The 56,409-nt window shown below is 66.4% G+C and carries 52 protein-coding genes (2 of these 52 running past the window's edge); 18 read left to right on the plus strand and 34 right to left on the minus strand.

Annotation, left to right across the window (positions count from 1 at the left end):
• Nucleotides 1-595: the end of an oligosaccharide flippase family protein gene (locus MU856_RS15910; RefSeq protein WP_263587907.1), read on the plus strand. Its footprint begins 932 nt before the window's first position; 595 of the gene's 1,527 nt are visible here — the last part of the coding sequence; its start codon lies off the left edge, out of view; it ends in the stop codon at nucleotides 593-595.
• A gap of 15 nt (nucleotides 596-610) precedes the next feature.
• On the opposite strand, the gene MU856_RS15915 is transcribed toward MU856_RS15910, so the two are convergent.
• Nucleotides 611-1,540 (minus strand): hypothetical protein, encoded by a 930-nt coding sequence (locus MU856_RS15915; RefSeq protein WP_263587908.1) that lies wholly within the window; start codon nucleotides 1,538-1,540, stop codon nucleotides 611-613.
• Nucleotides 1,541-1,594: 54 nt separating this feature from the next.
• The gene (locus MU856_RS15920; protein ID WP_263587909.1) at nucleotides 1,595-2,020 is read right to left on the minus strand and encodes a CBS domain-containing protein; all 426 of its coding nucleotides are present in this window, start codon (nucleotides 2,018-2,020) and stop codon (nucleotides 1,595-1,597) included.
• Between the two features lie 132 nt (nucleotides 2,021-2,152).
• On the opposite strand from MU856_RS15920, the gene MU856_RS15925 reads away from it, so the two are divergent.
• The gene (locus MU856_RS15925) at nucleotides 2,153-2,455 is read left to right on the plus strand and encodes a hypothetical protein (protein ID WP_058812393.1); all 303 of its coding nucleotides are present in this window, start codon (nucleotides 2,153-2,155) and stop codon (nucleotides 2,453-2,455) included.
• Nucleotides 2,452-2,829, plus strand: coding sequence for an acyl-CoA thioesterase (locus MU856_RS15930; RefSeq protein ID WP_003041896.1), 378 nt, complete (start codon nucleotides 2,452-2,454; stop codon nucleotides 2,827-2,829). Before MU856_RS15925 ends, MU856_RS15930 begins: the two co-directional genes overlap by 4 nt.
• Before the next feature lie 6 nt (nucleotides 2,830-2,835).
• On the opposite strand, the gene MU856_RS15935 is transcribed toward MU856_RS15930, so the two are convergent.
• From MU856_RS15935 to hisS, 6 genes are all read right to left on the minus strand, one after another.
• Nucleotides 2,836-4,425 carry a DUF4139 domain-containing protein gene (locus tag MU856_RS15935; protein ID WP_263587910.1) on the minus strand — a complete coding sequence of 530 codons (1,590 nt, stop codon included), beginning with the start codon at nucleotides 4,423-4,425 and terminating at the stop codon, nucleotides 2,836-2,838.
• Nucleotides 4,426-4,433: 8 nt separating this feature from the next.
• Complete coding sequence (locus tag MU856_RS15940; RefSeq protein WP_217372881.1) at nucleotides 4,434-5,822, minus strand: DUF4139 domain-containing protein; 1,389 nt, start codon at nucleotides 5,820-5,822, stop codon at nucleotides 4,434-4,436.
• Nucleotides 5,823-5,903: 81 nt separating this feature from the next.
• Nucleotides 5,904-6,713, minus strand: a complete 810-nt coding sequence (locus MU856_RS15945; RefSeq protein WP_263587911.1) for a DUF4167 domain-containing protein — start codon at nucleotides 6,711-6,713, stop codon at nucleotides 5,904-5,906.
• Nucleotides 6,714-6,944: 231 nt separating this feature from the next.
• Nucleotides 6,945-7,793, minus strand: a complete 849-nt coding sequence (gene prmC / locus MU856_RS15950) for a peptide chain release factor N(5)-glutamine methyltransferase (protein ID WP_263587912.1) — start codon at nucleotides 7,791-7,793, stop codon at nucleotides 6,945-6,947.
• Complete coding sequence (gene prfA, locus MU856_RS15955; protein ID WP_062901462.1) at nucleotides 7,786-8,856, minus strand: peptide chain release factor 1; 1,071 nt, start codon at nucleotides 8,854-8,856, stop codon at nucleotides 7,786-7,788. Before prfA ends, prmC begins: the two co-directional genes overlap by 8 nt.
• The gene (gene hisS / locus MU856_RS15960; RefSeq protein WP_263587913.1) at nucleotides 8,856-10,103 is read right to left on the minus strand and encodes a histidine--tRNA ligase; all 1,248 of its coding nucleotides are present in this window, start codon (nucleotides 10,101-10,103) and stop codon (nucleotides 8,856-8,858) included. The genes prfA and hisS overlap by 1 nt, the downstream gene beginning before the upstream one ends.
• Before the next feature lie 96 nt (nucleotides 10,104-10,199).
• On the opposite strand from hisS, the gene MU856_RS15965 reads away from it, so the two are divergent.
• Together MU856_RS15965 and ppa are read left to right on the plus strand one after the other, a co-directional pair.
• Nucleotides 10,200-12,137 carry a M61 family metallopeptidase gene (locus MU856_RS15965; protein WP_263587914.1) on the plus strand — a complete coding sequence of 646 codons (1,938 nt, stop codon included), beginning with the start codon at nucleotides 10,200-10,202 and terminating at the stop codon, nucleotides 12,135-12,137.
• Nucleotides 12,138-12,231: 94 nt separating this feature from the next.
• Complete coding sequence (gene ppa / locus MU856_RS15970; protein ID WP_003041938.1) at nucleotides 12,232-12,768, plus strand: inorganic diphosphatase; 537 nt, start codon at nucleotides 12,232-12,234, stop codon at nucleotides 12,766-12,768.
• A gap of 18 nt (nucleotides 12,769-12,786) precedes the next feature.
• Here the strand turns inward: ppa and MU856_RS15975 are convergent, their stop codons facing one another.
• From MU856_RS15975 to MU856_RS15990, 4 genes are all read right to left on the minus strand, one after another.
• Entirely contained in the window at nucleotides 12,787-14,094 is a 1,308-nt protein-coding gene (locus MU856_RS15975; protein WP_186401505.1) for a mechanosensitive ion channel family protein, read from the minus strand.
• Nucleotides 14,094-15,311, minus strand: a complete 1,218-nt coding sequence (gene metC / locus MU856_RS15980) for a cystathionine beta-lyase (RefSeq protein ID WP_186401504.1) — start codon at nucleotides 15,309-15,311, stop codon at nucleotides 14,094-14,096. Before metC ends, MU856_RS15975 begins: the two co-directional genes overlap by 1 nt.
• A gap of 7 nt (nucleotides 15,312-15,318) precedes the next feature.
• Entirely contained in the window at nucleotides 15,319-16,161 is an 843-nt protein-coding gene (sseA, locus tag MU856_RS15985) for a 3-mercaptopyruvate sulfurtransferase (RefSeq protein ID WP_062901458.1), read from the minus strand.
• Nucleotides 16,162-16,370: 209 nt separating this feature from the next.
• Nucleotides 16,371-17,807, minus strand: a complete 1,437-nt coding sequence (locus MU856_RS15990; protein WP_186401503.1) for a hypothetical protein — start codon at nucleotides 17,805-17,807, stop codon at nucleotides 16,371-16,373.
• A gap of 121 nt (nucleotides 17,808-17,928) precedes the next feature.
• Between MU856_RS15990 and queF the strand changes: the two genes are divergently transcribed.
• Both queF and MU856_RS16000 read left to right on the plus strand, forming a co-directional pair.
• Nucleotides 17,929-18,399 carry a preQ(1) synthase gene (gene queF, locus MU856_RS15995; RefSeq protein WP_062901456.1) on the plus strand — a complete coding sequence of 157 codons (471 nt, stop codon included), beginning with the start codon at nucleotides 17,929-17,931 and terminating at the stop codon, nucleotides 18,397-18,399.
• Nucleotides 18,400-18,503: 104 nt separating this feature from the next.
• A complete protein-coding gene (locus MU856_RS16000; RefSeq protein WP_263587915.1) occupies nucleotides 18,504-18,914 on the plus strand; it encodes an acyl-CoA thioesterase in 411 nt (136 codons plus the stop codon).
• 177 nt (nucleotides 18,915-19,091) lie between these two features.
• Here the strand turns inward: MU856_RS16000 and MU856_RS16005 are convergent, their stop codons facing one another.
• The 6 genes from MU856_RS16005 to MU856_RS16030 form a co-directional block, all read right to left on the minus strand.
• Complete coding sequence (locus MU856_RS16005; RefSeq protein WP_263587916.1) at nucleotides 19,092-20,378, minus strand: cytochrome P450; 1,287 nt, start codon at nucleotides 20,376-20,378, stop codon at nucleotides 19,092-19,094.
• 68 nt (nucleotides 20,379-20,446) lie between these two features.
• On the minus strand, nucleotides 20,447-20,899 hold the full coding sequence (locus tag MU856_RS16010; protein ID WP_186401501.1) for a hypothetical protein: 453 nt from the start codon (nucleotides 20,897-20,899) through the stop codon (nucleotides 20,447-20,449).
• Nucleotides 20,896-22,491 (minus strand): helicase HerA-like domain-containing protein, encoded by a 1,596-nt coding sequence (locus MU856_RS16015; RefSeq protein ID WP_412072795.1) that lies wholly within the window; start codon nucleotides 22,489-22,491, stop codon nucleotides 20,896-20,898. The genes MU856_RS16010 and MU856_RS16015 overlap by 4 nt, the downstream gene beginning before the upstream one ends.
• A gap of 153 nt (nucleotides 22,492-22,644) precedes the next feature.
• Nucleotides 22,645-24,489, minus strand: coding sequence for a M2 family metallopeptidase (locus MU856_RS16020; RefSeq protein ID WP_062901452.1), 1,845 nt, complete (start codon nucleotides 24,487-24,489; stop codon nucleotides 22,645-22,647).
• A 76-nt stretch (nucleotides 24,490-24,565) separates the two neighbouring features.
• Entirely contained in the window at nucleotides 24,566-25,318 is a 753-nt protein-coding gene (locus MU856_RS16025) for an alpha/beta fold hydrolase (RefSeq protein ID WP_062901451.1), read from the minus strand.
• 167 nt (nucleotides 25,319-25,485) lie between these two features.
• A complete protein-coding gene (locus MU856_RS16030; RefSeq protein ID WP_263587917.1) occupies nucleotides 25,486-26,133 on the minus strand; it encodes a 2-hydroxychromene-2-carboxylate isomerase in 648 nt (215 codons plus the stop codon).
• 129 nt (nucleotides 26,134-26,262) lie between these two features.
• Between MU856_RS16030 and MU856_RS16035 the strand changes: the two genes are divergently transcribed.
• From MU856_RS16035 to MU856_RS16045, 3 genes are read left to right on the plus strand one after another with little or no spacing between them, the layout of a single operon-like run.
• The gene (locus MU856_RS16035) at nucleotides 26,263-26,715 is read left to right on the plus strand and encodes a MarR family winged helix-turn-helix transcriptional regulator (protein ID WP_062767387.1); all 453 of its coding nucleotides are present in this window, start codon (nucleotides 26,263-26,265) and stop codon (nucleotides 26,713-26,715) included.
• Nucleotides 26,715-27,848, plus strand: coding sequence for an HlyD family secretion protein (locus MU856_RS16040; RefSeq protein WP_263587918.1), 1,134 nt, complete (start codon nucleotides 26,715-26,717; stop codon nucleotides 27,846-27,848). The genes MU856_RS16035 and MU856_RS16040 overlap by 1 nt, the downstream gene beginning before the upstream one ends.
• A 10-nt stretch (nucleotides 27,849-27,858) precedes the next feature.
• The gene (locus MU856_RS16045; RefSeq protein ID WP_263587919.1) at nucleotides 27,859-29,448 is read left to right on the plus strand and encodes an MDR family MFS transporter; all 1,590 of its coding nucleotides are present in this window, start codon (nucleotides 27,859-27,861) and stop codon (nucleotides 29,446-29,448) included.
• Between the two features lie 21 nt (nucleotides 29,449-29,469).
• Here MU856_RS16045 and MU856_RS16050 read toward each other — a convergent pair whose 3' ends face one another.
• From MU856_RS16050 to MU856_RS16080, 7 genes are all read right to left on the minus strand, one after another.
• On the minus strand, nucleotides 29,470-30,201 hold the full coding sequence (locus MU856_RS16050) for a DUF4336 domain-containing protein (RefSeq protein WP_263587920.1): 732 nt from the start codon (nucleotides 30,199-30,201) through the stop codon (nucleotides 29,470-29,472).
• Between the two features lie 60 nt (nucleotides 30,202-30,261).
• Nucleotides 30,262-30,870, minus strand: coding sequence for a hypothetical protein (locus MU856_RS16055; RefSeq protein WP_263587921.1), 609 nt, complete (start codon nucleotides 30,868-30,870; stop codon nucleotides 30,262-30,264).
• A 49-nt stretch (nucleotides 30,871-30,919) separates the two neighbouring features.
• Nucleotides 30,920-31,699: a dimethylarginine dimethylaminohydrolase family protein gene (locus MU856_RS16060; RefSeq protein ID WP_263587922.1), complete on the minus strand. Its 780-nt coding sequence runs from the start codon at nucleotides 31,697-31,699 to the stop codon at nucleotides 30,920-30,922.
• A 185-nt stretch (nucleotides 31,700-31,884) separates the two neighbouring features.
• Entirely contained in the window at nucleotides 31,885-32,910 is a 1,026-nt protein-coding gene (locus tag MU856_RS16065; protein ID WP_003041985.1) for an aspartate-semialdehyde dehydrogenase, read from the minus strand.
• A 108-nt stretch (nucleotides 32,911-33,018) separates the two neighbouring features.
• Complete coding sequence (rplS, locus tag MU856_RS16070; RefSeq protein WP_186401489.1) at nucleotides 33,019-33,396, minus strand: 50S ribosomal protein L19; 378 nt, start codon at nucleotides 33,394-33,396, stop codon at nucleotides 33,019-33,021.
• Between the two features lie 4 nt (nucleotides 33,397-33,400).
• Entirely contained in the window at nucleotides 33,401-34,138 is a 738-nt protein-coding gene (gene trmD, locus MU856_RS16075) for a tRNA (guanosine(37)-N1)-methyltransferase TrmD (protein WP_263588986.1), read from the minus strand.
• Nucleotides 34,135-35,055, minus strand: coding sequence for a LysR substrate-binding domain-containing protein (locus tag MU856_RS16080; protein WP_263587923.1), 921 nt, complete (start codon nucleotides 35,053-35,055; stop codon nucleotides 34,135-34,137). The genes trmD and MU856_RS16080 overlap by 4 nt, the downstream gene beginning before the upstream one ends.
• A gap of 103 nt (nucleotides 35,056-35,158) precedes the next feature.
• Between MU856_RS16080 and MU856_RS16085 the strand changes: the two genes are divergently transcribed.
• Complete coding sequence (locus MU856_RS16085) at nucleotides 35,159-35,320, plus strand: hypothetical protein (RefSeq protein WP_186401487.1); 162 nt, start codon at nucleotides 35,159-35,161, stop codon at nucleotides 35,318-35,320.
• On the opposite strand, the gene MU856_RS16090 is transcribed toward MU856_RS16085, so the two are convergent.
• The 5 genes from MU856_RS16090 to hflK form a co-directional block, all read right to left on the minus strand.
• On the minus strand, nucleotides 35,317-36,825 hold the full coding sequence (locus tag MU856_RS16090; RefSeq protein ID WP_263587924.1) for a serine hydrolase domain-containing protein: 1,509 nt from the start codon (nucleotides 36,823-36,825) through the stop codon (nucleotides 35,317-35,319). The genes MU856_RS16085 and MU856_RS16090 overlap by 4 nt on opposite strands.
• Nucleotides 36,826-36,952: 127 nt before the next feature.
• Nucleotides 36,953-37,321 (minus strand): VOC family protein, encoded by a 369-nt coding sequence (locus tag MU856_RS16095; protein WP_263587925.1) that lies wholly within the window; start codon nucleotides 37,319-37,321, stop codon nucleotides 36,953-36,955.
• A 122-nt stretch (nucleotides 37,322-37,443) separates the two neighbouring features.
• Nucleotides 37,444-38,943: a Do family serine endopeptidase gene (locus MU856_RS16100; RefSeq protein WP_263587926.1), complete on the minus strand. Its 1,500-nt coding sequence runs from the start codon at nucleotides 38,941-38,943 to the stop codon at nucleotides 37,444-37,446.
• 127 nt (nucleotides 38,944-39,070) lie between these two features.
• Nucleotides 39,071-39,922, minus strand: a complete 852-nt coding sequence (hflC, locus tag MU856_RS16105) for a protease modulator HflC (RefSeq protein WP_062901442.1) — start codon at nucleotides 39,920-39,922, stop codon at nucleotides 39,071-39,073.
• Entirely contained in the window at nucleotides 39,922-41,082 is a 1,161-nt protein-coding gene (gene hflK / locus MU856_RS16110; protein ID WP_263587927.1) for a protease modulator HflK, read from the minus strand. Before hflK ends, hflC begins: the two co-directional genes overlap by 1 nt.
• A gap of 92 nt (nucleotides 41,083-41,174) precedes the next feature.
• Here hflK and MU856_RS16115 point away from each other — a divergent pair, with 92 nt between their 5' ends.
• The 6 genes from MU856_RS16115 to phbB all read left to right on the plus strand — a co-directional run bounded on the left by MU856_RS16115 (nucleotide 41,175) and on the right by phbB (nucleotide 48,428).
• Nucleotides 41,175-42,152, plus strand: coding sequence for an Mrp/NBP35 family ATP-binding protein (locus tag MU856_RS16115; protein WP_318153195.1), 978 nt, complete (start codon nucleotides 41,175-41,177; stop codon nucleotides 42,150-42,152).
• Nucleotides 42,152-42,574 (plus strand): CoA-binding protein, encoded by a 423-nt coding sequence (locus MU856_RS16120; RefSeq protein WP_062901440.1) that lies wholly within the window; start codon nucleotides 42,152-42,154, stop codon nucleotides 42,572-42,574. Before MU856_RS16115 ends, MU856_RS16120 begins: the two co-directional genes overlap by 1 nt.
• Nucleotides 42,575-42,626: 52 nt before the next feature.
• On the plus strand, nucleotides 42,627-44,915 hold the full coding sequence (locus MU856_RS16125; protein WP_263587928.1) for a xanthine dehydrogenase family protein molybdopterin-binding subunit: 2,289 nt from the start codon (nucleotides 42,627-42,629) through the stop codon (nucleotides 44,913-44,915).
• Nucleotides 44,912-45,910 carry a ferrochelatase gene (gene hemH, locus MU856_RS16130; protein WP_062901438.1) on the plus strand — a complete coding sequence of 333 codons (999 nt, stop codon included), beginning with the start codon at nucleotides 44,912-44,914 and terminating at the stop codon, nucleotides 45,908-45,910. The genes MU856_RS16125 and hemH overlap by 4 nt, the downstream gene beginning before the upstream one ends.
• A 96-nt stretch (nucleotides 45,911-46,006) precedes the next feature.
• Nucleotides 46,007-47,599: a DUF1963 domain-containing protein gene (locus MU856_RS16135; RefSeq protein WP_263587929.1), complete on the plus strand. Its 1,593-nt coding sequence runs from the start codon at nucleotides 46,007-46,009 to the stop codon at nucleotides 47,597-47,599.
• A gap of 106 nt (nucleotides 47,600-47,705) precedes the next feature.
• Nucleotides 47,706-48,428, plus strand: a complete 723-nt coding sequence (gene phbB / locus MU856_RS16140; RefSeq protein WP_086457969.1) for an acetoacetyl-CoA reductase — start codon at nucleotides 47,706-47,708, stop codon at nucleotides 48,426-48,428.
• Nucleotides 48,429-48,491: 63 nt separating this feature from the next.
• On the opposite strand, the gene MU856_RS16145 is transcribed toward phbB, so the two are convergent.
• Entirely contained in the window at nucleotides 48,492-49,238 is a 747-nt protein-coding gene (locus MU856_RS16145) for a helix-turn-helix domain-containing protein (RefSeq protein ID WP_263587930.1), read from the minus strand.
• Between the two features lie 112 nt (nucleotides 49,239-49,350).
• Between MU856_RS16145 and MU856_RS16150 the strand changes: the two genes are divergently transcribed.
• Entirely contained in the window at nucleotides 49,351-49,599 is a 249-nt protein-coding gene (locus MU856_RS16150; RefSeq protein ID WP_062901435.1) for a ribbon-helix-helix domain-containing protein, read from the plus strand.
• Here MU856_RS16150 and MU856_RS16155 read toward each other — a convergent pair.
• The 3 genes from MU856_RS16155 to MU856_RS16165 all read right to left on the minus strand — a co-directional run.
• Complete coding sequence (locus MU856_RS16155) at nucleotides 49,584-50,435, minus strand: ATP-grasp domain-containing protein (RefSeq protein WP_263587931.1); 852 nt, start codon at nucleotides 50,433-50,435, stop codon at nucleotides 49,584-49,586. The two genes, MU856_RS16150 and MU856_RS16155, sit on opposite strands and share 16 nt — an antisense overlap.
• 43 nt (nucleotides 50,436-50,478) lie before the next feature.
• Complete coding sequence (locus tag MU856_RS16160; RefSeq protein WP_263587932.1) at nucleotides 50,479-55,176, minus strand: NAD-glutamate dehydrogenase; 4,698 nt, start codon at nucleotides 55,174-55,176, stop codon at nucleotides 50,479-50,481.
• A gap of 165 nt (nucleotides 55,177-55,341) precedes the next feature.
• Nucleotides 55,342-56,409: the 3' portion of a hypothetical protein gene (locus MU856_RS16165; protein WP_263588988.1), read on the minus strand. 333 nt of this gene lie beyond the right edge of the window; the window shows 1,068 of its 1,401 coding nt (coding positions 334-1,401); its start codon lies off the right edge, out of view — the gene reads right to left on this strand; the stop codon is at nucleotides 55,342-55,344.

Raw genomic sequence — 56,409 nt, forward strand, 5'->3', positions numbered from 1 at the left:
CTTCGCCCGCGCGGTGCGCGCGATCATGGCGGCGGCGATGCCCTTCTTTCTGGGGCTCGCGGTCGTTGCCGAACCGCTTGTCCTCGTCCTGCTCGGCGACAAATGGGCCGGCGCCATTCCGCTGATCCGTCTGCTCGCGATCGCCATGCCCTTCTGGACCCTCTTCACTCTGCTGCAACCCGCGACCGACGCGATGGGCCGGCCCGAGATCGCGCTGCGCAACGCCGCGATCGGCGCGCTCATCATGCCGGTCGCGTTTCTCGTCGGGGGCCATTGGGGAATCGCCGGGATCGCCGCGGCATGGATCGCCGCCTATCCGGCCCTGTTCGCTTTCGCCGCGTGGCGGTCGCTTCCGGTGATCGGGATGCGCGCGGGCGCCCTGCTCCGCGCCATCCTGCCCTCGGTGCTCGTCGCGATGGCGATGGCGGCCGCCGTGATGGTCGCCGGCCGCCTGCTCGCCCAAGTTTCGATGGCGCCCCGGCTCGCCCTGCTCGTCGGAATCGGCGCGCTGACTTATGCCGGCGGGCTCATGCTCTTCGCGCGCGAGACGATCGGCGATCTGGTCGCGATGGCGCGCGGCAATCCCGCGGCCTGACCCGGCGCCGCTGCGTCAGCGCGGCAGCATCGCGACGGCGCGTCGCGTCGCATCGGCATAGGCGCCGCCGGAAAAGCGGTGCGTCCCGATGAAATGGATGAAGCGCGCATCTTCGGGCACGCCTTCGTTCCAGAAATTGATGTAGCGCTCGTAGGGCAACAACAGCGGGTCGGGCTGATTCGCGATGACGAAGTTCGACGTCACCTGCTCGCTGCCCCATTGCGCCCAGCGCTCGGCGCCGAGCAGCGCCGTCGCCTCGCGCGAGAAGGCTTCGGCGATTCGCCGCCCCTCACCGCTCGGCGCGAAGCCCGCGAACCCCGAGCAGCCACGCACATAGGCCGGCGACGCCAGCTCCGGCAGATCGAGCCGGTCCATCCCCGATTCGATCGCCCCCTGAACATGCGCCGCGGGATTGGTGAAGCGCTGCGATTCGATCGCCTGCGCGGCGATCGTCGCCAGCGGCAGGATCTGCGAGGCGGCCTCGCCCTTCAACGTAAAGCTGCGCCCGGCATCGATCGCCGCGGCGACTTCGGGAAGCGGGCCGACCGTCACCGTGTCCGAATCGACCTGGATGACATAGGCGTCGGCGCGCAGGTCGAGGATGGTCAGCAACCGCTCCCACGTCCCGCCGCGCGGACAATCGCCGGTATCGACCGCCGCGATCGCCCGAATCTCGGGATCGCCGAGATGATGAGCGAGCAGTTCGCGGTCGGCATCAGTGAGCGTGCCGTCGTCCAGAATCACGACACGGCCGCGCGGCACCTGGTGCCACAGCGACTTGATCGACACGAGATAGGGCAGCAGCACGCGCGTACCGATCATAGAGAAATAGATGACGCCGTCGTCGGCGGGCACAATGGGCCGCGCCTTGAGCACGCCGGCGGCCAGCCGCCGATGCGCCCATTGCTTGCGATGCCACTGGATCCGGTCGACGACGCGCTTCATAGTTTTCGCGTTACCGCCAACCGATTAATTTTCAATAGGAGCCGAAGCAGCGGGTCAGCCGGCAATATAGTCGCGCATCGCCGCCGCCTCGGCCTCGATCTTGTCGATACGATATTTGACGAGGTCACCGATCGAGACGAATCCGACCAGGCGGCTGCCATCGACTACCGGCAAATGGCGAATCCGCTTCTGCGTCATCTGCGACAGCGCGCCGATCACCGCCATGTCCGGACCGCAGGTCACCGGCGATCGCGTCATCACATCGTCGAGCCGGCGGTCGAGCGCCTCGGGACCGTAGGAAGCGACGAGGCGCACGAAATCGCGTTCGGAAAATATGCCGACCAGCGAATCGCCGTCGAGTACCGGCACCGCTCCGATCCGATGCTGGGCAAGCAGATCGACGACCGCGCGCACCATATCGTCGGTCCGTGCCGCGACCACTGCACCGCTCCGCCCCTGAAGAATCGCTCCGATCGTCATGCGCTGGCGCTCCTTTCCCGATTGTCCTGTCGTTGCCCGCGCAGTCTATCATGATTCGCGGCGGGCGCGAAACGAACGGGGGGTCGCCATTACCGCTTGGCCTCGCCCGCGGCTTGGTTCATGGAAGCGCGCATGGTCAAACCTTCGCCGCTCGACAATCGCGATACCTCGAAAGTCGCCTGGGCGCGCTATCGCCGGCTGATGCGCGGGATGAGCATCGTCTCGCTGCTCGCCGTCGTCGGCGCGCTGAGCTGGCTGCGCTTCACCATGGGCGAGGCGCTCACAATCCACATGATGATCGCGACCGCCGCGGGCGTCGGCCTGTCGGTCATGCTCGGCGCGGCGCTGATGGGACTTGTCTTTCTGTCGAGCGGCAGCGGCCACGACGAATCGATCGACGATCCCTTCAAGGACGACCCGGACCTCAACCCATGACCGACAATCCTCGCGACCCCATATTGCGCGTCGTGCCGCAGCCGGCCGACATCAACAGCAACGGCCATATCTTCGGCGGCTGGGTGCTGGCGCAGATGGATATTGCGGGCGGGATCGTCGCCGCGCGAATCGCGCAGGGGCCGACCGCGACGGTGGCGATCGAGGCGATGGAATTCATCGCGCCGATCCTGCTGCGCGACATCATCTCGGTCTATGCCCATCTCGAACGGCGCGGCCGCACATCGATGGGCATCCGGATCGAGGTGATCGCGACCCGCGGCCGCGGCGAAGAGCAGGTGAAGGTCACCGAGGGATTGTTCACTTTCGTCGCGCTCGACGAGAATCACCGGCCGCGCCCGCTGCCGCCGGCCTGATCGCACTCAGCCGCCCTTGCGGTTTTCGCGAAAGCTTTGTTCGATGCGGTCGTTCGCTGGAACGCGGACGCGCCAGACCCAGCTGTTGCCGCGCCGCTCCCAGCCTTCGGGGGCAGGGTCAATGGCAAAGGGAATGAGCAATTCCACCTCGGCGTCGGTCGGGCGCGCGTTGGTCAACGTCACCTGCCACAGCCGGTGGTCGGCATCCGAATCGGGAAGGACGACGGTGCGATACTGGACCGCGGGACTCGCCCCCAGATCATAATCGACGCGCTCGCCCTCGGCCTTGTCGCCGATTTTCGCCTCGCCGACCAGCAACGGCTCGCCCGCGACCGTTTCGAAGACCATCGCCGCCCCCGCGGGAAGCGCGAGGCCAAGCCCGTCCGCCTTGCGATTCTGGACCCGCAGCCGGGTCGTCAGCGGCTGCGGCCGCCCATTGCCATAATTATAAAGCGACCCCGCATAGAGCTGTTCGGCCGCAACTCCGCCCTGCGCGAGCAGCGCCACCTGCTTCTGCCCCTTTGCCGCGACATCGACGCGAATGGGGATGCGATAGAATTTGAGGTCGCCAAGATCCTCGGGAGGCGGCGGCGGGGGAGGTGGTGGCGGGGGAGGTGCAGCTGGAGCGGGCGGCGCCATGGCCCGGGCGCGACGATCGATTCGGGAGCCCGTCACAACCACTTCCTCTACCAGACCGGCATCAAAGCCATCATATGCCTCGATCGGCGGCAGCTCCCAATAGGGGTGCGTGCTCGTGATATCCATCGGCCAGCATTTGAGCACCAGCGGCCCCGCCGTGCTGCGCGGCAGCGGCGGGCTGTACATCTTGTTGAGCCGCCCGGCGATGACATTGAGCTGGGCATTGGGAAAGCTCGTCACGCCGCCATTGGCGACCGTGACCCAGCCCGTGAGGTCGAGCGTCTTGCCGTCGGCGCCGCGATTCGCGACATAATTGGCGGCCCAGTCGAACCCTTCGGCCAGATAGAGAAGCTGGATGGTGACGGTGCGCGGTGCTGTGCTTTCGACGAGCACCGACAGCGTCGGGCGCGGCGACAGATCCTTGGGGACGCGCGGATAGAGCATGCGTTCGGGCAGTCCCGAACAGCCGAGCGCTTCGATCCCGTTCGCGGTTTCAAGGATGACCCCGCCATTGGGTCCGGCCTGGATCACCGCTTCCTGCTCGATCGCCTTGCCTGTCTTCAAATTGGTGCGGCGAAGCGTGACGCGGCGCTTCAGATAAGCGTCGACGAGCCCGGCGGGGGAAAGCAGGCGGGCATCGCGGTTCTTTTCGATTACCCCGTCGGGAAGCCCGCTCACCACAGCGGTTTCGGGGAGCAGTCCTTCGGCCACGCCTTCGAAGCGCACGACCGACACCCCGGCGGGCAGCGTCACGCGGCGGCTTTCGGTGATGAAGGCAAAGCCGCGCGGCCAGCGCGGATCGATTGGCCCGCTACCGCGATTCGGCGCACGATAGACGGTGACCGCGACATCCTGCGCCGCCGCCGAAACGACGATAGGCCGCTCGGTCTGCGCAAGCGCCGGCGGCGGCGCGAGCAGCGCCGCGGCCCAGATCAACAGCGGCCAGCCGCGCGCCACGCCGCGGCTCAGTAGCGGGTGTCGAAAGTGACGGTGACGTCGGCCTTGCCGTTGGCAGGGACCGGCACCTGCCATTCGACGCGGTCGGCGGAGACGCGTTCGCTCTTCAGGCTTTCGTCGACGATCCGTACATCGCCCCACAGCCCGTCCTGCGCCAACTGCACCGTGATCGGACCCGGCCGGGCGTTGCTGAGCGTATATTTCATCTTCGTCACCCAGCGCGAATCGCCCTTGCGCGTGCGCGAGACGATGGTCGGCAGCACCTTGACATCGAACGCGTCGCCGGTGCGCAGCGACATCGCCGAACCCATCGGGGTATGGTCGATGCGATTTTCGCCGATGAATTGCGGATCGCCGCGCGCGTCGCGCATATAGACGCGGATCGTTCCCGCGGGCAGCTGGTCGCCGAGCCCGCCCTGGCGCGAGGTCGAAAAGCGCAGCACGCTCGCCGCGCTGACCGGATCGTTGCTACTGCCGAGCCAGCGATTGGTGAATTCATAGGTCGACTTCGCCGGCGCACTCTTCACGTCAAGGAAGCTGACCTGCTTCTGCTGCGCATTGGCGATCGTGGTGCGTGCGGGCAGCGGATAGAGATAATAGTCACCCAGCCGCTCGCGATCGTTCGATTCGGTGCCCGCGCTGTCCATCGTCCCGGCAAGCCGGGTGAAGCCGCCACCGCCGCCATTGGGATTGCCCGCCACCAAGAGGGTGCGCGCATTGGTGAAGGTCGTACCCGTAGTGTTGGTCAGCGTCACCCAGCCCTGAAGATCCATCGCGCCCTTCGCCGCATCGAACAGCGCGACATAATCGGCGGTCCAGCCCAAATTGGGCGTCAGATAGGAAAGTCGCGCCGGCACCGCGCCCGCCTCGGCAGCATCGACCGTCACCGACAGCGTCGGCCGCGCGCGCAAATTGGGCGGCAGGCGGTCGAACACGGTGCGCACGGGCAGGCCGTCGTCGCGCAATACCTCGATCCGGTCGCCGATCTGCAGAACGATGCCGCCGTTCGCCGCAAGCACCTTGGCCCGCTCGCTCTTCTCCGCGCCAGTCGCGGGATTGGTGCGGACCAGCGTCACCGACTGGCCGACCGCCTTGTCCATGAGCTTGTCGGGGGTGAGCAGGTCGAAATCGAAATTCTGTTCGACGATCGAGAGGCCGGTACCCGAGAGCGTCACCGTTTCGGGCCGGATGCGCGCCGAAACGTCGGGAAATTCGATCCGGTTGCGGCCGCGCGTGACCGAGAGCTGGCGCGCGTCCTGCACCAGCGACTGGCCATTATTATAGATGGTAACCGCAACATCGCCCTGCGCGGTGGCAGGGTCGCCGTCCTGCGCCAAGGCGGGATGTGCAAGTCCGGCAAGCATCACCGGACCCAAAGCCAAGACCAACCGGCGCATCGATATTCTCCCCCAGCCATCGCGAACGATGGCGGGAGGCTAGGTCATGTCGCTGGTGAAAACCAGTGCGAAATCGCGGGCTTATTCGGCCGCTTCGACCCCGGTGTCGCGCGCGGCGAGCGTGCGGCGGGTTCGGCGCGCCTTCGGCGCGGGCGCATCGGCGTCGGCGGTTTCAGCCTCGGCGGCGCGCTCGCTGCGCCCGATCGCGGGGGGGAGCGCGGCGCTGTCGATGCTGCTGCTGTCTTCGGCGGCAGCTTCGGGCTGGGCGCGGCGCGGGCCGCGGCGGCGCGGCGCCGGTGCAGCCTCTTCGCTCGCTTCAGCTTCCGTCGAGCTCTCGCCATCGCCACCGGCATCGTCATCGCTGCGCGCCGCATCGCGATTGTTGCGACGGTTGCCCCGGTCGTTGCCGCGATCAGTGTTGCGGTCATTATTGCGGTCGCGATCGCGGCGGTTGCCGCGATTGTCGTCGCCCTGGCGGTCGCGGCTCTCGCTCTGATCGCGGTCGCCGTCATTGTCGTCGCTATCGAGATCGGTGTCGTCGTGCGCGTCGAAATCCTCGACGCCGCGAATTTCGCGCTGGCGATCGTTGCGATCCGGCGCGCCGCCGTTCCGTTCTTCCTGGCGGGCGCGGAAATCGCTGTGCACGCGGAAATAATGGTCGGCAAACTGAAGATAATATTCGGTCTGGACGCGGTCGCCCGAAAGCTGGGCGTCGCGCGCGAGATTCTTGTATTTCTCGATCATCTGCGCCGCGTTGCCGCGCGCCCGGCTGTCGATACGATTGGCCTGGTCGACACCGCCGCGGCCGCCACCCGACTGCGAACGGTTGTTGTTGTTGTTGCGGCCGCGACGGCGACCGCTCTGCCGGTTGTTCATGTTCAACTGAGACATCCTGATAAGCTGATAAGCTACGCCAACCCCTTTTGGCCGACCGCGCCATTTGCGCGCCGCGCCCGCGCTTGCCGCGCGGTTTTTGCCCTTACCGCCTGCACCGGGCCAAAGCCCCGCACGAGCATCGCAAGTGGGAAGCAGACCGGCCGGACCAATGAAGGTTCCCGCTCGGGTCTGTAGGCCGCCCCTACAGGGCTTTGCGGCGGAAACCAAGCAAATTCTTGCGCTGCATCATTCGGGCGGGGTCAGCACCAACGCCCGATCGCGGCCCCCGATGTCGCGGCGACAGGCGACGGCGAAACCCGACGCCTCGGCCAGCTGCGACACCGATATGCGTTGCTGATGCCCGATTTCAAGGATCGCGGCTCCGCCGGGTGCCAGCAGGCGCGGCAGATCGGGAATGATCCGGCGATAGTCGTCCAACCCGTCGGCGCCCGCGAACAGCGCCTCTGCGGGTTCATGATCGACAACGTCAGGCATCAGCGCCTCGTCGTCGGCGATATAGGGCGGGTTACATAAAATGAGGTCGAACGCGCCATCGAGCCCCGCCGCCCAGTCGCCCGCGCGGAACGTCGTCCGCGCCGCGAAGCCCAACGCTTCCGCATTGTCGCGGGCATAGGCGAGCGCCTGTTCCGACGCATCGACCCCCAGCCCCGTCGCGCCCCGAAAAGCGTCGAGCGCCGCGAGCAGCAGCGTTCCCGGACCGGTGCCCAGATCGAGGATGGTGCGCGGCCAGTCCGCCTCGCGCCCGCGCGCAAGCGCGATGGCGGCCTCGATCAGCGTTTCGCTGTCGGGCCGCGGAATCAGTACGCCGGGGCCAACTTCGACGCGGATCGTCCAGAAATCGCGATAGCCGACAATATAGGCGATCGGCTCGTTGCCCATGCGCCGCGCGACCAGCTGCACGAAACTCTCGGGCACCTCATAGCGCGAAGAATCGAGCAATAGGGCCTGGCGGTCGATCCCGAGCGCGTGCGCCATCAGCAATTCGGCATCAAGCCGGGGCGTGTCGCTCGTCGCGGACAGGAGATTTGTCGCGGTGCGCAGATTATTATCCGCCTCGCCGCGCCGGTCAGCCATCGGCAAGCCCCGCCAGCCGCTGCGCCTGATCCTCGGCGATCAGCGCGTCGATCAGTTCGTCCATCTGCCCTTCCAATATCTCGGGCAGGCGGTGGAGCGTCAGGTTGATGCGGTGATCGGTGACGCGGCCTTGCGGGAAATTATAGGTGCGGATGCGCTCCGACCGGTCCCCCGACCCGACCATCGACTTGCGCGCCGATGCCTCGGCGCTGTGGATCTTCTCGCGCTCCAGATCATAGAGCCGCGCGCGCAGCACCTGCATCGCCTTGGCGCGATTCTTGTGCTGGCTGCGCTGGTCCTGCTGAATCACGACCAGGCCGGAAGGGATATGCGTGATACGGATCGCCGAATCGGTCGTGTTGACGTGCTGACCCCCGGCGCCCGACGCGCGGTAGATATCGATCTTGAGGTCATTGTCGTTGATCGCAACGTCGACCTCTTCAGCCTCGGGCAGCACAGCGACGGTCGCAGCGCTGGTGTGGATGCGCCCGCCGCTTTCGGTGACCGGCACGCGCTGGACGCGGTGGACGCCGCTTTCGAATTTCAGTTTCGCAAAGACGCCCTGACCGCTCACCGACGCGACGACTTCCTTGTAGCCGCCAACCTCGGCCTCGTTGGCCGAGATGATCTCGACCTTCCAGCCCTGGCTGTCGGCATAGCGGCTGTACATGCGCAAAAGGTCGCCCGCGAACAGCGCCGCCTCGTCGCCGCCGGTGCCGGCGCGGATTTCGAGCATCGCGGCGCGTTCGTCGGCGACATCCTTGGGCAGCAGCTTGATGGCAAGGTCATGCTCGGCGGCGGGCAGCGCTTCCTCGAGCGCGGCGATTTCCTCGGCGGCCATCGCCTTCATCTCGGGATCGGCGAGCATCTCGGCGAGCGACACCAGCTCACCGCGCAGCCGCATCACTTCGGCCGCCGCCCTGGCGACCGGTTCGAGCTCGGCAAATTCCTTCGATGCCGCAACGAAATCGGCGGGCGCCATATCGCCCGTCGCCATGCGCGCCTGCAGCGCGGCATGCCGTTCGATGATGGCGTCGATCTGCTTTTCGGAAACGCTGGTCATCACAGTGCGCGGACGAGCGCCTCGATCGCGCGCGCCCGCTCTCCGTCGCCGCGCACGTTGACATGCGGCGAACCGTCGCGCGTTCCGATTGACACCAGCGCTTGCGCCGGAATTTTTGCAGCCTTGTCGAAACGCTTGCGCGGCGACCCGGTCGCCACAATTTCGGTGGCGAAGCCTCCGGTACGAAGCGCTGCAAGAGCCCGCATCGCAAGTGCGAGCTGGCCATCGTCCTCGACCGCAATCACCGCGTCGAGGCGCGTGTCGATCGCATCGTCGCCAAGCAACATCGCCAGCCGCTCAATCCCCGCCGCCCAGCCGACCGCCGCGGTCGGAGGGCCGCCGAGCGCTTCGATAAGGCCGTCGTAGCGTCCGCCGCCGAGCACGGTGCCCTGGGCGCCCAGCCGGTCGGTGACGAACTCAAAGGCAGTGTGGCGGTAATAGTCGAGCCCGCGCACCAGCCGCGCGTTGCGGTCCCACGCGACGCCCGCGGCGTCGAGACCGGACGTGACCGCGCCAAAGAAATCCTGGGCTTCGGCCGTCAGAAACGCGTCGATGTCGGGGGCGCTGTCGGCAACCGGGCGATCCTTGGGATCCTTGCTGTCCAATATCCGCAGCGGATTTTTGTCGAGCCGCGCCAGGCTGTCTTCGGACAGGTCGCCCTTGTGGGCCTCGAAATGCTCGACCAGCGCCGCGCGCCACGCATCGCGGCTTGGCGCATCGCCCAGCGTGTTGAGCGTCAGCGTCACGCCGTCGGCGACGCCCAGTTCCTTCAAAAGCTGGTCGGCGAAGACGAGCAGTTCGGCATCTGCGAGCGGACTGTCGCTGCCGATCACTTCGGCATCGAGCTGGTGAAACTGGCGGTAGCGGCCCTTCTGCGGGCGCTCGTACCGGAACAGCGGACCGTGCGTCGCGACCTTCAGCGGCGCAAACTGCTGCCAGCCGTTGGTGATATAGGCGCGCGCGATGCCGGCCGTGAATTCGGGGCGCAGCGTGATCGATTCGCCGCCGCGATCCTCGAACGAATACATTTCCTTCGACACGACGTCGGTCGTTTCGCCGAGCGAGCGGGCAAACACCGCGGTCGGCTCGATCACCGGCACCTCGACGCGCTTGAAACCATAGAGGCGGCGCACCCGGTCGAACGCGTCGACGACATGCGCGAACCGGTCGGCGAATTCGCCGAGCATGTCCTGGGTGCCGCGCACCGGCTGGGGGACGCTGATCTTCGCGTTTTTGTCCTTGCTCATGCGCCGCGCGTCTAATCTTTTTTCGGCGAAAGGCAAAGCGCGCTTGCGCAAGCCCGCGCTGGACGGCGGCGGCATTTGGCGGCAGAGTCGCTGCCCATGAAAAAAGCACCGTTCGTCGCCGCCGCGCTGATTGCGGCCCCCGCCCTGTTTGTATCCGCCACCGCCGCCCAGGAGGCCAACAGCCGACCGCAACCGGTGGTTCAGCCCCATGTGATCCCGCTGCCCGCCGACAAACCCTATCCCGGCATGATGCTGCTCAAGGTCGATGCGACCGACTTTGCCCGCGGCATCTATCGCGTGCGCCAGACCATTCCGGTGCCGCGCGCGGGCAAATTCACCCTGCTCTATCCGCAATGGCTTCCCGGCAAGCACGCACCGCGCGGCGCAATCGCCGAAATAGCGGGGTTCAAGGCAAGCGCCGGCGGCCAGCCGCTCGGCTGGACGCGGCAACCGACCGACGTCTACGCCTTCGACATCGACGTGCCCGCCGGCACCAAGAACATCGACATCGCCTTCGACTTCCTGTCGCCGACGCGCAGCAGCGAGGGCCGGGTCGTGGTGACGCCGGCGATGATGAACCTGCAATGGGAACAGGTCAGCATGTACCCCGCGGGCTATTTCACGCGCCAGATTCCGGTCCAGCTCGACCTGACGCTGCCCGAAGGCTGGACCGGCGCCGCAGCGCTCGACGGGCTCAAGATTTCCGGCAACCGCTACAGCTATGCGCCGACGAGCTATGAAACGCTGGTCGACAGCCCGATGTTTGCGGGGCGCTATTTCCGCAAATGGGATCTGGGTCAGAATGTCACGCTGAACGTCGTCGCCGATGAGGCCAAATATCTCGACGCGACGCCCGACCAGATCGCGCGGCACGCGGCGCTTGTGTCGGAAACGCTGGCGCTGTTCGGGACGAAGCATTTCGACCGCTACGAATTTCTGCTCGCCCTGACCGACGAGCTGGGCGGCATTGGCCTTGAGCATCATCGCAGCAGCGAGAACAGCCGCGGCACCGACTATTTCACCAAATGGGATGATGGCGATTCGGATCGCGGGCTGCTGCCGCACGAATTCGTGCATAGCTGGAACGGCAAATATCGCCGCCCCGACAAATTATGGACCCCCGACTATCGCACCCCGATGCAGGGCAATCTGCTGTGGGTCTATGAAGGCCAGACAAGCTTTTGGGATCTGGTCCTCGCCGGCCGGTCGGGAATGCAGTCGAAGGACACAATCCTCGGCGAATGGGCGAGCAACGCCGCCTTCTACAGCGTCCAGCCGGGTCGCGCATGGCGATCGGTCGAGGATACGACGCTCGATCCGGTGATCGCGGCGCGCAAGCCGCGCCCCTTCCCGAGCGCGACGCGCACCGAGGATTATTACAACGAAGGCTCGCTCGTCTGGCTCGAGGCCGACATGCTGATTCGAGACGCGACCAACAATGCCAAGAGCCTCGACGATTTCGCGCGCGGCTTCTTCGGCGGCCGCGACGGCGACTGGGGCGAGGTTACCTATAATTTTGCCGATGTCGTCGCGGCGCTCAACGCCGTCTATCCCTATGATTGGGACAAGTTCCTGCGCACGCGGCTTCAGGAACCGGGCCAACCGGCGCCCGTTGGCGGTATCGAAAAGGCGGGCTACCGCCTTGTCTGGCGCGATGCCCCCAACGCCTATGACCGGGCGCGGATGGCACGGGCGAAGAATTTCGACCTCACCCATTCGCTGGGCATGACCGTGGACAAGGACGGCGTCGCCGGCAGCATCCTGTGGGACGGCCCCGCCTTTCGCGCCGACATCATCAACGGCACCAAGATCCTCGCGGTCGATGGCATGGCCTATAACCGCGAGCGGTTGGAGGCGGCGATCCGTGCCGCCGCCGACGGCAAGACCCCGGTTCGGCTGCTCGTCGAACGCGGCGGCCGCTACCGGACGGTCGAGATCGACTATCATGACGGGCTGCGCTGGCCGCACCTTGAAAAGGTCGGCACGGGGCCCGACTGGTTCGACCGGCTGCTCGCGCCCAAGCGCGCGCTCTGATCGCGCCGGCCTATCTTTGGTCGTAATGGCCTCGACTTTCGGCGCCCACGGGCGCTAAAGGCGCGCGCAAATCACCAAATAAGGATACTCTCCCATGCGCATCGACCTTATCCCCGCCGGCGACAGTCCGCCCGACAGCCTCAACGTGCTGATCGAGGTGCCGATCGGCGGCGAGCCGGTGAAATATGAATTCGACAAGGCGTCGGGCGCGCTGTTCGTCGATCGTTTCCTGCACACGCCGATGCGCTATCCCGCCAATTATGGCTTCATTCCGCATACGCTGGGCGAAGACGGCGATCCGCTCGATGCCTTGGTGGTTGCGCGGTCGCCGGTGGTTGCCGGTGCGGTCGTCAAATGCCGCCCGATCGGCGTCCTCAAAATGGAAGACGATGGCGGCGGCGACGAAAAGCTTCTGTGCGTGCCGGTCAATTCGACCTTCCCTTATTATGCGAACGTCGCAAGCTACTCCGACATGCCGCCAATCGTGCTGCAGCAGATCGAGCATTTCTTCGCGCACTACAAGGATCTCGAACCCGGCAAATGGGTGAAACTTGGCGGCTGGGGTGACGTCGACGAAGCCAAGGCGATCATTCTTCAGGGAATCGAACGCGCCAAGGCCAAGGGATTCTGACGCGGGCAACGGTATCGCTCAGCCCGGCTTTCGAGACGCCCGCTTCGGTTTTGCCGCGGCGGGCGTTTTTTCGGGCAGCGAGCGGACATGGACGTCGCGCTGCGGAAAGGGAATTTCGATTCCCGCCGCCTTGAACTTGTCCCAGATGCGGAGAAAAACGTCGCCCTGGATATTGCCGAGCCCACCTTCGGGGTCCGAAATCCACAGCCGCAGTTCATGGTTGACCGCGCTGTCGCCGAAACCGGTGATCCAGCACACCGGGGCGGGCTTTTTGAGAACGCGCGGCGCTTCGTCGGCGGCCTCGAGCATCAATCGCTGCGCCAGCCGCAGATCGCTGTCATAGCTGACGCCGACCGCCATCTTGATTCGCACTTCGCGGCTCGAATAACTCCAATTCTCGACCCGCTCGGTCATCAGCAGTTCGTTCGGAATCAGATGTTCCTTGCCATCGCGCGTGATGACCGACACCGCGCGCACCCCGATCTTGTTCACCCGTCCCACCGCATCGGCGACGACGATGACATCACCCGGCTTGATCGACCGATCCATCAGCAGGATGATTCCGGCGATCAGATTGCCGAACGTCTTTTGCAGGCCGAAACCGACGGCGAGCCCGAGCGCACCCGAAAAGACCGCAAAGGCGGTCAGATCGATGCCGAGCAGGTCGATGCCGACGAAAAAGGCCGCAATCACGATCACAACGCTCGCAATCTTTTCGACCAGCAATTGCTGCGTGGGATCGAGGTCGGGACCGCCGCGCACGACGCGCCGCACGACCCGGTTGGCGATACGCACCAGCAGGAACAGCACCAGCGCCGTCAGGGCGATATTGATGAGCGACAGCAGCGAGACATGCATGCGCCCGGCGCTGAAGCCGATCGCATCGAGCCGGTCCTGCAGGGTCTCCAGTCCGCCGACGACGTGCGACAACAGCGCCACGAACAGCACCGCCGCCAGCATCAGCGCCGGAACGCGGCCCAGCCCGACGCCCAGCACCAGATTGCGCGCCGTCGCCGCGGCCGAGAAAGCGAGCACCAGCCCGAGCAGCAGCGCGGGATAGGGCGTCCAGGCCCAGGCGCTCCAGCCGATTCCGGCGATCAGAAGCGCGACCAGCCAGCCGAGAATCGCGGGTGCTCGTTCGGTCAGCGGCCCGCGCGAATGGCGTTCGCGGCCATGGAGCCAGTTGGCCAGCTGCGGCCCGAGCCGAACCTTCAGCGTCCAGCCGACGATCAAGGCCGCTCCGGCGATCATCGCGGCGACGCCGAGCTCCGCCAGCTGGGCCTCCGCCATGCGCGGCAAGCCCAGCCGGAGGAGCAGCGCGTCCATCAAGATGCGCCGCCGAGCGCCGCGAATCCGCGTTCGAGATCGGCGATCAGGTCGACCGGATCCTCGAGCCCGATCGACAGGCGGATGAGCGCATCGGGATCGGTCCAATCGGTCGCGGTGCGAATCGTCTGCGGATCGCTTGGTACCACCAGGCTTTCGAAGCCGCCCCAGCTGAAACCGATGCCGAACAGAGCGAGCGTGTCGATAAAGCGCGCGCGGGCAGCATCGCCCGCGCCTTTCAGCGTAAAGCCGAACAGGCCGCTCGCCCCCGAAAAATCGCGCGTCCAAAGCGCATGGCCCGGATCGTCCGCGAGCGCCGGATAGAGAACCCGCCCGACCTCGGGCCGCGCCGCAAGCCAACGCGCCACCGCAAGCGCATTGGCGCCGTGGCGCTCCAGCCGCACATCGAGCGTGCGCAGTCCGCGCAGCATCAGCGCGCAATCGTCGGGCGATACCGAATGGCCGAGCTGATAGGTCGCCTGCCGCAGCCGCGGCCAGAGGCTGCGCGTCGCGGTGAGCGATCCCATCATCGCGTCCGAGTGACCGCCGACATATTTGGTCAGGCTCATCATCGTCACGTCGACGCCATGGGCGATCGCCGGAAAGAGCAGCGGGGTCGCCCAGGTATTGTCGAGCATCGTCACGACGCCGCGTTCGCGGGCGATGCGCGTGATCGCTGGCACATCCTGGACCTCGAAGGTCAGGCTGCCCGGCGATTCGAGGAAGATCAGCCGCGTTTCGGGTTCGATCAGATCGGCGATGCGCGCGCCGACGCACGGATCATAATAGCTGGTCCGCACGCCGAACCGCGCGAGCATGCCGTCGCAAAAGCTTCGCGTCGGTTCATAGGCGCTGTCTACCATCAGCAGATGATCGCCCGGCGCGAGCAGCGCAAGCAGCCCCGCCGATATCGCTGCAACGCCCGAAGGATAGAGCAGCGTGCCCTCCGCGCCCGGCTCGAGTTCGGTCAGCGCGTCGGCAAGCGCCCATACCGTCGGCGTACCGCGGCGGCCGTAATAGAGCTTGTCGTGCGTCGCATGGCCGCGCGCCTTCAGATCGGCGATACTGTCATAAAGAATCGTCGAGGCACGCCAGACCGGCGGATTGACGATGCCCCCGCCAAGCCGAGGGTCACCCGTCCATTCGGGCCGCCGTCCGCCCTGCACGAGCTTCGTCGCGGGGCGGCGTCGATCATCCTTGTCCGCCGGGCCGGCCACCGCCCGGTCAGGCCGCGCCGGTCGCTTTCGGGGTGGCCGCGTCGGCGCCCCACTCGCTCCAGCTGCCGTCATAAACGGCGACATCATCCTTGCCGAGCAGATGCGCGCCAAAGGCAAGGACGGTCGCGGTCATGCCGCTGCCGCAGGTCGCGACGAGCGGCTTGTCGAGATCGATCCCGGCGGCATCGAAAGCCGCCTTCAGCGCATCGCCCTGCTTCCACGTGCCATCGTCGTTGAACAGCTGACTGTGCGGCAGGCTGCGCGAACCGGGAATATGTCCCGGTGCCATGCCCGGACGCGGATCGCGTTCCTCGCCCGTGAAGCGCGCCGCCGGGCGCGCATCGACAACCTGTTCGGTGCCGCCATCGACATTGGCGAGCATCTGATCCTTGGTGCGGACGGCCTTCGCGTCGCGCCAAACGGTGAAGTGGCGGTGGCGCAGCGTCTGCTTGCCCATTTCGAGCGGGCGCCCTTCGGCCTTCCACTTGGCGAGGCCGCCGTCGAGCAGCGCGACATCATGCGCGCCGAACAGTTTGAGCAGCCACCAGGCACGCGCCGCGCTCTTGAGCGGGCTGTCGTCATAGATCACGATCCGGCTGCCGTCGCCGAGGCCGAGCGACTGCATGCGGCTCGCGAATTTTTCGGGCGGCGGCGCCATATTTTCGACCGCGCTCGTCGCGTCGGCCAGTTCGGTCAGGTCCATGAACACCGCGCCGGGGATATGGCCGGCTTCATATTCGGCCCGCGCGTCGCGGTCGGTTCCCGCCATGAATTTCGTCGCATCGACAACCCGCAGGTCCGATGCCCCCAGTTCGCGTTCCAGCCATTCGGTAGAAACCAAGGCGTCCATGTCATGCTCCTGTTACGACCGGGCGGTGGACCTTCTATCCATTCCCTCCGCCGGCCATCCTGCTGTGGCTCTTAATCTTTCCGGGGAACATCAGCCTATGCCCCCACCTGCGCTTTTTCAAGCGCAGTGGCGCTCTGCCCCAGTCAATGCTGCGCCGCAACACAAAAGCAGAGGTAAAGCGGAGCATGGCGCCCGCGCGACGCGGGGAATCACTGCATCCGGCGCACGGCGGTCGTGCGTGCACCAGGGCGGTCGATGACCAGCATCGGGCGATCGAAGGGCAGCGGTGCCAGCTTGTCGCTGCCGCTCGTCCCCTGTTCGCGGCCGAGCACGAAACTGCCGGCATTCTGGCCAAAGGCTTCGCCAGGGCCATCCCAATGATAGGTGACGTCGAGCGCTATGACCGGGATCAGCATCGGGCGGCCGGCGATCACCAGCGGCTCGACGATCGCCCGCGGCAACATCACCTCGGTCGTCAGCGCCTCGCCCGCGCCCGCCGCCAATGTCATGTCGTCGCGCAGCACGCTGCCCCCCGCGCCGTCGAAAAAGCGCGCGAGCACCGCTTCGGGCATCGCCGACGCCTGATGCAGCGCAATACGGACGAGGAGGCCAGTGGCGTCGAGCAGCCCCTCGTTCAGCAGGTTGAGCGTGAAGGACACGACCAGATGTTCGGACGTCAGGCGAATGTCGCGCACCTCGAACGCCATCGACACCTGCGCGCGTCGTTCTGCGGCGGGGCGCGTGACGAGCGGGGAGGGAACGGGCGGCGAAGCCACCGGAAGCGGCGTCGGCCGGAATTGCGGCTGGGGCCCACGATCCGGTTGCGGCGCGGGTTGCGGCGCCGGAGGAGCAGGCTGCGGCGCTGGCTGCGGCGCGGCGCGCGGTGCAGGAACGGCGGCACGCGGTGCGGGCGGCGGCGAGGGCTGATCATAATCAGCCGGGGCGTCGGCGGCGGGCGCTGGACGGCGGCGCCAATACCATAGCCCCGCCCCGGCAGCGGCGAGTCCCGCGAGCAGCCACGCCCAGATCGGTACCGCGCCCTTGTCGGTCGGCGCCGCCGCACCGGCTGCCTCGTCCGACGGCTGCACCGGCGCATCGAGGGTGCCCGCTGCGCTCGTCGGATCGCTGGTGAAGCCCGGCAGCGTGGCGGCATCGTCGGTCGGCGAGGTCGCGGCGGGCGCACCCTGCGATGCGGTCGGTGCCGGAGTCGGCGCGGGCGCAGGCGCCGCGGAAGGCGCGCGCGTCGATGCGGCGGCGGGCGTATCGCGGCGCGTCGGCGTGGGCGCGGGGGTCGGCGCCGGCGTGGTCGCGGTCGGACGCTGGGCCGTCGGCGCGGGCGCAGGGCGCGTGGGGACGACCACGGTCGGCGCAGGCGTCGGTGCCGGAGTCCCGCGGCGCTCGCCCGGCGCAAGCGGCGGAATGCCATTGTCCGCGGGACCCTGCATCCCCGTGGTACGGCCATCGTTGGTCGACGGCAGGCGGAAGGTCGACGGACTGGTGGCCGACGGCGCCGGGGTCGGGGCGGGCGTTTCGTCCTGCTGTGCCAGCGCGGGCGTTCCCGCTGCCCCCGCAATCAGCACCGCCGCCAGCGCGGCGGTCGATAGCCGCGCCATCTTCGCTGTCCGCCCGAAACTCCGCTTCGTCATGATGTAATGCGATCCCAAAACTCTGTATGGCCTGCGCCTTGCGTATCGCACGGGCGCTTCGCGCCGCCATCCCGTCCCGATCGACGGTGACATCGGCTGCGCGCCGCACTAGACGAAAGCCATGAGTGATTCCAGCCATACGCCGCTTCAGCCCAAACATCTCGGCCAATCGAGTGAACTGCCTGCCTCGCCCGAGGCGGCATTGCTCGACTATGTCCCCAATCCGCGCGCCGGCGAGCTGTATCTCGTGCGCTTTGCCGCGCCCGAATTCACCTCGCTCTGCCCCGTTACCGGGCAGCCCGACTTCGCGCATCTGGTGATCGACTATGCGCCGGGCGAGACGATCGTCGAATCGAAAAGCCTCAAGCTGTTCCTCGGCTCCTTCCGCAACCATGCAGGCTTTCACGAAGACTGCACCGTGGGTATCGGCCGCCGCCTGTTCGACGAGATGCAGCCGCAATGGCTGCGCATCGGCGGCTATTGGTATCCGCGCGGCGGCATTCCCATCGACGTGTTCTGGCAATCGGGGCCGCCGCCCTTGGGGCTGTGGCTGCCCGATCAGGGGGTCGCGCCCTATCGCGGCCGCGGCTAAGTGCATTCTTCGCCGACGCCGAAGATGGTCCTTCCCGAGACCGGACCAGAAAAGAATCGGATTTCATCTTTCCGTCACGAATTGTTGACACTAGTGTCAACGATATGAGCAGCGCCGCGCTTCCCCACGACCATGACATCATCGTCGGCCCCGAGGTCATCGACTTCATGGGCCACGTCAACAACGCCCATTATCTAAGCTGGGTGCAGGATGCAGTGCTGTCGCACTGGCGAAAGATCGCGCCGCCCGAGGCGGTGGCCCAGCATCTGTGGGTCGCGCTGAAGCATGAAATCACCTATCGCCGCCCAGCCTTTCTCGACGATGAGGTCATCGCGACGGTGATCCTGGAAAAGGTCCAGGGCGCGCGCGCTTTCTATGAAACGATCATAAAGCGCGGCGAAGAGGTGCTCGCCGAAGTCAAATCGAGCTGGTGCTGCATCGACGCCGAGACGCTGCGCCCTGCGCGCCTCGCCAGCGATGTGATCGCGCGCTTCTTTCCGGGCGAGAAGGTTTAGGGTAGCGTCCTTGCGGCAGTTTGCTGTTCCCTGGCGAAAGCCGGGGTCCGGAGCTTTAAAACTCCAACGTCAGCGTTCGACGCTCTGGGCCCCTGGCTTTCGCCGGGGAACACAATAGCGACTCGGGACGCTCGTTCCTTCGGTCAGCCCGGCAAGCTTCAGTCGCTTACACCCCCCCTACGCCGCTTCGAACCGGATCGGCAGGCGCTTCAAGCCGCCGACGAACACCGATTCGACGCGCGCCGGTTCGCCCGCGAGTTCGAGCTTTTTCAGGCGCGGCAGCAATTCTTCCATCATGATCCGCATTTCCATGCGCGCCAGATGCTGGCCGAGGCACACATGCGCGCCGAAGCCGAAGGCGATCTGCTGATTCTTCGCACGGTCGGGGTCGAAGGCAAAGGGGTCGCCGAACACCGCCTCGTCGCGGTTGGCCGAGACATAGTTGAGCATCAGCCAGTCGCCTTCGCGGATCTGCTGCCCGCCGATCTCGACATCGGCCCGCGCGGTGCGCATGAAATGCTGCACCGGCGTCGTCCAGCGGATCGCCTCTTCGATCAGCCCCGCCTTGTCGCCGTCGGCGGCCCGAAAGCGTTCGAAAAGCGCCGGATTCTTTGCCAGCTCCATGATCGCGCCGGCGGTTGACGCACTCGTCGTGTCGTGCCCCGCCGTTGCGATGATCATATAATAGCCTGCAAGTTCGCGGTCAGGGATCTGACCGCCGTCGATCGTCGCATTGGCGATCACCGTCGCAATATCCTGACGCGGATTGGCGCGGCGGTCAGCGGTCAGTTCGCGGAAATAATTTTCGAAATCAGCGATGACATAGTGGAGCATGGCGATCGCCTGTTCGGCGCTGGTGATCGCCTCGCGGCTGCGGTTGAGGTCGGGGTCGGTCGATCCGAACAATTGCTGGGTCAGCATCAGCATTCGCGGCTCGTCTTCCGGCGGCACCCCCAATATGTCCATCACGACATGCAGCGGGTAATGCGCCGCGACGTCACGCGCGAAATCGCATTCGCCGCCGGTCGCGAGCAATTTGTCTACCGTCTCGCGTGCGATCTGACGGATGCGGTCTTCGACCTGCTTCAGATTCTTGGGCATGAACCAGCTCTGCGTCAGCAGCCGGTATTTCATATGGTCGGGCGCGTCCATCTGGACGAGCGAACGGATCAGATGCCCGTCATTGCCCGGCGTCGCGGCGCGGGCGAGCGCCTCGCCATCGCGATTGGTGAGCACAGTCGGGCGCACTGCATTGGCAAAGCGCTGCGGATCGCGGCCGATCGCCATGACGTCAGCGTGCCGCGTCACCAGCCAGAAGGGATCATAGTCCGGGTTCTCGGCTACCGCGAGCGGCGCATTGGCGCGCGCCCAGGAAAGCTGTTCGTGCAAGCCGTCCCATGCCCCGTAAGCGGCGGGATCGACGACGGCGGCGGCTACCTCTCCAGGCAATATAGGTTTTGTCATGCAACCAAATTGCCTGAAGCCTCGGCGCCTGTCGAGATGGAATAGCGCGCCGCGGGCGCGGGCTCGGATCAGCCGGCCGCCTGGCGGTGCGCCTCGGGAAGCGCCGCCTGCCATTCGGCGAGTGCGCGGTGGATCATCGCCTTGAGCGCCGCGGCCTGACGGCGCCAGGCGGCGTTGCAATCCGCGTCCCATGCGGTGCCCGCCGCCACCGCAAGCGCATCGACCGCCATATCGACGAAGGCGTCATATTCGGCCGCCGTCAGCGCTCCATAGTTGCGATGCGTCACCACCAGTTCGGCAATCTGCGGCCAGACCCAGCCTTCGCCCTGCGCCAGCCCGAACATCGCCTGCAACGTCTCGTTGGTCATGCGCCGCGACGCCGCATCGAGGTTCAGAAAGGCGGCGCGTCGCTGCGGGAAGGCATTGAGGAACCGATCGAACAGCGCATGGCGAATGTCGATGCCCGCGTCGGCGACGGCGAGCAGCGCCGCCTCCATCCGCGCGGCATCGCCGGCGGTCATTTGAACAGGCTGCCCAATATGCCGCGCATCAACTGGCCGCCGAACTTGCCCGCAACCTGCCGGCCGAGGCTCGTCGCGGCGGAGCGCGCCGCCGATTCCATCATCTTTTCGGCCATGCTCGGCTTCGCCGCCTCGCGCGCCGCGGCGCGTTCCTGTTGCAGGCGGACGCGCTCGTCGGCGGCCTTGCGCTTGGCCTCTTCCTTTGCCGCGATTGCCGCCGCCTTGTCGGCTTCCTCCTGCGCCTTGGCTTCAGCGGCGGCCGCCTGCGCCTGCTCGGCCTTGGCGGCGAGCAGTTCTTCGGCGCTTTCACGATTGACGAGTGTGTCATATTTGCCCGCGACCGGCGAGATCGACTGGATGATCGCGCGCTCCTTGGGGTCGAGCGGACCGGCGCGCGAGCAGGGCGGCTTGATCAGCGTGCGCTCGACCGGAGAGGGCGCGCCGTCGGGCATGAGCAGCGAGACCAGCGCTTCGCCGACCTTGAGCTCGGTGATCTCGCGCGCGACATCGACCTTCGGATTGGGCCGAAAGGTGTCGGCCGCCGCCTTCACCGCCTTCTGGTCGCGCGGGGTAAAGGCGCGCAGCGCGTGCTGGACGCGGTTACCGAGCTGCCCTGCGACTTCTTCGGGCACATCGATCGGGTTCTGCGTCACGAAATAGACGCCGACACCCTTCGATCGGATCAGGCGCACGACCTGTTCGATCTTGTCGACCAGCGCGGGCGGCGCGTCGTCGAACAGCAGATGCGCTTCGTCAAAGAAGAAGACGAGCTTCGGCTTGTCGGGATCGCCGATTTCAGGAAGCGTCTCGAACATCTCGGACAGCAGCCAGAGCAGGAAGGTCGCATAAAGCTTCGGGCTGGCCATCAGCTTGTCGGCGGCAAGGATGTTCACATAGCCGCGACCCTTATCGTCGCACTGGATCATGTCCATGATGTCGAGCGCGGGTTCGCCGAAGAAATGGTCGCCGCCCTGGCTTTGCAGCGACAAGAGCTGGCGCTGGATCGTCCCCACCGTCGCCTTGGTCACATTGCCATATTTGGTCGACAGATCGCCGGCATTTTCGGCGCACCAGGCGAGCATCGCCTGCAGATCGCCCATATCGAGCAGCAACAGATTCTGTTCGTCGGCGACGCGGAAGGCGATCGACAAAACCCCTTCCTGCACCTCGTTGAGATCCATCAGCCGCGCGAGGAGCAGCGGCCCCATCTCGGAAATTGTGGTACGAATGGGATGGCCCTGCTCGCCGAACAGGTCCCAGAAGATCGCCGGATTGTCGTGATAGGCCCAGTCGCTGTCGCCGATTTCGGCCGCGCGCTTGGCAAAGACCTCGTGCAGTTTCGACGTCGGACTGCCCGCCATCGCGAGCCCCGACAGGTCGCCCTTCACGTCGGCGACGAAAACCGGCACGCCGACCGCCGAGAAACCCTCGGCCAGTCCCTGCAGCGTCACCGTCTTGCCGGTCCCGGTCGCGCCCGCGATCAGCCCGTGGCGGTTCGCGCGCTTCAGCACCAGCGACTGGCGCGGCCCGTCGGGCGCACCGCCTCCGCCCAGGCCGATGTAGATTTCGGTCGCTTCGCTGCCGTCGCTCACTGCTGCATTCCTCCGCTCGGGGCACCCGGCCAAGAGCCTAGAACGGCGCAGGAAATCAGGCAATCGGCAAAGCGGCGGCAGCCCCTACCCGGCCGACATGCAAAGGGACCGGAAAGATGGCTTTCCGGTCCCTTGCTTGCGGTTCCGCGTGCCTTACCAGCCCGACGGCTTGCCCTTATTCTGTTCGTCGAGCCATTTCTTGAGCGGGGCGAAATATTCCATCATCGCCTTGCCCGACATGTCGCGGCTGCCGGTGAAGACCTCGAGCGCGTCAGGCCAGGGCTTGGAGGCGCCCATTTCGAGCATCGCGTTCAGCTTCTGCCCCACTTCCTTGTTGCCATAGAAGGAGCAACGGTGGAGCGGGCCCTTCCATCCCGCCTGCTTGCACGCCGCCTGATAGAATTGGAACTGCAGCACGCGCGCGAGGAAATAACGGGTGTAGGGCGTGTTGCCGGGGATATGATATTTGGCGCCCGGGTCAAACGCGGTTTCGGGGCGCGCGACCGGCGGCGTGATGCCCTGATATTGCAGGCGAAGCTGGGTCCAGGCCTTGTTGTAATCGGCGGGCTTGATCGACCCGTCGAACACGCCCCAGCGCCAGCGGTCGACGAGCAGGCCGAAGGGCAGGAAGGCGACCTTGTCCATCGCCTGACGCAGCAGCAGGCCGATATCCTTGTCGGCGCTCGGCACCTTCGCCTTGTCAAGCAGGCCGATGTCGACCAGATATTGCGGGGTGATCGACAGCGCGATGAAGTCGCCGATCGCTTCGTGGAAGCCATCGTTGGCGCCGTTCAGATAGAGGAACGGCTGCTTGTTATAGGCGCGCTGATAATAGTTGTGGCCAAGCTCGTGGTGGATGGTGACGAAATCGTCGCTGTTCACCTTGATGCACATCTTGATGCGGATGTCGTCCTTGTTGTCGACGTCCCAGGCCGAGGCATGGCACACGACTTCGCGGTCGGCGGGCTTCAGGAACTGGCTGCGCTTCCAGAAGGTATCGGGCAGCTTCGCGAAGCCGAGCGAGGAATAGAAATTCTCGCCCGCCTTGACCATGTCGAGCGGCGCCTTGCCCTTTTCCTTGAGCAGATCGCCGATGTCGTAACCTAGGTCGCCCGATCCCGGCGGCGCGACGAGCGGGTAGATATTGCCCCATTCCTGCGCCCACATGTTGCCAAGTAGATCGGCGCGGATCGGGCCGGTTTTCGGCTGCACCGCGTCGCCATATTTCTCGTTGAGTTTCCAGCGGACATAGGTGTGAAGCGCCATGTAGAGCGGTTTCACTTCCTGCCACAGCCGTTCGGTGGTCTTCGCGAAATCCTCGGGCGACATGTCATAGCCCGACCGCCACATCGCGCCGGTATCGGCAAAGCCGAGTTCCTTCGCGCCTTCGTTGGCGATCGCGACCATGCGCGCATAATCATCCTTCATCGGGGCGCCGACATTGTCGTGCCAGCTTGTCCACATTTCGGCGAATTCGGCGGGCGTGTGCTGGAGATTGCCCATCTCCGCCTCGATATCCGATCCCGAGATTTCCTTGCCGTCGAGCCTGCCGCGGCCCTTGCCATATTGCGATTGCAGGTCGGTCGCGATCGTGTTGAGCTCGGTCGCGGCGCCAGGCTTCGTCGGCGCGGGAAGGACAAGGCCGGTGCGCAGGATGTCGAGCTTGCGCTTCGTATCGGCGCTGAGCCCCGGCACATCCATATATTTCGCGGCTTCGAGTGCATATTTGACCGACTTTTCGGTCCCCACGGCATTGATCCGCGCGGCCATCGCGTCGGTGTCGTCGGTGATGTAGGTGGCGTTGACCCAGTTCACTTGGCTCGCCTCGACCGTATAGTCGAACAGATCCTTCTCGACGGCGGCGATGAAGGCATCGGCGTCGGCCGCGGTCGGCGTGGCGGCGGGGGCCGCGGTCGCGGCGGCATTGTCCTGCGCATATGCCGGTGCGGCGAGCGCGAGCGACAGGGCAAGCGACATAGTCGAAATCATGGCTTTCATGGGGTGCAATCCTCTGGACTTTGGGGGTGCGCTCTGCGGCGCCGTAAAACCAGCTTGGCGCGTCGGCGCCGGGGGGTCAAGCGGTCAGAAAGGCCGCGATCGCCTCACCCAGCTCGGGCTCGGTGACGCTCGACATGTGCGTGCCGGGGATCGTCGCGAGTTGGGCATCGGCCAGCGCCGCGACTAGTTCGGACGCTGAGCCATTGTCCTGATCCTGTTCGCCGCACACCACCAGCGTCGGCATCGTGATCGCCGCCAGCGCTTCGGGCGGCGTGTCGGTGAAGCTGTCGAGCAGAAGCCCCGCCGCGACACGGTCGATCTTCATCGTTTTCATGAACTGGATCGACAGCCATGTGTCGTCGCCGCGCTTCGCGCTGTCATATTCGGCGATCACGCGCTTGAAGAACTGCCCGCGCCGCTGCCACCCCGCGAGTCCCGCCAGCCCCATACCGCCAAGGATCAGGCGCGCCGGGCGCATCCCCGCAACGACCGCGCGCACGCTCGTCCGCGCGCCGAGCGAGAAGCCGCCAAGGTCGAAATCGGCAAGATCGAGATGCGCGACCAGATCCTGCAGGTCATCCACCAATATGTCGGAAGGATAATGCTCCGCCCCATGCGGCGCCGCGCTCGATCCGTGGACGCGCAGGTCGGGCATGATGACATGATATCCCTCACGCGCGATTCGCGCTGCGGTGCCGAATTTGATCCAGTTGACCTCGGCGCTCGAAAACAGGCCATGCAGCAACAGGATCGGCCGACCTTCGCCCATTGCGCGCCAGGCCAGGCGCACCCCATCGCGCGCGTCGAAAAATTGCGGTTCGATGCTCATGCCCGTCCTTATGCGGGGAAGACGCGCAAGGGCAAGCGGGTGAAATCCCCAAGCGGGCGTTCGCACGAACCGACCGACATCAGCCGCGGCCACACATGGTGGTTTTGGGGTAGGGAGCGGACTTCGCTCCATGCAAACGGGCGAGGATAAGCGCGAACGTCCGCAAGCTATCGCGGGCGCAATCCTTTTTGCTCCATGCGCCACTTCGCCATTTCGATGCGGTCCTGTCCGAAGAAGGGCTCGCCTTCGAACACCAATGTCGGCACGCCCCAATGGCCGGCGATTTCGAGCGCGACCTGGTTGGCGGCGATCTCCTGATCGAGCGTTTCGGCGTCGCTTTCCGCCTCCGCATCGAGTTCGGCGAGATCGAGCCCGGCGCGCTTCGCTGCGCCCGCCAGATGGTCGCCGAGGTGCCAGTCCTGCGCGCCGCCCCAGATGAGCTGCGCCAGCTCGTCGCAAAAGGCCAGGCTCTTGCCGCGCCGCGACGCCGCCTGCCCCAGCCGGGTGAGGCGATAGATGTAGGGTTGTTCGGCGGCGATCTCGCGCGTCATCACATTCTGGACGATCGGGTCGGGACGCGGCGGCCCGAAGGGGATGCCGTGGAACTGCGCGACGCGGATCATGTCGCGCATCGTGTAACTGAGCCAATTGGGGTGGTTGCGCTCGAAAAAGTCGGGCTGGCGCACGGCCAGCGGATAGACCGGGCGCAGGTTGATCGTCACATCGTGGCTCGCCATCAGCGCGCGGTAGCGGCCGATCGCCAGATAGCTGTAGGGCGAGCGGAAGGACCAGAAAAGATCAGCAGACAGACTCATGCGCGGCATCCTGCAAAAAATGCGGCGCCGCGCAAGCGAAACGGCAATTTTTTGCTCCAAATCAGATGCTTCGCACATGCAGCATAATCGTCATTGAATATTATAGCAGTTGCTATTATATCGCATGCCATGAGTGAGACGATCGGTTTCCTGCTCAACGACACCGCGCGGCTGTTTCGCCGCGCCTTCAACGCACGCACGAAACACAGCGGAATCACCGCGCTCCAGTGGCGGCTGATCAGCTATCTGAAGCGGCACGAGGGGATCCGGCAGGGGCCGCTCGCCGAACTCATCGAGGTCGAACCGATCACCCTGTCGCGCATGGTCGACCGGTTGGTCGAGGCGGAGCTGGTCGAACGCCGCGCCGATCCGACTGACCGCCGCGCCTGGCGACTGTATCTGACGCCGCGCACCGGCGCGATCGTCGGCGGCATGCGCGACATCGCCGATGCGCTGACCGAAGAGGCGACCGAGGGGCTCAGCGCAGCCGAACGCGCGCAGCTCATCGAGCTGGTCGAGCGCGTCCGCGCCAATCTTTCGCGCCGCGAATGCGGCAAGGAACCGACAAAAGAGACAATGTGATGGATCAGCTCTCCCCCTCCCGTCCTGCCGCCGCGCCCACCGCTCCCGCCGCTCCCACGGGCGAAGAGGTTTCGGTGCCGAAGGCGAAACCCAAGGCCGATCCCGTGCCGCCCGCGCCCGAGGCCGAAACCGACGAGACCCGCAAGCCGGGCTGGCGCACCCGCCTGTTGATGTTCGGCGTGCCGCTGGCGCTGCTCGTCGGCGGCGGCTGGTACTGGCTGACGAGCGGCGGCGCGGTGTCGACCGACAATGCCTATGTCCAGATGGACAAGGTATCGATCGCCGCCGAGGTTGGCGGCCGGATCACCGAGGTTGCGGTGCGCGACGGCCAGATGGTCGACAAGGGTCAGCTGCTTTTTCGCATCGACGGCGAACCCTATGCGCTGACGGTGGCGCAGGCGAATGCCGCGATCGACGCGGCCAAGGTCAATGTCGGCAATCTGTCGGCCAGCCTCGCCGCGACCGGCGTCGACATCAAGGCGGCGAAGGAAGCGGTGGGCTTTGCCGAATCCAATTTCGCGCGGCAGGCGGCGCTCATGGAAAAGGGCTTCACCACCAAGGCGGCCTATGACGCATCGAAGCATGCGGTCGAACAGGCGCGCGCAGGCCTTGCGCAGGCCCGCGCCGACGCCGCGGAGGCGCGCGCCAAGCTTGCCACCGGGGGCAGCGGCGTGAATCCCGAGGTCGAATCGGCAAAGGTCCAGCGCGCGCAGGCACAGGTCAACCTCGGCCGCACCGAAGTGCGCGCGCCGAGCGCCGGGCGCATCGCCCAGTCGGACCGGCTGCAACTCGGCCAGATGATGGTCGCGGGGCTCCCCGCGGTGACGCTCGTCGATACGCTGCACCCCTATGTCGAGGCCAATTTCAAGGAAACCGACCTTGCCGACATGCGCGTCGGCCAGCGCGCCGAGATCCGCTTCGACGCCTATCCGGGGCTCAAGGTACGCGGCCATGTCGAAAGCATCGGCGCTGGAACCGGCAGCGAATTTTCGGTACTCCCCGCCCAGAATGCGACCGGCAACTGGGTGAAGGTGACGCAGCGCGTGCCGGTGCGCATCGCGCTCGACGAAACGCCGTCGCGCGACATGATCGCCGGCCTGTCCGCCGACGTCAAAGTGATCACCGCGAAATAGGGGCGGGCCGATGGCGAGCCGCGCCCTTCCCCGCCGGTCGCCCAGCGCGGCGCAACCGGTCGATGCGTCGATCCCGCTCTATCAGCAGGTGCGCTATCGCGGCCTGCTGACGGTGGCCGTGATGGGCGCGTCGGTGATGCAGATTCTCGACACGACCATCGCCAATGTCGCGATACCGCATATGCAAAGCGCGCTCGGTGCGACGAGCGAGACGGTCAACTGGGTTCTCACCAGCTACATCATCGCCTCGGCAGTGGCGATGCCGATCACCGGCTGGCTCGCCGACCGGATCGGACGGCGGCAATTGTTCCTCGCGGCGATCGTCGGCTTCGTCCTGACCTCGATGGCGTGCGGTGCCGCGCAGAATCTCGAGGAGATGGTGGCGTTCCGCTTCCTGCAGGGGATCGCCGCCGCCTTCATCAGTCCGCTGTCGCAATCGGTAATGCTCGACATCAACCCGCCCGAACGGCACGCGCGGGCGATGTCGATCTGGGGGATGGGGATCATGATCGGCCCGATTCTGGGGCCCATCCTGGGCGGCTGGCTCACCGAATCGGCGAACTGGCGCTGGGTGTTCTACGTCAACCTGCCCGTCGGATTGATCACGCTGGTGCTGATGTGGGCGCTGCTGCCGCGGACGCATACCCGCGAGCGCAAGTTCGATCTGTTCGGCTTCTCGATGCTCGCGCTCGGCCTCGCTGCGCTGCAGCTGATGCTCGACCGCGGTGCGCAGCAGGACTGGTTCGAGAGTGCCGAAATCTGGATCGAACTCGGCGTTTCGGTTGCCTGCCTGTGGATGTTCCTCATCCACCTGCTCACCGCGCCGGTGACCTTGTTCAACCGCAAGATGCTCGCCGATCGCAACCTCGTCATGGGCATGGGCTTCATGATCGTGATCGGGGTGGTCATGTTCTCGTCGATGGCGCTGCTGCCGCCGATGCTGCAACGCCTGTTGGGCTGGCCGGTGATCGATACAGGGCTGGTGCTCGCGGTGCGCGGGATCGGCATCCTGATGAGCATGTGGGTCGCCGGGCGCCTGCTCGGCAAGATCGATGCGCGCTGGATGGTCGGTTCGGGACTGCTGATCGCCGCCTATTCGCTGTATCAGATGAGCCAATGGTCGCTGATGATGGGCGCCGGTCCCGTGGTCGTCAGCGGGCTGGTGCAGGGATTAGGGATGGGGCTGATCTTCATCCCGCTCAACACCATGGCCTTTGCCACGATCCCGATGCAGTTCCGGACCGACGGATCGAGCCTCCTCAACCTGTTCCGCAGCATGGGGGCGTCGGTGGGCATTTCGGTGGTCACGACGCTGCTCGGATCGAATACGCAGACCAGCCACCAGGATCTGGTCGCGCATGTCACCAACAGCTCGGTCAGCCTCGTCGATCCCTCGACGGCCGACCGCTTCGGCATCATCGGCGATGTCGCGATGCAGATGGTCAATGGCGAAATCAACCGGCAGGCGGCGATGGTCGCTTATATCGACGATTTCTGGCTGATGATGTGGGTCACGCTCGCGGCCGTGCCGCTCGTCGTCCTGCTGCGTCCCCCCAGGCCCGGCGCGGCGCAGGCCTCGGCCGCCGACATGGGGCACTGACAGGGTCGCGCCAGCGCCGCGTCAGCAGACCCAGCGCAAGGCACGCCGAAGCTCGGCGGCGCCGTCCCGCTCATATGGCAAGCCGTGCGCCATCACGACGCGCTCGCAATCCCAGCTCAATATAGCAGCGACCGCCCGGCGAACACGCGCGCGGCGCGGCCAGAAGGTCAACCGCAGGTCGATCGGCGCCTTGCCGTCGGGATGCGCCGCGCCCGAGAGGCGGACGAGCCCGCGATAAAAGCGGCTGCGTATCCGCTGCGGCTCAAAATTCTCGATCAGGTCGGTCAGCACGACGGTGCGCGAGGGCCGGTGGAAAAACACCGCTTCATTGACCAGCGTGCCCGGAACGAAAACCGTCTCCAGCTCTTCGGGCAGCACCGCCTCGCCGTCGAGCATCGCGTCGATGCGGAAGGGCCGCTTCGCGCGCGTGGCGAGATCGGGCACCGCGAGCGTTCGCGCGCCGGGATAGATCGCCTGCCAGTCGGCCACATACCAATAATGAAGGCTGTTCGGCGCGATCAGCCAGGCGACCGGGCCGAGGCGGTCGATGGCAGAAAGCAGGTCCTTGTCGGGAGCGATCGGCGAATGAACCCACAGCGTGCCGTCGGCAAGCCGCACGACGGTCATCCGGGTTGGAAAGGGGATCGAGGTCGGCCCGTAATCCATGCGGATTTCGGGACCATCGACGATCCACAATCGGCCACCAAAGGCTTTGGGCGTGTTGAGCGGCGCATAGGGAAGGAAAGCCGACATGGCGGCAGACTAGCCCCGGCAACGCCGTCGATCAAATCTCGCCGGCGATCTGCGTGACCGTTAACGGAAGAAGCAATTGGCCCCGGCGAACAGCGCCTCGATCTTCGCATCCTTGCCCGGCTCGGCGAACATGCCGCCGATCGCTGCATCGCCGGTGCCCAGGCTGAACTCCTCGCCCAGCGTGCTGTCCTTGTGATCGACGACGGTGGTCGATGCGGATGCCTTGGCGCGCGTCGTGCCGATACCGATGCCGCTGACCGTCGAATAGAATTCGGCGCCCGCCTCGTCGCCCAGAAACCAGCCGACGAACTTGTCGTCCTGAAAATTGAGCGTCATTGCATCGAAGCGCGAAAATTGCATCGGCCCCGCGCCGCACTCGTCATTGTCGCTGCGGTCGTCGACGACCCCCGCAACGCGCGCCAACGCCTCTTCGGCCTGTTTGCGCGGGATGCCGAACGCGAGCAGGCTGGTCTTGCCGCTGGCCTTGTCGATGAAGCGCAGCCCCGCAGCGTCGAGCGCGACCGACAGCGACGCCGCTGCCGGACCGTCGAGCTTCGCCTCTGGGACGTCGGGCACGACCGGCGGTCGGTCATCGGCGGCCGGCTTGTCGGCGGCGGGCTTGCACGCCGCGAGCAGCGCGAGGAGGACGAGGGCGGGCAGCTTGCGCATGGCAGGACTCCGAAGGGGACGCGCCGCTATACGCCAGAGCGCGGGGCGATTACCAGCGCAGCGACATGCAGCTGAGCCCGGCGTCGATCCGCGCGATCTGATCGGTGGGCAGCGCGCGAAACGGGACGCCGCGCGCCGCCAGCAGCGCTTGCGTTGCAAGCCAGCGCGCGCCGATCAGCACCGTGTCGCGGACGCGCAGGATATTCGCCGCGCCTTCTTCGCCCATCGGCGTCAGCAACACCTCCAGCCCCGCAAATTCGGGGCAGTCGCGCATGGCGGGGACGGCGAGCACGGTGCGGTCGTCGACAAGGCCGCAGCCGGTCTTGAAATGCAGCACGCCGGGCGGGGTCTGCGCGATCTGCGCGCGGTATCCAAGATCGCCGAGCAGCGCAGTCAGCGTTTCGGCCCCCGCCCGGTCGGTGCGGTCAGACAGGCCGATGATCACGCGGTCGGCAAGGCGCAGCACATCACCGCCGTCGACATGTCCCGGCCCGGCCAGTTCAAGGACGCGGCCGTGCCGTTCGGCGAGCGCAGCGCGTATGTACGCGACCTCGCCCGCGCGGCTCGGCGCACCGGGACGGAGCAGGATCGCGCCTTCGGCAAAGGTCAGCGCGACGTCCTCGACGAACAGCGCATCGGGAAAGGCATCGAGCGGCGGCAGAACATCGACCGTCAGGCCCAGCTCGCGCAGCACCGCGACATAGGCGGCATGCTCGGCCATGATTCCCGCCAGCTCGGGATCGGGTCCGCCGCCCGCACGGATGCCGTTGACGGCCGACGGCGCCGGGGTCCGGCAAAGCGCATGGGTAAAAGCGAAAGGCGCGGTCATGTTATGGGCATAATCCGGATGACCCGATCTCGCCAAGGCAATCCTCCCTGCCACGCAGCGGTGGGAGGGGGGCCGTCCGCAAGGGGGATGGTGGCGGGGCCGCGAGCGCGCCGGCGTCAAAGCCCCTCCGTCAGCCCTTCGGGCTGCCACCTCCCCATCGCTGCGCGACAGGGAGGATAACAAGATCAACCCTTCTTCAGATGCCGGCGGCCGAGCAGTTCGGCGATCTGCACCGCATTCAGCGCCGCGCCCTTGCGCAGGTTGTCGCTGACGCACCAGAGGTTCAGGCCATTGTCGACGGTGCTGTCGTCGCGCACCCGGCTGACGAAGGTCGCATAGTCGCCGACGCATTCGACGGGGGTGATATATCCGCCGTCCTCGCGCTTATCGACCAGCATGACGCCCGGCGCCTCGCGCAGGATGCGCTGCGCTTCCTCGGCGGGCAGTTCCTTCTCCATCTCGATATTGATGGCTTCCGAGTGGCCGACGAAGACCGGAACGCGGACGCAGGTCGCGGTGACCTTGATCTTCGGATCGAGGATCTTCTTCGTCTCGGCGACCATCTTCCATTCTTCCTTCGTCGATCCGTCGTCGAGGAATTTGTCGATGTGCGGAATGACGTTGAAGGCGATCTGCTTGGTGAACTTCTTGATGTCCTTTTCGTCGCCGACGAAGATCTGGCGCGTCTGGTTCCATAGCTCGTCCATCCCCGCCTTGCCGGCGCCCGACACCGACTGATAGGTCGAAACCACGACGCGCTTGATTTTCGCCGCATCGTGCAGCGGCTTCAGCGCGACGACCATCTGCGCGGTCGAGCAGTTCGGGTTCGCGATGATGTTGCGCTTGGTATAGCCATCGATCGCGTCGGGGTTCACCTCGGGCACGATCAGCGGCACGTCGGGGTCCATGCGATAGAGCGACGAGTTGTCGATCACGACGCAGCCCGCGGCTGCGGCCTTGGGCGCGTGAATCGCGGTCGCGTCGCTGCCGATGGCGAAGATCGCCATGTCCCAGCCCGACCAGTCGAAATTCTCGATATTCTGACATTTCACGGTTTTGCCGGTATCGCCGATCTCGACTTCGTCGCCCTGGCTGCGCGACGACGCGACCGCCGCCAGTTCGGCGATCGGAAATTCGCGTTCGGCGAGGATGGCGAGGACTTCGCGTCCGACATTGCCCGTCGCACCAGCGACGACGATCCGGTAACCCATGAAATATGTCCTTTGTCTTGGCGTGAAATGAAAAACGACCGGTTCTGCGCTTTGGCGGAACCGGTCGTTCTGGAAAGCTGTTTCGGCTTTGTGGGGAGAAACCTCTCCTCAGCCTTCGCCGGCTTCCGACCGGTAATCGCGGCGCTCCGCAATACGAGCCGATTTACCGGTGCGGCCCCGCAGATAGTAGAGCTTCGCACGGCGCACGGCGCCCTTGCGGACGACGGTAATCGAATCGATGTTCGGCGAATAAAGCGGGAAGACGCGCTCGACGCCTTCGCCGAACGACATTTTGCGCACGGTGAAGTTCGAGCCCATGCCCTTGTTCGCGCGCGCGATGCACACGCCTTCGAAATTCTGGACGCGGGTGCGTTCGCCTTCGACCACCTTCACGCCGACGCGCAGCGTGTCGCCGGGGCGGAACGTCGGAATCTCTTTGCCGGCCTTGGCAATTTCTTCAGCTTCGATCGTCTGGATGAGGTTCATGCCTCTAGTCCTTCTTCTTTTGCCGCGCGCCAGAGGCAGGTCGGGCCCGAGCGTCCTCATGACGCTCCCAAAGGTCCGGCCTGCGTAACCGTGTATGATCCTGCGCCTGTTGTTTCCGCCAGGCGGCGATCTTCGCATGATCCCCCGATCGCAGCACTTCGGGGATCGTGCGCCCTTCCCATGTGACGGGCCGGGTATAGTGCGGATATTCGAGCAAACCGTTCTCGAACGATTCGTCGTCGCCACTTGAAGCCGCGCCCATTACGCCGGGAAGCAGCCGAATGCAAGCGTCGAGCAGCATCAGCGCGCCCATCTCGCCGCCCGAAAGTATGATGTCGCCCATCGACAGCTGTTCGATCGGCCGTGCGTCGAAGATGCGTTCGTCGAAACCCTCGAAGCGGCCGCACAGGATGATCGCTCCCGGACCCGCGGCAAGGTCGCGCACGCGCTTCTGCGTGACCGGCGCGCCGCGCGGGGTCATGGCGAGCAGCGGCAGCCCCGGATGCGCCGCCGTCGCATGATCGATCGCCGCCCCCAGCACGTCGGCCTTCAGCACCATGCCGGCGCCGCCGCCCGCGGGCGTATCGTCGACGGTGCGATGCCGGTCGGTGGCAAAATCGCGGATCTGGACGGGAGCGCACGCCCATGTCCCGCTTTCGAGCGCGCGCCCCGCCATGCTGTGCCCCAGCGGACCGGGGAACATGTCGGGATAGAGCGTGAGCGGAACGGCGGTGAAGGTCATGACGGCGGCTGCCATAGCGCCTCGGGCAGCAGGTGGCGATCCTTCTTCAATTCGTCGTGCAGCCATTCGCGGAAGCGCTCGATCTTGCGCACCCCGACGCGATTTTCGCGGTGGACGAGCCACAGGCCGGCATCGGCGACATAGAGTGTATCGAAGGGCTGGACCATCCGGCCGCTGGCAAGGTCGGCCTGCCAGAACAGCGGGGTCATCATCGCGGCCCCGAAGCCCGCCTGCACCGCGCTCGCCTCCTGCAACTGGCTGTCGAGCTCTATGCCGAGGCGCGATGGCGCCAGCGGAGTCGCGACCCCCGCAGCGACAAACCAGTCGGCCCACCAGCTGTCGTTCGGGGCGAGCCGCTGGACGCGCAGCAGGTCGGCGGGTTCGCGGATCGCATGCTCGGCGATGAACGATGGTGCGGCGAGCGGTGCCAGCGTCTGGCGCATCAGAAAGTCGCTGCGCAGGCCGGGCCAGGGGCCCATTCCAAGACGGATCGCAACATCGACGTTCGACGCGTCGAAGTCGACCAGATCGTTGCTCATCGACATGCGCACGGCAAGGTCGGGGTAAGCGAGCTGGAAGCGGCCGATACGCGCGCTCAGCCACGCGCCGCCGAAGCTCGTCACGGCGCTGATCGTCAGCACGTCGGTTTCGTCGCTGCCAAGTGCAGCGAAGGCATCGTGCATTGCGGCAAAGGCGGCGCGGATTGCGGGGAACACGCGTTGCCCGGTCTCCGACAGTCGCACACGGCCCTTTTCGCGCACGAACAGCGCGCGGCCGAGCCGGTCTTCCAATTGGCGGACCTGATAGCTGACCGCTGCCTGCGTCATCCCCAGTTCCTCGGCAGCGCGCGAGAAATTTTCCAGTCTTGCAGCTGATTCAAAGGCGCGGACGGCAGCGAGGGGCGGCAGTTTCGGCATTACCAGAGCATAAGGTAAGCTTATATGTTTGTCCAAAGCTTTAATTGGCGAAGGCGCCAGCGAAGGCGCATCTGCACCCTATTGCAATCGATGGAGACAGACGATGATGGATGAAATCTGGATGCGGAGCTGGAACGCCGATCATGCGCGCTTCAGCGCCGACCTCGACCGCGGCTTCGCGCAGCTCGGTGCCGCCTTGAAGCCGCTTTTCGCCCGGCGCCCGCGCGGCGCGGCCAAAGCGGCACCGGCTCGCCCCGCGAGCTAGTCGCGTGCTGGACGAAGGCGCAGGGCCTGAACCGTCAGCGGATGCGTCGGGGCCAGCAGAATCTGACCGTCGAGCTTGCCGCGCTCGCAGTTGAGCCGGAACACCGCTCCCAGCGCGCCGCGCGCCACGGGCGGCTCGGCGGTCGGACATGCGCCCAGCTGATCTTTCAGCGCCGCCAGATCCTTCGCCCATAGCGCCGCCGAGCGGTCCATCAGGAAGTTCATCGCCAACCGGTCCTGCATCGGCGTCAGGTCGCCCGCGTCATAGACCGCGCGCACCGCCGCGATCATCGCGGCCATGTCGGGCGTGACCGGCGCTGGCCGGGTTTTGAGCAACCCCGCCTTCTCCATCGCCACCGCCGTGTCCCAGGCGGGCGCCGAAGGCCCGGCATAGGTGCGGTTCGACAGCGCAAAGACGCCAGCGCCGAAGTCGGGCATCAGCATCACATGGCTGCCATAACCCGGATAGCCACCGCCGTGCGACAGGGTGAGCCCGAGCTCGCAGTCCTGCGCGACGCGCCAGCCCATGCCATAGGCCGCGGCCTGCTTGCACGCCGTCTCGCCGCTCGCGCCGGCGCGCGTCGCCAGCGAGACGAAGTTCAGGCCCTGCGCGATCTCGCGCACCGTTGCGCGGCGGATTGGCCCAGCATCGGTCTCGTTGCGCGGCGGCCAGGCCGACAGCATAAAGGCGACCCATTTGGCATAGTCCCGCGCGCTGACCTGCAGCCCGCCCATGCTGTTGAAGGCACCGTCGGCCATTTCGGGTTCGGGCACCCACGTCTCACCTTCCCAGCGGTAGCCGCGGGCATAATGCGCGCGCGGCGCGCTCGTCACGTCATAGCCGCTGGCCTCCATTCCCAGCGGGCGGAGGATGGTGATGCGGACATAGTCGGCATAGGGCATACCCGACGCATTGGCGACGATGCGGCCGAGCAGGGCATAGCCGAAGTTCGAATATTCGAAGCGGCTCTGCGGCGCCTGCGTGAAGGGGACGCCGGCGGTCAGCATCTTGGTAAAATCGTCCTGCGACAATATCTGCTGGCGGTCGCCCCACGGATCGTCGGTGACGAACCCCGCGACATGGTGGAGCAGGTCGCGCACGCGAATGCGCGGACTGTCCGCGGTCGGATAGGTCCAACGCTTCATTTCTGGGACATAATCTTCGGCCAGATCGTCGAGCCGCAGCTTGCCCCGGTCGCGCAGGTTGAGCACCGCCAGCGCGGTGAAAGCCTTGGTCATCGAAGCAATTCGGAACAGCGTATCGCCGTCGACCGGCGTTCCGGTCGCCACATCCTGAACCCCGCGCCCCTTCAGATAGACGAGCTTGCCATCCTGCACGATGCCATAGACGAGGCCAGGGATATGCTGATCGGCCTGATAGCGGGCAAAGAGCGCGTCGATCTCGGGCGCGATTTCGTCGAGACTCCGTCCCGCACTTTCCTGCGCGAACGCGGGTGAGGCGCAGCCAAGCATCACCGCCGCAACCAAGGCCGATTTCCAACGCATGACGATCCTTTCGCGAACGGACGAGCGCCGCAGGCTAACAGCGGGCCGGGACGGCGGCAATCCGCCGCGGCCGGCCGTTTTAGGACTGTCTATGGCTGCAACGCCCGTGCGCGCCGCCAACGCGTCGTCACCCCATGACGAAGGCGTTGAGCTTGTTGCCGTCGGGATCGCGAAAATAGCCCGCGTAAAAACCTTCGCCGCGCGGACCGGGGGCGCCTTCGTCGCGGCCGCCATTCGCCAGCGCAATATCGTAGAGGCGCTGGACCTGATCGGTATCGCTGGCCTCCAGCGCCACCATCACGCCATTACCGACGGTCGCGACATTGCCGTCGAACGGCTTGGTCAGGCCAATGCCCGCGCCGCCGCCCTCCTTGCCCCAAGCAATGAAATTGTCGAATTCCATCATGCGCGGCACACCCAGTTCGGCGGCGATCGCGTCGTAAAAAACCGCCGCTTTGGCAAGGTCGTTGGTGCCGAGCGTCACATATCCGATCATTGGTCATCTCCCGATTCGTTGAAGCGAGAACATATCAGGAACAATATATACGACAAGAAAAGAAAAGGGGCGCCCGGTCGATGTCCGGGCGCCCCTATCGAAACGTTGACGATGCTGCGCGATTACGGCTTGATGCGGATCGCGATAAACGCCGACGGACCGCCGCGGCGGAGAATCTCCATCAGCACCGCGTCGCGGCCGGCCTTCTTCGCTTCCGCCACCGCCTTGGCCAGGCCCTCGCTCGTCGTCACCGGGGTGCGGTTGACGCTGAGGATCACATCGCCGCGGCGCAGGCCCTTGCGGCCAGCATCGCTGTTGCTCGATGCGGCGCCGATGACGAGGCCCTTGGTCGATGCATCGACGCCGACAGCGCGCGCGATGTCGGGGGTCAGCGTCTGCACCGCGAGGCCCAGATTGTCCTGGACCGCCTTGTCCGAAACGCTCCCGCTGTTGTCGTCAGGCGTCGCCTGATCGTCTTCGGGGTCGAAATCATTGCCTGCGAGCTGGTCTTCGGGCGGACGCGTGCCGACGACGGCGTTGAGCGTCATCGTCTTGCCGTCGCGCACGACCTCGATCGGGATACGCGTCCCCGGCTTGGTGTTCGCGACGATGTAGGACAGCGTCTGCTGCGGCGTCACATCCTTGCCGTTGACCTTGGTCACGACGTCGCCGCGCTTGATGCCCGCCTTCGCCGCGGCACCGTCATCCTCGACGCGCTGGACGAATTCGCCGCGATCCTTGGGCAGGCCGAGCGCCGCAGCGATATCCTCGCCGACCGGCGCGATGCCGATGCCCAGATAGCCGCGCTCGACGCGCTCGCCGGCGCGCAGCGCGTTGATCACCGGGATCGCCGCATCGGCCGGGATGGCGAAATTGACGCCGATGTTCGCGCCGACGGGCGAGATCAGCATATTGTTGATGCCGACGACATTGCCGTGCAGGTCGAACAGCGGACCGCCCGAGTTGCCGCGATTGATCGCCGTGTCGGTCTGGATGTAGCGGTCATAAGCGCCGCCACTGCCGATATTGCGCTGCACCGCCGAGATAATGCCCGCGGTGACGGTCGAGCCGAGGCCGAGCGGGTTACCGATCGCGACCACCCAGTCGCCGACGCGCGCCTTGCCGCTGTCGCCGAATTTCACGAACGGCATGCCGGTCGCGTCGATCTTGAGCAGCGCGAGGTCGGAGGCGACGTCGCGGCCGACGATCTTGGCCTGAAATTCCTTGCCGTTGGTCAGCGTCACCGTGACCTGGTTCACCTGTTCGCCGCGCGGACCGCCGGTGACGACATGGTTGTTGGTGACGATATAGCCGTCGTCCGAGATCAGAAAGCCCGAACCGCCGCCCTGCTGCTCCTGCGTGACCGGTTCGCGCGTTCCCGCGAAAGGATCGAGCCGGACGCCCAGCGTGACTTCCTGCTTGGTCGAGATGTTGACCACTGCGGGCTGCAGCTGCTCGACCAGGTCGGCGAAGCTTTCGGGCGCGCCGGCGCGCGGAACCGCCTTGGCGATTTCGCTGCGCTCGTTCTGCGCGACCTGCGCGATAACGGGCGACTGGGTGACGAGCGCGAGCGCTGTGCCACCCACCAGCAAAGCCGAAGTGATGCCATAAACATAACGCACGATCGCAAATCCTTCTCTCTTGCGAAAAAACCCAAGGACCCCGGCAGGCTTCATTTGGGGCCGCGCGGCTGAACGGCAATTGAACATGAACGGCGACTGCACGTCCGGTTCATCCGCCGTCCTGCCCCTATCCGCCGCTGAAACGCTTCAGATATTCATTGTCGGGCGACATGATGATCGACGTTCCGCCCTTGTTATTCTCGCCCAGGAATGTCTGACGATAACTCTGCATGGCGCGATAGAAATCATAGAATTCGGGATCCTTGCCAAAGCTGGCGGCATAGATGCGCGCGGCTTCGCCATCGGCGTTACCGCGAATGATCTGCGCTTCCTTCTGCCCTTCGGCGCGGATCGCGATCGCTTCCTGCTGGCGCGCGGTGCGCATGCGGTCATAGGCCGCCTGCAGCGTCGCGCCTTCGGGGAGGTCGGCGCGCTTGATCCGCACGTCGATGATTTCGGCGCCATATTTGTGCGCCTCGCGATTGAGCGCGACCTGGATATTGTCCATCACCGCACCGCGTTCGGGCGAGAGCAGGGTCGCGAAGGTCCGCTTGCCGAGTTCGTTGCGCAGCGACGAGCCGAGGATTGTCGCCAGCTGTTGCTGCAATTTATCCTCGGTCCGGATCGCGGTGTACATGCGCACCGGGTTGGTGATGCGGAAGCGTGCGAAGGCATCGACCTGCAGCCGTTGCTGATCGGTGGAGAGCACCTGCTGGCGCTCCATGTTGATGCCCAGAATGCGCTTGTCGATATATTGGATCCCATCGGTGAACGGCACGCGCAGGACAAGGCCCGCACCCGACCGGCCGAATTCCTCGTTCGCCTTGTAGCGATTCACCGTGCGCTCGATTTCGCCGAAGCGCAGGATCAGCGCCTGCTTGTCTTCGGGAACGATCGCCAGCGTCTGCGACAGGATCACGAGAATGGCGACGAGGCCGACGAGCAGCCGCATCGGATGGCGGGTGATCGATTCGAACATCACTGGCCTCCCTTCGCCGCATCGGACGCGGCGTCGGACGCCGCGCGCGCGCGCCGCTGAACTTCGCTCAGCGGCAGATAGGGGGTGACGCCGCGCGCCTCGACAATCGTCTTGTCGACGTTCGACAAAACATTCTCCATCGTTTCATAATATAGCCGCTTGCGGGTCACGCCCGGCGCCAGCTTATATTGTTCGTAAATCTTGTCGAACGCCGCGGTGTCACCGCGTGCGCGTTCGAGCACCTGCTGTTCATAAGCGCGCGCCAGGTTGATCGACGACTCGCGTTCCTGCCGCGCCGCGGTGACTTCCTTGAACGCCTCGTCGACCTGCTTCGGCGGATCGGCCTGGCGAATCGCGATGCCCTGGATTGTCACGCCGGCGCGATATTGATCGAGCAGGGCCTGCATGCGCTGCTGGACCTGCGTCTCGATCTCGACGCGGCCGGGACCGATCGCCTGCACCAGGTCGAAATTGGCGACCGTCGCGCGCATCGCGCTTTCGGCGACCTCGCGGATGGTGCCGTCGGGATCGGCGAGCTGGAAGATATAGAGTTCGGGGTCGCGGATCGACCAGCGCACTTCATAGGCCAGATCGACGATGCTCTGGTCGCGGGTGAGGACGAAATTTTCGTCGCTTGCATTGGGCGAGCCGACCTGCATCGTGCGGATCGCGCGCACGTCTTCCATGCGGATACGCTCGATCGGCGCCGGCCAGGTGAATTTCACGCCGGGTCCGACGGTACGCGAATAGCTGCCGAGCCGGGTAACGACGCCTTCCTTTTCGGGCGGTACGATGTGGAAGGACGAAAACAGGAACCACACCGCGACAAGCGCGCCCACGCCCCATTTCCACAGCCGCGCCGATTCGGGCATCTGCAGATTGCCGCCGCCGCCACCCGAACCGCCGCCGCCGAAGCCGCCGCGTCCCTTGCGCAGAAGTTCGTCGAGTGCGGAGGGGCCGCGCGGCTTGCGCCCGCGCAGTCCGTCGGCGGGATCGGGCGTCACCCAGGGATTGCGCGGACCCGACCGGTCATCGCCATCGCCGTTATCCTTCGGGCCATTGCCCCACGGACTGTTCGCCATCAGCGCAATCTGATGGAAAAATTGCCGCACTCCCTGCGGGGCGCGGCCTCCCATGCTGCCATCACTTTTGTTGCTCATGAATGCTTTTATAAGGGCGGCGCGCGCGATTAACAGGGGGGCCAGGCGAAAATGGGTGGCAATCGCCCCGCTTATCCCTATCTGCCGCGGACATGACCGATATCGCCATCCTTGCCAGTCTCGCCACCGATTTGACCGGCGGCCGCACGTCGGGGCTTCGCTATCTCGACGATCAGGGCACGCTCGCGATCGTGCTCGATGTCACCGGGCTCGCCGAAGACGAGCGCAAGCCGCTCGAGGAAAAGCTCCGCGCGGGCCTGCTCGCCCGTCCCGGCGTTACCAGCGTTCGCGTCGCCATGACCGCCGAGCGCAAGGCGATGACGATCATCGCGGTGGGCAGCGGCAAGGGCGGGGTCGGCAAATCGACGCTCGCCGCCAATCTTGCCGTCGCGCTGCGCCGCACCGGAGTGAAGGTCGGACTGGTTGATGCCGACATCTACGGTCCGTCGCAGCCGCGCCTGATGGACAGCGAGGGCGTGAAGCCCGAAGCGCGCGGATCCAAGCTCTCGCCGGTGCAGAGCGCCTATGGCGTTCCGATGCTGTCGACCGGCCACATCGCCGCGCCGGGTCAGGCCATCGCCTGGCGCGGCCCGATGGCCGGCCGCGCGCTCGAACAGCTGATCGACGCAAGTTGGGGCGATATCGATACGCTCGTCGTCGACCTGCCCCCCGGCACCGGCGACGTCCAGCTCACGATGATCCAGAAGCACAAGCCCACCGGCGCGGTCGTCGTCTCGACGCCGCAGGATCTGGCGCTGATGGACGCAGCGCGCGCCGTGTCGCTGTTCGAGCAGGCCGAAGTGCCGATCATCGGCGTCGTCGAGAATATGGCCGGCTATGCCTGCCCGCATTGCGGTGAGGTCAGCGACCCGTTCGGAAGCGGCGGTGCCGAGGCCGCGGCGAAGGAAATGGAGCTCGATTTTCTCGGCCGCGTGCCGCTGTCGATGGGCATCCGCCTCGCGAGCGACGGCGGCGTCCCGCCCGCTGCCGGAACCGATCCGCTGGGCGAGCCGTTCCACGCGATAGCCGCGAAGGTCGCGGCGTGGCTCGCGGCGCGAAAGGGCATATGATGGCGATCAACGATGAGGCTGAAATTCGCGCCCTGCTCGCAAGGCCGCGCCGCATCGCCATCGTCGGCGCCTCGCCTAATCCCGCACGCCCCTCGAACGGCGTGCTCGCCTTCCTGGCCGCGCAGGGCCACGATGTGATCGCGGTCAATCCCGGCCATGCCGGCAAGACGATCCACGGCGCGCCGGTGGTCGCGACGCTCGCCGATGTCGAGCCGGCGGCCGAGATCGTCGATATCTTCCGCAACAGCGCCGACGCGGGCGCTGCCGTCGACGATGCGATCGTCCACGGGGCGAAAGCGGTGTGGATGCAACTCGGCGTCATCGACGAAGCCGCCGCGCGGCGCGCCGACAAGGCCGGCCTGGTCGTCGTCATGGACCGCTGCCCCAAGATCGAGATTCCGCGGCTGGGCTTGCTGCGCTAGCCCCTACGAAAGGCTTTGCGTCGCCGACTCGCCGCGATTATCAGCAGCGGGGATGACCGGCATTCGGGACAAAGTGGGGACAAAGAAATCGCGCCTGCCGCATGTCAGCCGCCGGTCGCTGCTCGTCGGCGCCACCGCTGCGGGCGGCCTTGCGCTGGCCTGGTCACTCTGGCCGCGTCATTATGCGCCCAATCTGACCGCTGCGCCCGACGAACATATCTTCAACGCCTTTCTGAAGATCGGCGACGACGGGCATATCGCCGTCGTCGTGCCGCAATGCGAAATGGGGCAGGGCGTCACCACGCTGCTGCCGCAGATCATTGCCGACGAGCTCGGCGCCGACTGGCGCACCATCGCGGTCGAAACCGCGCCGATCAGCCCGCTCTACACCAACACACTGCTCGTCGACGAGGATAGCGCCACCTTCATGCCGCGCGCGCTGGTGCCCGATGTCGTCGCCGATGTGCGCAGCTGGGTCCGACGCGAATGGGCGGTGCGCCATGCGGTGATGCTGACCGCCAACAGCTCGTCGATCCGCATGTTCGAGGGGCCGTGCCGCGACGCCGCGGCGCAGGCCCGCACGCTGCTTATGATGGCGGCAGCGAAGCGGTGGGACGCCGACTGGCAGGATTGCGACACGCAGGATGGCTTCATCACCTGGAAGAACCGCAAGCTGCGCTTCGGCGACGTCGCGGCGGTGGCCGCAACGCTCGATCCTCCGGTGGAACCCGTCTATCGCGCCAACAACAATGACCCGCTCTACGGCAAGGAACTGACGCGGCTCGACCTGCCGGCAAAGGTAGACGGGTCGGCCAATTTCGCCGGCGACATCCGCCTTCCCGACATGGTTTTCGCCGCGATCCGCCAGGGACCGTTCGGCGCCACCCGGCTCAAGAGCATCGACCGCGAGGCGGGGATGGCGTCACCCGGCCTGCTCGACATCGTCCTCCACGACCGCTGGATTGCAACCGTCGCGCGCAACTGGTGGGCCGCGAATCGCGCGCTCGACCGCTTCGCACCGCAGTTCGAAACCACCGGTCCGCCGATTTCGAGCGCCGGAATCGACCAGGCGCTGAAGGCAGCGCTCAAGGCTGATGGCTATCGCATCGCCAAAAAAGGCGACGTCGCCGAGGCGATGGAGGGGCGCACCAAGGTTGCGGCGCATTACGCCGTCGCGCCCGCGCTTCATGCACCGATCGAGACGCGCACCGCAACCGCCGCTCCCGACGGCGACCGGCTGCGCCTGTGGGTTGCGACACAGGCGCCCGCCCAGTGCCGCGACGCGGTCGCGCGGGCAGTCGGTTTGCCGCCGGGCAAGGTGACACTGTTCCCGATGATGGCGGGCGGATCGTTCGACGCCTGTCTCGATCACAGCGTCGCGGTGCAGGCGGCGATCATCGCGACGCAGATCAAGCGCCCGGTGCAGCTCGCCTGGTCGCGCGCCGAAGAAATCATGCGTGACATTCCGCGCGCGCCGGCACGCGCCAAAATCTATGCGACGCTCGACGCCGCTGGCGGGATCGACGCGCTCGTCGCGCGGATCGCGGTGCCATCGACCAACCATGAATTCCGCGCGCGGCTGTTCGACGGAGCCCCGGCTGACGTCGCGCAGCGCGAGGCGGCGGGAACGCCCGATGCCGCAGCGGTCGAGGGCGCGGGCGGATCCTATAACTTCCGCCATTTCGCGGTCGATCATTGCCCCGCCGACATAGGCCTGCCGACCGCGCGCTGGCGCGGCAACGCCGACAGCTACACCGCCTTCTTCACCGAATGTTTCATCGACGAAATGGCGGCACGCGCCGGATCGGACGCGCTCTCGTACCGGATGGCGATGCTTGGACAGGCGCCGCTCCTCGCCCGCTGCCTGCTCACTGCGACCAGCCTCGCCGGATGGGAAGGCGGGCTTTCGGGCACGGCGCAGGGCCTTGCATGCCATTCGATGCGCGGCAGCCACATCGCGCTCGTCGCCACCGCGCGGCCCAGCGACCGGGGTCTGCAGGTCGAACAGCTCGTCGCCGTCGTTGACGCCGGGCGGCTCGTCAATCCGGCGATCGCACGCCAGCAGATCGAGGGCGGGCTCGTCTTCGGTCTCGCCGCCGCGGTCGGCGCGACGACCGATTATGACGGCGGCGTCGCGACCGCCCGCAAGCTCGGCCAGCTTGGCCTGCCCCGCCTGTCGCAAGTGCCGCAGATCGTCGTCGAATTCATCGACAGCGACCGCGATCCCGGCGGCGTCGGCGAAATCGGCGTGCCCGTCGTCGCGCCGGCGATCGCCAATGCAATGTTCGCCGCAACCGGTCGCCGAATCCGCCGCCTTCCGCTATCGCCCGATCCGCTATGATCGAACGCCCCCTTTCCCATCCCGCGGTACCCGCGCCGCGCATCGGCGTGCTGCTCGTCAACCTCGGCACCCCCGACGCTCCCGAACCAGGTCCGGTACGCCGCTATCTGCGTGAGTTCCTGTCCGACCCGCGCGTCGTCGAAATCCCGCCGCTGCTGTGGCAGCCGATCCTGCGCGGCATCATCCTCAACACGCGCCCGAAAAAGTCGGCGCACGCCTACGCGCAGGTGTGGACCGACGAAGGCTCGCCGCTCGCCGCGATCACCCGGCGCCAGGCCGGAGCGTTACAGGCGGCGCTGGGCGACGATGTCCGCGTATCCTGGGCGATGCGCTATGGCGCTCCGGCAATCGGCGGCGCGATCGACGAACTTGTCGGCGAAGGGTGCCGCCGCATCCTGATTGCCCCGCTGTATCCGCAATATTGCGCCGCGACGACGGCGACGGTGGTCGATGCGGTCGGCGCGCATCTTGCGCGCTTGCGCTGGCAACCCGCGCTGCGTTTCCTGCCGCCCTATCACGACGATTCCGCCTATATCGCGGCACTTGCCGCGTCGGTCGAGGCGGGGATCGCCGCGCTCGATTTCGCGCCCGATACGCTCGTCGCCAGTTTTCACGGCATGCCCGAACGGACGCTGCATCTGGGCGACCCCTATCATTGCCAGTGCGTGAAGAGCGCGCGGTTGCTGTCCGAAGCGATCGGACGGCCGGTCGAGATTGCCTTCCAGTCGCGTTTCGGACGCGCCAAGTGGCTCGAACCCGCAACCGACGCGCTGCTCGAACGGCTCGGCCGCGAGGGGCGCCGCGTGGCGATTTTCGCACCGGGTTTTTCGGCCGATTGCCTCGAAACGCTCGAAGAGCTCGCGATCCGCGGCAAGGAGCAGTTCGAGGCGGCGGGCGGGCGCGACTTCGCCTATCTGACCTGCCTCAACGACACCCCGCCAGGAATGGCTATGCTCGAGGTGCTGGTGCGGCGTGAACTCGCCGGATGGCATTGAAATAGCGGGCGCTTACCTCCTGTTTAACTCTGCGTCTTAAGCTCTGTATCCAGCGGCTTCCGGTATATTGCGCCGGCACCCGCGCGGAGACATGCGATGAGCGAACTCGACCGGGCAGCCATGACGCTCGCCGGCCTGACCCTGGCCTTTTTGATCGCGGTCGCCATCGTCTGGTGGATACGCCGCCCCCGCCCCCAGGTTACGCTGCCCAAGGCCCCCAGAATGCCGCGCGCAATGCGCATGCCGCGGCTGCCGCGCCGCGCCGAGCCTGAAATCGAACCCGTCGAAATCGCGCCCGCGCGCCTCGCGCGGCTGCGCGCCCAACCGGTCTATGACCCGTTGCCCGAAGACGAACCGCCGACCGAGGTCGCTCCAATAGCCGCCGAAACCGACACGCCCTCAGACGCCTTGCCGCCCGAACCGATCGAAGAGATGCTGGCGGCGCAGGTTCAGGCCGTCGAGGCGCAGGCGCACGACGCATCCGAGCCATTGCCCATCATGGACAATCCCGCAGCTGGTCACGCCGTGCCTGCCAGCCAGGCGCGACTGGTCGCGCAAATCCCGCCGCGCGACGCCATTCTGACGCGCAACTGGGTCGGCGGACGCCCGCGTCTGCCAGTCGCGATGCCGTGGCCGCGGATCGAGGGCACCGATGCCGACTTTATCGCCCAGATCTCCTGTGCCGATTTGCCTGCCGGACTCTGGGACGGGCTGGGCCCGCGCACCGGCGCACTCGCCTTTTTCGTCCATCCCGAAACGGGCGCGGCGACGGCGCTCCATCTGCCCGAGGTGGGACCGCCACGCGCGACACCCAAGCCAGTCGGCCGCGCCTATTTCCGTCCCGCCGGGCTCGAATACGAGGCGCTGCACCGGCTCGCGGTGCGGGCCTTTCCCGAATGGGCGGTCGACGTCCGCGGCGCCGATGCGCCCGGCACGCTGGCCGGGGCGGACGCCGCCGACGCCTTTTTCGCGGCCACTGGCTATGATCTTGCCGATCCTGCCTTTCATCCGTTCGACTGGCCGACGATGACCGGGCTGGCGGCGCTGCTCGCCGCGCGCCTGCCCACCCTTGAAACCGGCACTGCGCCGCCGCCCGACGCGAGCGACGAGCTGACCGAGGCGCTGGCCGATGCCGCCGCAACCAACCGCGACGCGGCCGAGCGCGCGCGCGAGATATTGGCGATCATCGACGAAAGCGCGGGGCAGGCCGGCTTCTCGGCCTCGGACGCGTCCGCAGTGATGACCGCGCTGCACGCGATCCACTGGTCGCGGGTGGTGGTCGAAAGCGATGCCGAAAGCGGCGAGGACCGCGCCGAATCGATCGCTTTGCCGCTGACGCGCCACCATCCGGATGCCGAGCTGTGGGTCAGCGACTATCGCGCGCTGCTTTTCGATCATGCGCGCCATCGCTGGTGCGCCGACCCCGATTCGCTTTCGGCCCCGGCCCGGGCGCTCTTCGAACCCGTCTGGGCCGCACTCGCCGCCGCCGAGGCGCCTCTCGTAGGCGGGCAGCCGCGCCACTATGCACCCGGCTTCGACGAGGAGCGCGACGCGATGCTCGTCGAATTGCCCGCAAGCGCCTTGACCGGCATCGCGCCCGCGCAGGGCGCCAGCCTGATCCTCGCGATCCGCAAGGCCGATCTTGCCGTCGGAAATTTTGCGGCGCTGAAGGCACTGACCGGAAACTGAAAAACTTTCCCCGCAAAGCCGCGCGATTGACGTTCCGGTCAACTTGCGGCCGCTTCGCGCGCGCCCTAATCAACAAAGAAGCAAGATTGTGTGGGAGAGCGAATTCATGACACGCGTAGCAATCGTCACCGGCGGCAGCCGCGGCATCGGCGAGGCCATTTCGCTGGCGCTGAAGGATATGGGCGTGCGCGTCGCCGCCAATTATGCAGGCAATGACGAAAAAGCGCGCGCCTTCACCGAGCGCACCGGCATCCCCGCCTATCGCTGGGACGTCGGCGACCATCAGGCCTGCCTCGACGGCTGCGCGCAGGTTGCCGCCGACCTCGGCCCGATCGACATCGTCGTCAACAACGCCGGGATCACCCGCGACGGCACGCTGGCGCGCATGACCTTCGACGACTGGAACGACGTCATGCGCATCAATCTGGGCGGCTGTTTCAACATGGCCAAGGCGACCTTTGGCGGCATGGTCGAACGCGGCTGGGGCCGCATCGTAAACATCGGGTCGATCAACGGCCAGGCGGGCCAATATGGCCAGGTCAACTATGCCGCCGCCAAATCGGGCATCCACGGCTTTACCAAGGCGCTGGCGCAGGAAGGCGCCAAGAAGGGGGTGACCGTCAACGCGATCGCGCCCGGCTATATCGACACCGATATGGTCGCCGCCGTCCCCGCCCCGGTCCTTGAAAAGATCGTCGCGAAAATTCCTGTGGGGCGTCTCGGCCACGCCGAAGAAATCGCCCGCGGGGTTGCCTTTCTGTGCAGCGAGGACGCAGGCTTCGTCACCGGATCGACGATGTCGATCAACGGCGGACAGCATATGTATTGAGCGCGCGCGCCCTGGCTCAAGACCCTCCCCCCTTTTCATGGGGAGAGGGCCTTGTTCCTCGCTTCAGTCCACCGTTACGCCGACGACCCGCCACGTATCGCCTTCGCGCACCAGCGAAAGCGTTTCGATCACGCCCGCCCTGTTCGTATAATCGGTACGGAATTTGACCATGCGATAGCCTTCGGGCGGCGCGGGGACATATTCGTCGCCAATCAGGACGCGCGATCTTGCGGCCCCGAGCGGCCCCTGCACCTGCCGTCCCGCATTGGCCCAGGCTTCGACGGTGTTGAGCGCCTTGAACGACTGTCCGGTCGCCTCCCAGCTTGCCTTCCAGTCGCCCTTCTCGACCAGCACAAGCCAGGCGCGCGCCGCGTCGGCGGCCGCGCTTTCGGTCGACGCGGCAGGCGGCGCCGCGGCGGGCGGACCGCCGGTTCCGGTCACCGAGGAAAAGGCGAGTAAAGCAAGGGCAAGCGACATGAGAATAGCTCCAGCTACCAGGCCGAGCAGCCGCACCGAGCGGCGCTTTCCGGCATGTGGAGCACCATCTCTCACGCCGGCCGCTGCTGGGGCTTCCCCCAAAGGCTTGTCCGCAAATTTTTCGGGGGGGCCATGTTCTATCGCGCGCAGCTTGCGCGCCGCCTCGCGGCTGCTCGACACCGCCATCTTGCGGCGGGCATCGCGCAGCCGTTCGTTGATCGTATGCACCGAAAGCCCCAGTTGCCGCGCCATCGATTTTGCATCATGCCCATCGACAAGCAGGCGCAGCGTCTCCTTTTCCTTTTCGGTGAGCGTCTGAATGGGTGCTGTCATGGGCCTGCCTGCCGTTGCGCCGGAACCGCGCGGCATTTTACGAATGGCCCGCCGGCGATCTACCCCAAATAATTCGTATCCGCATTTGCCGCGCCGGTTGTAAACCAGCGCGATGACCGCCTCCTATCACCCCCCCGTCAAACGCTCGGTTACGATTGCAGGGCACCCGACGTCGATCAGCCTCGAGCCCGTCTTCTGGGACGCGCTGGAAGTCTCGGCGGTGCAGCGCGGCCTGCCGGTCAATGCGCTCGTCGCGCGGATCGACGTCGAACGGATGGAGGCCCCCGATCCGCCGAACCTGACCTCGGCAATCCGCCAATGGCTGTGGCATGCACTCCTTGGCGATCAGACGGCGGCGTAAACCGCCTGCCCGAAGGCCGCGCCCTTGTCGCCGGCATGATGCAGGAACAGCGATGGCTCAATCAGCTCGAGTTCCATGATGTGCAGCACGCCCGCCGCATCGCCGACCATGTCGACGCGCGCATAGACGGGCGGCGCGGGCGCGGCGGCAAGCGCCGCGGCGGCGAGCAGGCGCGCCGCCTCGCTCGCTTCCCATCCCGTCTCGCGCCCGCCGAACTGTTCCTGGACGCGGAAATCGCCCGACGCGGGGCGCTTGACGATGGCATGGCTGAAGGCGCCGCCGAAAAAGAAGAGCGAATACTCCCCGTCGGCGAGGATGCCGGGCATCAGCGGCTGAACAAGGCGGCGGCGTCCCAGCCCATCGGCGGGGATCGGGGCGCCGGGCGCGATACGGTGCGTCCCGTCGGCACCGCCCGAAATCGCGGGCTTCACTACCACCTCTTCCACGCCGAGCGCCGCGCGCGCCTGCGCCAGCGATACGTCGTCCAGCGCCGCGGCCTCGACCGTCGGCACCACCGCAACGCCCTTCGCGCCAAGCTCGGCAAGATAGGCCTTGTCGCTGTTCCAGCGCAGCACCGGCACCGGATTGACGACGGGCAATCCCGCGAGCCGGTCGAGCAGCGCATACCAGACGGCAACGTCGCGCTGGTAACCCCAGGCGAACAGCGGCAGGATCAGGTCGAACCTGGTCAGGTCGCCGGGATCGGTCCAGACGCGCTGCTCGACCGCCAACCCGGCCGCCGCCAGCGCCGCCGCCTTGCGCGCGAAGGCGGGCCGCCAATTTTCCTCATAATCGGGTGCCGGGACGAGGATCGCGACGCGCGGTTGGAACGGCATAGAGCCTCCTGAAGCCCTCCCCCTAAGGGGAGGGTCAGACCTGTTACCGGCCGAGCAGCCCGCGCGCCTGCCCCGCAATGTGCGACAGCATCGCGCCATTGGGATTGGGGATGGTGCGCGCGCGGTCGACCGTCGTGCGGAATTGCGCGACGCGCGGTCCGTTCGCTTCCAGCCATTTGCTGACCCCGGCATCGAGATCGCCCTTGGGCAACCCCGCGAGGAAGCTCAGCCGCATCTGCTGGAAATCGCGCGCCAGGCTGTTGACGAGCAGGCGTTCCCACGGGTCGGCAGGACTCATGTGCGCCGCCAGCGTCTGCGCCCAGTCGAGCCCGAGCGCGTCGCCCAGATGCGTGAAGGCCCGCGTCACCCCGACCTCATCGTCGCCGCGCCGTTCGGCAAGGTCGACGATTCCGATCGCGCCGTCGGTCTTGAACAGGCGGACGACCGCCGCGGTCAGCGCCTCGGGCGCGCCGGCGTCGAGCAGCTGCTGCGCCAGCGCGTCCCACTGACGCCGCACCGACGCGCTGAGCAGCGTGTCGACTGTCGCGGTCAGGCGATCGACGCCGGGTTCGAGCCGCGCAACGAGCGCGCCCGGCTGCGCCAGGCCGGGGCTGACGCGCAGCAGGTCGGCCATCTGCGATGCCATCGCCGAGGCGGCCTGGCTGAACAGCGACAAGCGGATGGATTCGTTTATCCCCGCGCTGTCGAGCGACGCCCACAGCCCCTTCATGTCGAGCAAGCGTTCGACGGCGACGAACGCCGCCGCGACCTCACCCAGCGAGCAGCCCTCTTCTTCGACCAGTTCGAGCGGGTGGACGATGCCCATGCGGTTGACGATGCGGTTCGCAAGCTTGGTCGCAATGATCTCGCGGCGCAGCTGGTGATCGGCGATCGCCCCCGCGAAATCGCGCTGCATCTCGGCAGGGAAGGCCGCGGCAAGGTCGCTCGCCAGCGCGGGATCGTCGGGCAAGGCGCTCGCTTCGATCGCGTCTTGCAGCGCCAGCTTCGCAGTCGATAGCAGCACGGCGAGTTCGGGCCGCGTCAGCCCGCTCCCTTCGGCCGAGCGGCGCAGCAGCTCGTCGTTCGCCGCCAGCCCTTCGACCTTGCGGTCGAGCCGGCCCGATGCTTCGAACGTCTCCATGATCCGCACCAGCGACGGCACCGCGGCAGCGCCACCCTTTTCGGCGATCGACAGCGCGAGCGCCTGCAGTCGGTTGTCCTCGAGCACCAGCGCCGCGACATCGTCGGTCATGCGGACGAGCAGCGCGTCGCGATCATCCTGGCTCAGCCGGCCTTCGGCCATCTCGCGGTTGAGCGCGATCTTGATGTTGACCTCATTATCCGAACAGTCGACGCCGGCGCTGTTGTCGATGAAGTCGGTGTTGATACGCCCGCCCTTCGCCGCGAAGGCGATACGCGCGGCCTGCGTGACGCCCAAATTGGCGCCCTCACCCACCGCGCGGACGCGCAGATCCTCGGCATCGACGCGCAGCGCGTCGTTGGCGGGATCGCCGACCTCGGCATTATTCTGGCCCGCCGCCTTCACATAGGTGCCGATGCCGCCGAACCACAGCAGATCGGCGGGCGCGCGCAGAATGGCGGAGATCAGTCCGGCGGGGTCGATTTCAGCAACCGAAAGACCCAGCAGCGCCTGCACCTCGGGGGTCAGCGGGATGCTCTTCTGGCTGCGCGCGAAAACGCCGCCGCCCTTCGAGATCAGCTTCTTGTCATAATCGTCCCAGCTCGACCGGGGCAGTTTGAACATGCGGTCGCGTTCTTTCCAGCTCTTGGCCGGATCAGGATCGGGATCGAGGAAAATGTGACGATGGTCGAAGGCCGCGCACAGCTTGATCGCCTTCGAGAGCAGCATGCCGTTGCCGAACACATCGCCCGACATGTCGCCGCAACCGACGACACGGATCGTGTCGGTCTGCACGTCGATGCCCATTTCGGCGAAGTGACGCTGGACCGAAACCCACGCGCCCTTGGCGGTGATGCCCATCGCCTTGTGGTCATAGCCTTTCGACCCGCCGCTCGCGAACGCATCGCCGAGCCAGAAGTCACGCTCCATCGCAAGTCCGTTGGCGACGTCGGAGAAGGTCGCGGTACCCTTGTCGGCGGCGACGACGAAATAGGGGTCTTCGCCATCGCGGATCACGACGCCCTTGGGGTGCACCACCTTGCCGCCGACGATATTGTCGGTGATCGACAGCAGTGACCGGATGAAGATGCGATAGCATTCGGTGCCTTCGGCGAACCAGGCGTCGCGATCCTCGGCCGGGCTCGGCAACTGCTTGGGATAGAAGCCGCCTTTCGCGCCGGTCGGGACGATGACGGCGTTCTTGACGCGCTGCGCCTTCATCAGCCCCAGAATTTCGGTACGGAAGTCGTCGCGCCGGTCGGACCAACGCAGGCCACCGCGCGCGACCGGGCCGGCCCGCAGATGGATGCCCTCGACGCGCGGGCTGTACACCCACACCTCGCGCCACGGCAGCGGCTTGGGCAGCCCCGGAACCAGGCTCGAATCGATCTTGAACGCCAGCGCCTCGGCCGCCGCGGGCGCAAAGGCGTTGGTGCGCAGCGTCGCGCCGATCACCGCATGGAACAGGCGCAGGATTCGGTCGTCGTCGATCGACTGGATCGCTGCAAAGCCGGTCTGGATTTCGGCGGCGAGCTCTTCGGCGCGCGCCGCATCCTTTGCCTGGGGGTCATGGAGCGCACGGAAGCGATCGACGAGCGCGGCGGTCAGCGCCGGGGCGCCGCGCAGCGCCGCCACCACCGTATCCATGCCATAGCTCGATCCGCCCTGGCGCATGTAGCGGAACCAGGCGCGCAGCCACACGATCGCCTGTGGATCGGTCTGCGTCACCAGCACGAGCTGGTTGAACGCGTCGTTTTCGGCCTTGCCATCGAGCACCGCGGCAATCGCGCCCTCGATCGTCTCCACATGCGGCATCAGGGCGGTTTCGTCGACATTGGCGGGCAAGCGCAGCGAAAAATCGTGGATGAAGGTTGCCTCGGCATCGCCCTCACCGCCGCCATGGACGTGCAATTCGGTCGGGATTTCCTCGAGCACCTCGAACCCGAAATGTTCGAGCGCCGGAACCACGTCCGACAGCGCGAGCGGTCCGGCCGCACTATAGACCTTCAGCCGCAGCCGGTCGTCGCCGTCGAGGCTCTTTTTCGCCAGCCGCACATTGCGCGGGCGGTCGGCATCGAGGTCGCGCAGACGCAGGATGTCGCGCGCCGCCTCTTCGGGATTATAGAGATTGCGGTAATTGGCGGGGAACAGCGGGGCGAAGCGCGCCGCAAGCGCCGCCGCGCGGCCCGGATCGCCGCGGCGCGCCAGCGCGCCTTCGACTTCGGGCTGCCAGCCGCGCACCATCTGTTCGAGCTGAGCGTTCAGCGCTTCGGTATCGGGCACGATGCCGCCGCCGCGCAGGTCGAGCGTGTAGCGCAGCAAGGCAGCGCCGCCATCTTCGAGCGCCATCGTCCAGCCTATGACCCCCGCCTTGGCCTCGCGCACCAGCAGCGACTCGATCGCCAGCCGGCGACCCGTCGACACCTCGTCGCGCGGCAACCAGACAAAGGTGAAGAGATGGCGGCCGAGCGGACTGCGTATCATCACCAACTTCGGGCGCGGGCGATCGGTAATCGACATCGAGGTGAGCACCAGTTCCTCGAGCGATTCGGCGTCGAACGCGATCAGCAAGTCGTGGGGCAGCGCGGTCAAAGCGTGCGCGAGCGCCTTGCCCGCGTGGCCGCCGGGGTCGAAGCCGAATTTGGCCATCAGCGCCTCGAGTTGCGCGCGCAGCACGGGCACCTTGGCGGGCGGCGTCGACAGCGCGGCGCTGGTCCAGAGGCCCGCGTGGATCGACAGGCGCTCGACCGTCTTGCCCTTCATCTCGGGAACGACGACCAGATCGAGCAGTACGCGGCGATGCACCGACGACAGGCGGTTCGACTTGATGAGCAGCGGCGCCGTGCGGCCCTTTTCGAACCAGGCGAAGGCCGCTTCGAGTGCGGTTTCGGACAGGATTTCGCTCGTCCCCGCGGCACAGATGCCCAGCGGGTCGTGGCGCTTGCCGTCGCGCGTGCGCCATTCATGGCCGAGCTGCGTCATCGCGCCGCTTTCGAACCAGCGCAGCAGCTCGGCGCCATCGCCGTCGGCGCGCATCGTCGAATCGGCGAGCATCGCGGCGCGCATCGCCTTCCAGTCGGCGACCGCAGCGCGCACATCGGCGAGCGAGGCTTCGAGCGCATCGAGCAGACGGCGCCGGGCGCGGGCGTCGCCGCGTTCGAGCTCCATATAGATGACCGACTCGCGCGCACCGTCCTTGCCGGCGTCGACCGCGGTCAGATGATTTTTCGCATCGCGCTCGACCGAAACCACCGGGTGGAGGATGCGGTGCACGGCAAGACCCTGCGCGCCCGCGATCTGCGAGGTCGAATCGACGAGGAAGGGCATGTCGTCGTTGACGACGACCAGGCGCATCCGGCGGTCAGTGCCGTCAGCCGCCACCGGCTCAAGCAGGAACGACGGTTGGCCCGGCGCCCGGTCGAGCGACGCGCGGGCGGCGAATTCGCCCGCTTCAGCCAGCGCCTTGGCATCGAGGTCGTCGCTCTCGCCGGGCAGCGCGCTGCCCTGCAAGGCGGCCTGATAGGCCTTGGCGAATTTCGCAGGAACTTGCGCCGCCGGCGACGGGCCGGCTGCGGTGTCTTCAGTCGATTTTTCAGGCATAGGGTTGCAGCATCCCGGACCAAGTTAAAGCGAGCATCCGCCGGGGGGACGGCGGCGCCTTGCGCTACGGCTCCCTATGCGCCCGCGCCGCGAAAGGCTCAAGACCCCCCGCGCATGCCGCGCAAAATTATTTCAACTTTTGGATTGTCTGTTACGCTACTCGGGTCAATCGGCCGGGGTGATCGCGATTGCCTTCTTCGCCAGCTTCGCAACCAGCGCCGGATCGTCGGCCGCCTTGGCGACGATGCCGATGTGTCCGCCGGGCATCGCGCGCGCAATCAGCACCACGAATTCGGCATCGCCCGCATCATGCTCCAGGATCAGCGCCGGGTGCGCGGTGCGCAGCGCCGCCAGTTGCTCGTCAACCTTCGCCGCTGCATCGCCCGCGGGCTTGCGGCGCGCGCGCGTATCCTTGACCAGACCCTTGAGCCCGCCCGGATAGCGGTCGAGATAGGCGGGAAGCGACCCGCGCTCCAGCCCCGCGTCCTTCGCATGGCCGAGCACGCAGGCATATTCGGCGAGGCGCGTCTTGTCGTAGGAGGCGCCGAACACCAGCTTGACGACTGGCGTCATCGGCGCACGCTCCTGCGCCTGCAGCCCCGCATCCTCGAGCAATTCGGCGAAGGCGTCGGGCTTCGCTTCGGCGGCGAGCGCGAAATCCCACGCCTTGCCGACCGCCTGATAGAGCGCGCTGCGGCTGCGGCTGTCGGCCGCCATCGCGCGTTCGGCGGTCTCGCGCGCCAGCGCCAGCCAGTCGGCCAGCTCGGCATCTTCACCCGGTCCGGCCGCGCCATCGTCGACAGTCTCGTTGGCGGCATCATCACCCTTGGCAGCCGGTACTACGGGATCGTCGAAGCGCTCGGTCAGCAGCATCACATCGCCAAAGGCAACCGCTTCGGGCAGGGCGTCGCCGAGCGCGGCGAAACCCGGCGCCGCTTCGTCGTCGATCTGCTCCGAATCGGGGCCGTCGGCCCACACTGGCACGGGTGCGGTCAGCGGTGCAGCGCTGCGCAGCGCCTGCTCGACCGACAGTTGCAGCTCTTCAGCCTGCTCTGCGGCAACCGCTTCCTTCCAGTTGATGACGCCCATGATAAAATCGATGGTGTCGTCGTCGGACGAAAAGGGCAGCAGGATGCCGCGGTACATGATCGTCATGCCGCGATCGTTGACGAACTCGGCCTCGAAGCCGATCGGCGCGCGGTTGGCGATGATCTGGAGATAATGGTCGGTCAG

Origin of the sequence: Sphingopyxis sp. GC21 (assembly GCF_025727575.1) — a bacterium.
GTDB lineage: Bacteria > Pseudomonadota > Alphaproteobacteria > Sphingomonadales > Sphingomonadaceae > Sphingopyxis > Sphingopyxis terrae_A.

Bases quoted from the DNA above. Each gene is read 5' to 3' on its own strand.
- MU856_RS16095 (WP_263587925.1), bottom strand. From the start codon at position 37,321: ATGATCGGATATGTGACGCTCGGCACCAACGACCTTGCCAAAGCGGCG.
- sseA (WP_062901458.1), bottom strand. From the start codon at position 16,161: ATGGACGCCTTGGTTTCTACCGAATGGCTGGAACGCGAACTGGGGGCA.
- MU856_RS16005 (WP_263587916.1), bottom strand. From the start codon at position 20,378: ATGACAAAACCTATATTGCCTGGAGAGGTAGCCGCCGCCGTCGTCGAT.
- MU856_RS16155 (WP_263587931.1), bottom strand. From the start codon at position 50,435: ATGCCGTTCCAACCGCGCGTCGCGATCCTCGTCCCGGCACCCGATTAT.
- MU856_RS15940 (WP_217372881.1), bottom strand. From the start codon at position 5,822: ATGCGCCGGTTGGTCTTGGCTTTGGGTCCGGTGATGCTTGCCGGACTT.
- hflK (WP_263587927.1), bottom strand. From the start codon at position 41,082: ATGAGCAACAAAAGTGATGGCAGCATGGGAGGCCGCGCCCCGCAGGGA.
- MU856_RS15930 (WP_003041896.1), top strand. From the start codon at position 2,452: ATGACCGACAATCCTCGCGACCCCATATTGCGCGTCGTGCCGCAGCCG.
- prmC (WP_263587912.1), bottom strand. From the start codon at position 7,793: ATGGCTGACCGGCGCGGCGAGGCGGATAATAATCTGCGCACCGCGACA.
- prfA (WP_062901462.1), bottom strand. From the start codon at position 8,856: ATGACCAGCGTTTCCGAAAAGCAGATCGACGCCATCATCGAACGGCAT.
- MU856_RS16120 (WP_062901440.1), top strand. From the start codon at position 42,152: ATGGCGATCAACGATGAGGCTGAAATTCGCGCCCTGCTCGCAAGGCCG.
- rplS (WP_186401489.1), bottom strand. From the start codon at position 33,396: ATGAACCTCATCCAGACGATCGAAGCTGAAGAAATTGCCAAGGCCGGC.
- MU856_RS16035 (WP_062767387.1), top strand. From the start codon at position 26,263: ATGAGTGAGACGATCGGTTTCCTGCTCAACGACACCGCGCGGCTGTTT.
- MU856_RS15975 (WP_186401505.1), bottom strand. From the start codon at position 14,094: ATGGACGCGCTGCTCCTCCGGCTGGGCTTGCCGCGCATGGCGGAGGCC.
- MU856_RS16135 (WP_263587929.1), top strand. From the start codon at position 46,007: ATGAGCGAACTCGACCGGGCAGCCATGACGCTCGCCGGCCTGACCCTG.
- MU856_RS16010 (WP_186401501.1), bottom strand. From the start codon at position 20,899: ATGACCGCCGGCGATGCCGCGCGGATGGAGGCGGCGCTGCTCGCCGTC.
- MU856_RS16090 (WP_263587924.1), bottom strand. From the start codon at position 36,825: ATGCGTTGGAAATCGGCCTTGGTTGCGGCGGTGATGCTTGGCTGCGCC.
- MU856_RS16055 (WP_263587921.1), bottom strand. From the start codon at position 30,870: ATGCGCAAGCTGCCCGCCCTCGTCCTCCTCGCGCTGCTCGCGGCGTGC.
- MU856_RS16115 (WP_318153195.1), top strand. From the start codon at position 41,175: ATGACCGATATCGCCATCCTTGCCAGTCTCGCCACCGATTTGACCGGC.
- MU856_RS16030 (WP_263587917.1), bottom strand. From the start codon at position 26,133: ATGAGTCTGTCTGCTGATCTTTTCTGGTCCTTCCGCTCGCCCTACAGC.
- MU856_RS15925 (WP_058812393.1), top strand. From the start codon at position 2,153: ATGGTCAAACCTTCGCCGCTCGACAATCGCGATACCTCGAAAGTCGCC.
- MU856_RS16125 (WP_263587928.1), top strand. From the start codon at position 42,627: ATGACCGGCATTCGGGACAAAGTGGGGACAAAGAAATCGCGCCTGCCG.
- trmD (WP_263588986.1), bottom strand. From the start codon at position 34,138: ATGACCTTCACCGCCGTTCCGCTCACGCTCTATCCCGACATGTTCCCC.
- MU856_RS16040 (WP_263587918.1), top strand. From the start codon at position 26,715: ATGGATCAGCTCTCCCCCTCCCGTCCTGCCGCCGCGCCCACCGCTCCC.
- MU856_RS16150 (WP_062901435.1), top strand. From the start codon at position 49,351: ATGACCGCCTCCTATCACCCCCCCGTCAAACGCTCGGTTACGATTGCA.
- queF (WP_062901456.1), top strand. From the start codon at position 17,929: ATGAGTGATTCCAGCCATACGCCGCTTCAGCCCAAACATCTCGGCCAA.
- MU856_RS16065 (WP_003041985.1), bottom strand. From the start codon at position 32,910: ATGGGTTACCGGATCGTCGTCGCTGGTGCGACGGGCAATGTCGGACGC.
- ppa (WP_003041938.1), top strand. From the start codon at position 12,232: ATGCGCATCGACCTTATCCCCGCCGGCGACAGTCCGCCCGACAGCCTC.
- MU856_RS15990 (WP_186401503.1), bottom strand. From the start codon at position 17,807: ATGACGAAGCGGAGTTTCGGGCGGACAGCGAAGATGGCGCGGCTATCG.
- phbB (WP_086457969.1), top strand. From the start codon at position 47,706: ATGACACGCGTAGCAATCGTCACCGGCGGCAGCCGCGGCATCGGCGAG.
- hflC (WP_062901442.1), bottom strand. From the start codon at position 39,922: ATGTTCGAATCGATCACCCGCCATCCGATGCGGCTGCTCGTCGGCCTC.
- MU856_RS15915 (WP_263587908.1), bottom strand. From the start codon at position 1,540: ATGAAGCGCGTCGTCGACCGGATCCAGTGGCATCGCAAGCAATGGGCG.
- MU856_RS16020 (WP_062901452.1), bottom strand. From the start codon at position 24,489: ATGAAAGCCATGATTTCGACTATGTCGCTTGCCCTGTCGCTCGCGCTC.
- MU856_RS16025 (WP_062901451.1), bottom strand. From the start codon at position 25,318: ATGAGCATCGAACCGCAATTTTTCGACGCGCGCGATGGGGTGCGCCTG.
- MU856_RS16045 (WP_263587919.1), top strand. From the start codon at position 27,859: ATGGCGAGCCGCGCCCTTCCCCGCCGGTCGCCCAGCGCGGCGCAACCG.
- MU856_RS16085 (WP_186401487.1), top strand. From the start codon at position 35,159: ATGATGGATGAAATCTGGATGCGGAGCTGGAACGCCGATCATGCGCGC.
- MU856_RS16050 (WP_263587920.1), bottom strand. From the start codon at position 30,201: ATGTCGGCTTTCCTTCCCTATGCGCCGCTCAACACGCCCAAAGCCTTT.
- MU856_RS15965 (WP_263587914.1), top strand. From the start codon at position 10,200: ATGAAAAAAGCACCGTTCGTCGCCGCCGCGCTGATTGCGGCCCCCGCC.
- hisS (WP_263587913.1), bottom strand. From the start codon at position 10,103: ATGAGCAAGGACAAAAACGCGAAGATCAGCGTCCCCCAGCCGGTGCGC.
- MU856_RS16000 (WP_263587915.1), top strand. From the start codon at position 18,504: ATGAGCAGCGCCGCGCTTCCCCACGACCATGACATCATCGTCGGCCCC.
- MU856_RS16060 (WP_263587922.1), bottom strand. From the start codon at position 31,699: ATGACCGCGCCTTTCGCTTTTACCCATGCGCTTTGCCGGACCCCGGCG.
- MU856_RS15945 (WP_263587911.1), bottom strand. From the start codon at position 6,713: ATGTCTCAGTTGAACATGAACAACCGGCAGAGCGGTCGCCGTCGCGGC.
- MU856_RS16160 (WP_263587932.1), bottom strand. From the start codon at position 55,176: ATGCCTGAAAAATCGACTGAAGACACCGCAGCCGGCCCGTCGCCGGCG.
- hemH (WP_062901438.1), top strand. From the start codon at position 44,912: ATGATCGAACGCCCCCTTTCCCATCCCGCGGTACCCGCGCCGCGCATC.
- MU856_RS16145 (WP_263587930.1), bottom strand. From the start codon at position 49,238: ATGACAGCACCCATTCAGACGCTCACCGAAAAGGAAAAGGAGACGCTG.
- MU856_RS16080 (WP_263587923.1), bottom strand. From the start codon at position 35,055: ATGCCGAAACTGCCGCCCCTCGCTGCCGTCCGCGCCTTTGAATCAGCT.
- MU856_RS15920 (WP_263587909.1), bottom strand. From the start codon at position 2,020: ATGACGATCGGAGCGATTCTTCAGGGGCGGAGCGGTGCAGTGGTCGCG.